The 48,564-nt window shown below is 62.1% G+C and carries 51 protein-coding genes and 2 tRNA genes (1 of these 53 running past the window's edge); 31 read left to right on the top strand and 22 right to left on the bottom strand.

Annotated features, from left to right (window positions below; genetic code table 11):
* Nucleotides 1-22 precede the first annotated feature (22 nt).
* Entirely contained in the window at nucleotides 23-1,963 is a 1,941-nt protein-coding gene (locus AC56DV_RS24455; RefSeq protein WP_496316815.1) for a hybrid sensor histidine kinase/response regulator, read from the top strand.
* A 169-nt stretch (nucleotides 1,964-2,132) separates the two neighbouring features.
* Here the strand turns inward: AC56DV_RS24455 and AC56DV_RS24450 are convergent, their stop codons facing one another.
* Complete coding sequence (locus tag AC56DV_RS24450) at nucleotides 2,133-2,684, bottom strand: DVUA0089 family protein (RefSeq protein ID WP_496316814.1); 552 nt, start codon at nucleotides 2,682-2,684, stop codon at nucleotides 2,133-2,135.
* A gap of 149 nt (nucleotides 2,685-2,833) precedes the next feature.
* On the opposite strand from AC56DV_RS24450, the gene AC56DV_RS24445 reads away from it, so the two are divergent.
* Both AC56DV_RS24445 and AC56DV_RS24440 read left to right on the top strand, forming a co-directional pair.
* Nucleotides 2,834-3,361: a transporter substrate-binding domain-containing protein gene (locus AC56DV_RS24445; RefSeq protein WP_496316813.1), complete on the top strand. Its 528-nt coding sequence runs from the start codon at nucleotides 2,834-2,836 to the stop codon at nucleotides 3,359-3,361.
* A gap of 223 nt (nucleotides 3,362-3,584) precedes the next feature.
* Nucleotides 3,585-4,418: an NYN domain-containing protein gene (locus tag AC56DV_RS24440; RefSeq protein ID WP_496316812.1), complete on the top strand. Its 834-nt coding sequence runs from the start codon at nucleotides 3,585-3,587 to the stop codon at nucleotides 4,416-4,418.
* Here AC56DV_RS24440 and AC56DV_RS24435 read toward each other — a convergent pair.
* From AC56DV_RS24435 to AC56DV_RS24400, 8 genes are read right to left on the bottom strand one after another with little or no spacing between them, the layout of a single operon-like run.
* The gene (locus AC56DV_RS24435; RefSeq protein ID WP_496316811.1) at nucleotides 4,402-5,628 is read right to left on the bottom strand and encodes a hypothetical protein; all 1,227 of its coding nucleotides are present in this window, start codon (nucleotides 5,626-5,628) and stop codon (nucleotides 4,402-4,404) included. The genes AC56DV_RS24440 and AC56DV_RS24435 overlap by 17 nt on opposite strands.
* Nucleotides 5,525-5,797, bottom strand: a complete 273-nt coding sequence (locus AC56DV_RS24430) for a DUF4224 domain-containing protein (RefSeq protein WP_496316810.1) — start codon at nucleotides 5,795-5,797, stop codon at nucleotides 5,525-5,527. Before AC56DV_RS24430 ends, AC56DV_RS24435 begins: the two co-directional genes overlap by 104 nt.
* The gene (locus AC56DV_RS24425; RefSeq protein WP_496316809.1) at nucleotides 5,775-6,539 is read right to left on the bottom strand and encodes a PRTRC system ThiF family protein; all 765 of its coding nucleotides are present in this window, start codon (nucleotides 6,537-6,539) and stop codon (nucleotides 5,775-5,777) included. Before AC56DV_RS24425 ends, AC56DV_RS24430 begins: the two co-directional genes overlap by 23 nt.
* Nucleotides 6,540-6,547: 8 nt before the next feature.
* Complete coding sequence (locus AC56DV_RS24420) at nucleotides 6,548-7,321, bottom strand: PRTRC system protein A (RefSeq protein WP_496316808.1); 774 nt, start codon at nucleotides 7,319-7,321, stop codon at nucleotides 6,548-6,550.
* Between the two features lie 11 nt (nucleotides 7,322-7,332).
* Nucleotides 7,333-8,079, bottom strand: coding sequence for a PRTRC system protein B (locus AC56DV_RS24415; RefSeq protein ID WP_496316807.1), 747 nt, complete (start codon nucleotides 8,077-8,079; stop codon nucleotides 7,333-7,335).
* Nucleotides 8,076-9,158 (bottom strand): PRTRC system protein F, encoded by a 1,083-nt coding sequence (locus AC56DV_RS24410; RefSeq protein ID WP_496316806.1) that lies wholly within the window; start codon nucleotides 9,156-9,158, stop codon nucleotides 8,076-8,078. Before AC56DV_RS24410 ends, AC56DV_RS24415 begins: the two co-directional genes overlap by 4 nt.
* A complete protein-coding gene (locus tag AC56DV_RS24405) occupies nucleotides 9,155-9,367 on the bottom strand; it encodes a hypothetical protein (protein WP_496316805.1) in 213 nt (70 codons plus the stop codon). The genes AC56DV_RS24410 and AC56DV_RS24405 overlap by 4 nt, the downstream gene beginning before the upstream one ends.
* Complete coding sequence (locus AC56DV_RS24400; RefSeq protein ID WP_496316804.1) at nucleotides 9,364-9,846, bottom strand: PRTRC system protein C; 483 nt, start codon at nucleotides 9,844-9,846, stop codon at nucleotides 9,364-9,366. The genes AC56DV_RS24405 and AC56DV_RS24400 overlap by 4 nt, the downstream gene beginning before the upstream one ends.
* Between AC56DV_RS24400 and AC56DV_RS24395 the strand changes: the two genes are divergently transcribed.
* From AC56DV_RS24395 to AC56DV_RS24325, 15 genes are read left to right on the top strand one after another with little or no spacing between them, the layout of a single operon-like run.
* Nucleotides 9,820-10,245 (top strand): hypothetical protein, encoded by a 426-nt coding sequence (locus tag AC56DV_RS24395; RefSeq protein WP_496316803.1) that lies wholly within the window; start codon nucleotides 9,820-9,822, stop codon nucleotides 10,243-10,245. The two genes, AC56DV_RS24400 and AC56DV_RS24395, sit on opposite strands and share 27 nt — an antisense overlap.
* Before the next feature lie 2 nt (nucleotides 10,246-10,247).
* Nucleotides 10,248-10,430, top strand: coding sequence for a hypothetical protein (locus tag AC56DV_RS24390; RefSeq protein WP_496316802.1), 183 nt, complete (start codon nucleotides 10,248-10,250; stop codon nucleotides 10,428-10,430).
* A gap of 3 nt (nucleotides 10,431-10,433) precedes the next feature.
* Nucleotides 10,434-11,405, top strand: a complete 972-nt coding sequence (locus AC56DV_RS24385; RefSeq protein WP_496316801.1) for a phage tail tube protein — start codon at nucleotides 10,434-10,436, stop codon at nucleotides 11,403-11,405.
* 34 nt (nucleotides 11,406-11,439) lie between these two features.
* Complete coding sequence (locus AC56DV_RS24380; RefSeq protein WP_496316800.1) at nucleotides 11,440-11,790, top strand: hypothetical protein; 351 nt, start codon at nucleotides 11,440-11,442, stop codon at nucleotides 11,788-11,790.
* Between the two features lie 35 nt (nucleotides 11,791-11,825).
* Nucleotides 11,826-12,164 carry a DUF1799 domain-containing protein gene (locus tag AC56DV_RS24375; protein ID WP_496316799.1) on the top strand — a complete coding sequence of 113 codons (339 nt, stop codon included), beginning with the start codon at nucleotides 11,826-11,828 and terminating at the stop codon, nucleotides 12,162-12,164.
* Complete coding sequence (locus AC56DV_RS24370; protein ID WP_496316798.1) at nucleotides 12,157-17,907, top strand: phage tail length tape measure family protein; 5,751 nt, start codon at nucleotides 12,157-12,159, stop codon at nucleotides 17,905-17,907. The genes AC56DV_RS24375 and AC56DV_RS24370 overlap by 8 nt, the downstream gene beginning before the upstream one ends.
* Complete coding sequence (locus AC56DV_RS24365; protein ID WP_496316797.1) at nucleotides 17,904-19,043, top strand: hypothetical protein; 1,140 nt, start codon at nucleotides 17,904-17,906, stop codon at nucleotides 19,041-19,043. The genes AC56DV_RS24370 and AC56DV_RS24365 overlap by 4 nt, the downstream gene beginning before the upstream one ends.
* Nucleotides 19,043-21,259 carry a hypothetical protein gene (locus tag AC56DV_RS24360; RefSeq protein WP_496316796.1) on the top strand — a complete coding sequence of 739 codons (2,217 nt, stop codon included), beginning with the start codon at nucleotides 19,043-19,045 and terminating at the stop codon, nucleotides 21,257-21,259. Before AC56DV_RS24365 ends, AC56DV_RS24360 begins: the two co-directional genes overlap by 1 nt.
* Before the next feature lie 3 nt (nucleotides 21,260-21,262).
* On the top strand, nucleotides 21,263-21,835 hold the full coding sequence (locus tag AC56DV_RS24355; RefSeq protein ID WP_496316795.1) for a hypothetical protein: 573 nt from the start codon (nucleotides 21,263-21,265) through the stop codon (nucleotides 21,833-21,835).
* Entirely contained in the window at nucleotides 21,832-22,293 is a 462-nt protein-coding gene (locus AC56DV_RS24350; RefSeq protein ID WP_496316794.1) for a hypothetical protein, read from the top strand. The genes AC56DV_RS24355 and AC56DV_RS24350 overlap by 4 nt, the downstream gene beginning before the upstream one ends.
* 12 nt (nucleotides 22,294-22,305) lie before the next feature.
* Complete coding sequence (locus AC56DV_RS24345) at nucleotides 22,306-22,632, top strand: hypothetical protein (protein WP_496316793.1); 327 nt, start codon at nucleotides 22,306-22,308, stop codon at nucleotides 22,630-22,632.
* Nucleotides 22,633-22,635: 3 nt separating this feature from the next.
* Complete coding sequence (locus AC56DV_RS24340) at nucleotides 22,636-22,884, top strand: hypothetical protein (protein ID WP_496316792.1); 249 nt, start codon at nucleotides 22,636-22,638, stop codon at nucleotides 22,882-22,884.
* Nucleotides 22,881-23,510, top strand: coding sequence for a glycoside hydrolase family 19 protein (locus AC56DV_RS24335; RefSeq protein ID WP_496316791.1), 630 nt, complete (start codon nucleotides 22,881-22,883; stop codon nucleotides 23,508-23,510). Before AC56DV_RS24340 ends, AC56DV_RS24335 begins: the two co-directional genes overlap by 4 nt.
* Nucleotides 23,511-23,515: 5 nt before the next feature.
* Entirely contained in the window at nucleotides 23,516-23,902 is a 387-nt protein-coding gene (locus AC56DV_RS24330) for a hypothetical protein (protein WP_496316790.1), read from the top strand.
* Nucleotides 23,899-24,183, top strand: a complete 285-nt coding sequence (locus tag AC56DV_RS24325; protein WP_496316789.1) for a hypothetical protein — start codon at nucleotides 23,899-23,901, stop codon at nucleotides 24,181-24,183. The genes AC56DV_RS24330 and AC56DV_RS24325 overlap by 4 nt, the downstream gene beginning before the upstream one ends.
* A 181-nt stretch (nucleotides 24,184-24,364) precedes the next feature.
* Here AC56DV_RS24325 and AC56DV_RS24320 read toward each other — a convergent pair whose 3' ends face one another.
* The 6 genes from AC56DV_RS24320 to AC56DV_RS24295 all read right to left on the bottom strand — a co-directional run bounded on the left by AC56DV_RS24320 (nucleotide 24,365) and on the right by AC56DV_RS24295 (nucleotide 30,040).
* Nucleotides 24,365-25,861: a hypothetical protein gene (locus AC56DV_RS24320; protein ID WP_496316788.1), complete on the bottom strand. Its 1,497-nt coding sequence runs from the start codon at nucleotides 25,859-25,861 to the stop codon at nucleotides 24,365-24,367.
* Complete coding sequence (locus AC56DV_RS24315) at nucleotides 25,858-26,517, bottom strand: hypothetical protein (RefSeq protein ID WP_496316787.1); 660 nt, start codon at nucleotides 26,515-26,517, stop codon at nucleotides 25,858-25,860. Before AC56DV_RS24315 ends, AC56DV_RS24320 begins: the two co-directional genes overlap by 4 nt.
* A gap of 301 nt (nucleotides 26,518-26,818) precedes the next feature.
* Nucleotides 26,819-26,894, bottom strand: a tRNA-His gene (locus tag AC56DV_RS24310).
* A gap of 113 nt (nucleotides 26,895-27,007) precedes the next feature.
* A complete protein-coding gene (gene murI, locus AC56DV_RS24305) occupies nucleotides 27,008-27,850 on the bottom strand; it encodes a glutamate racemase (RefSeq protein ID WP_496317280.1) in 843 nt (280 codons plus the stop codon).
* 18 nt (nucleotides 27,851-27,868) lie between these two features.
* Nucleotides 27,869-29,398: a fumarate hydratase gene (locus tag AC56DV_RS24300; RefSeq protein ID WP_496316786.1), complete on the bottom strand. Its 1,530-nt coding sequence runs from the start codon at nucleotides 29,396-29,398 to the stop codon at nucleotides 27,869-27,871.
* A 36-nt stretch (nucleotides 29,399-29,434) separates the two neighbouring features.
* A complete protein-coding gene (locus AC56DV_RS24295) occupies nucleotides 29,435-30,040 on the bottom strand; it encodes a TIGR00645 family protein (protein WP_496317279.1) in 606 nt (201 codons plus the stop codon).
* Between the two features lie 211 nt (nucleotides 30,041-30,251).
* On the opposite strand from AC56DV_RS24295, the gene acs reads away from it, so the two are divergent.
* From acs to AC56DV_RS24280, 3 genes are all read left to right on the top strand, one after another.
* Nucleotides 30,252-32,243, top strand: a complete 1,992-nt coding sequence (gene acs, locus AC56DV_RS24290) for an acetate--CoA ligase (RefSeq protein WP_496316785.1) — start codon at nucleotides 30,252-30,254, stop codon at nucleotides 32,241-32,243.
* A gap of 87 nt (nucleotides 32,244-32,330) precedes the next feature.
* Nucleotides 32,331-32,421: transfer RNA gene (locus AC56DV_RS24285), tRNA-Ser, on the top strand.
* A gap of 243 nt (nucleotides 32,422-32,664) precedes the next feature.
* Nucleotides 32,665-33,981, top strand: a complete 1,317-nt coding sequence (locus AC56DV_RS24280; protein ID WP_496316784.1) for a tyrosine-type recombinase/integrase — start codon at nucleotides 32,665-32,667, stop codon at nucleotides 33,979-33,981.
* Nucleotides 33,982-34,084: 103 nt separating this feature from the next.
* Here the strand turns inward: AC56DV_RS24280 and AC56DV_RS24275 are convergent, their stop codons facing one another.
* Nucleotides 34,085-34,930, bottom strand: a complete 846-nt coding sequence (locus AC56DV_RS24275) for a DNA-binding protein (protein WP_496316783.1) — start codon at nucleotides 34,928-34,930, stop codon at nucleotides 34,085-34,087.
* A 1,082-nt stretch (nucleotides 34,931-36,012) separates the two neighbouring features.
* Between AC56DV_RS24275 and AC56DV_RS24270 the strand changes: the two genes are divergently transcribed.
* From AC56DV_RS24270 to AC56DV_RS24255, 4 genes are all read left to right on the top strand, one after another.
* Complete coding sequence (locus tag AC56DV_RS24270; protein WP_496316782.1) at nucleotides 36,013-36,879, top strand: phage integrase N-terminal domain-containing protein; 867 nt, start codon at nucleotides 36,013-36,015, stop codon at nucleotides 36,877-36,879.
* Nucleotides 36,779-37,216: a helix-turn-helix transcriptional regulator gene (locus AC56DV_RS24265; protein WP_496316781.1), complete on the top strand. Its 438-nt coding sequence runs from the start codon at nucleotides 36,779-36,781 to the stop codon at nucleotides 37,214-37,216. Before AC56DV_RS24270 ends, AC56DV_RS24265 begins: the two co-directional genes overlap by 101 nt.
* 16 nt (nucleotides 37,217-37,232) lie before the next feature.
* Nucleotides 37,233-37,523: an IS66 family transposase gene (locus AC56DV_RS24260; protein ID WP_496316780.1), complete on the top strand. Its 291-nt coding sequence runs from the start codon at nucleotides 37,233-37,235 to the stop codon at nucleotides 37,521-37,523.
* A gap of 270 nt (nucleotides 37,524-37,793) precedes the next feature.
* A complete protein-coding gene (locus AC56DV_RS24255; RefSeq protein ID WP_496316779.1) occupies nucleotides 37,794-38,276 on the top strand; it encodes a type I restriction-modification system subunit M N-terminal domain-containing protein in 483 nt (160 codons plus the stop codon).
* A 166-nt stretch (nucleotides 38,277-38,442) separates the two neighbouring features.
* Here AC56DV_RS24255 and AC56DV_RS24250 read toward each other — a convergent pair whose 3' ends face one another.
* A complete protein-coding gene (locus tag AC56DV_RS24250) occupies nucleotides 38,443-39,840 on the bottom strand; it encodes an N-6 DNA methylase (RefSeq protein WP_496316778.1) in 1,398 nt (465 codons plus the stop codon).
* Between AC56DV_RS24250 and AC56DV_RS24245 the strand changes: the two genes are divergently transcribed.
* The 3 genes from AC56DV_RS24245 to AC56DV_RS24235 are packed head-to-tail and all read left to right on the top strand — an operon-like array spanning nucleotide 39,806 to nucleotide 41,824.
* On the top strand, nucleotides 39,806-40,234 hold the full coding sequence (locus tag AC56DV_RS24245) for a hypothetical protein (protein ID WP_496316777.1): 429 nt from the start codon (nucleotides 39,806-39,808) through the stop codon (nucleotides 40,232-40,234). The genes AC56DV_RS24250 and AC56DV_RS24245 overlap by 35 nt on opposite strands.
* Nucleotides 40,231-40,452, top strand: a complete 222-nt coding sequence (locus AC56DV_RS24240) for an amidohydrolase family protein (protein WP_496316776.1) — start codon at nucleotides 40,231-40,233, stop codon at nucleotides 40,450-40,452. Before AC56DV_RS24245 ends, AC56DV_RS24240 begins: the two co-directional genes overlap by 4 nt.
* Before the next feature lie 4 nt (nucleotides 40,453-40,456).
* Complete coding sequence (locus AC56DV_RS24235) at nucleotides 40,457-41,824, top strand: alginate export family protein (protein ID WP_496316775.1); 1,368 nt, start codon at nucleotides 40,457-40,459, stop codon at nucleotides 41,822-41,824.
* An 11-nt stretch (nucleotides 41,825-41,835) separates the two neighbouring features.
* Here the strand turns inward: AC56DV_RS24235 and udk (AC56DV_RS24230) are convergent, their stop codons facing one another.
* Both udk (AC56DV_RS24230) and udk (AC56DV_RS24225) read right to left on the bottom strand, forming a co-directional pair.
* On the bottom strand, nucleotides 41,836-42,477 hold the full coding sequence (udk, locus tag AC56DV_RS24230) for a uridine kinase (RefSeq protein ID WP_496316774.1): 642 nt from the start codon (nucleotides 42,475-42,477) through the stop codon (nucleotides 41,836-41,838).
* Nucleotides 42,478-42,488: 11 nt separating this feature from the next.
* Nucleotides 42,489-43,130: a uridine kinase gene (gene udk, locus AC56DV_RS24225; protein ID WP_496316773.1), complete on the bottom strand. Its 642-nt coding sequence runs from the start codon at nucleotides 43,128-43,130 to the stop codon at nucleotides 42,489-42,491.
* Between the two features lie 150 nt (nucleotides 43,131-43,280).
* Between udk (AC56DV_RS24225) and AC56DV_RS24220 the strand changes: the two genes are divergently transcribed.
* From AC56DV_RS24220 to AC56DV_RS24210, 3 genes are all read left to right on the top strand, one after another.
* Nucleotides 43,281-43,868: a YdeI/OmpD-associated family protein gene (locus AC56DV_RS24220; RefSeq protein ID WP_496316772.1), complete on the top strand. Its 588-nt coding sequence runs from the start codon at nucleotides 43,281-43,283 to the stop codon at nucleotides 43,866-43,868.
* An 11-nt stretch (nucleotides 43,869-43,879) separates the two neighbouring features.
* On the top strand, nucleotides 43,880-44,341 hold the full coding sequence (locus AC56DV_RS24215; protein ID WP_496316771.1) for a cupin domain-containing protein: 462 nt from the start codon (nucleotides 43,880-43,882) through the stop codon (nucleotides 44,339-44,341).
* A gap of 133 nt (nucleotides 44,342-44,474) precedes the next feature.
* Nucleotides 44,475-45,314, top strand: coding sequence for a ThuA domain-containing protein (locus tag AC56DV_RS24210; protein WP_496316770.1), 840 nt, complete (start codon nucleotides 44,475-44,477; stop codon nucleotides 45,312-45,314).
* An 18-nt stretch (nucleotides 45,315-45,332) separates the two neighbouring features.
* Here the strand turns inward: AC56DV_RS24210 and glpK are convergent, their stop codons facing one another.
* The 3 genes in view from glpK to AC56DV_RS24195 are tightly spaced (at most 2 nt apart) and all read right to left on the bottom strand, a layout consistent with a single transcriptional unit that may run on beyond the window.
* Complete coding sequence (gene glpK / locus AC56DV_RS24205) at nucleotides 45,333-46,820, bottom strand: glycerol kinase GlpK (protein WP_496316769.1); 1,488 nt, start codon at nucleotides 46,818-46,820, stop codon at nucleotides 45,333-45,335.
* A gap of 2 nt (nucleotides 46,821-46,822) precedes the next feature.
* A complete protein-coding gene (glpD, locus tag AC56DV_RS24200; protein ID WP_496317278.1) occupies nucleotides 46,823-48,397 on the bottom strand; it encodes a glycerol-3-phosphate dehydrogenase in 1,575 nt (524 codons plus the stop codon).
* Nucleotides 48,398-48,399: 2 nt separating this feature from the next.
* On the bottom strand, nucleotides 48,400-48,564 hold the end of the coding sequence (locus AC56DV_RS24195; protein WP_496316768.1) for an alpha/beta fold hydrolase. 699 nt of this gene lie beyond the right edge of the window; the window shows 165 of its 864 coding nt (coding positions 700-864); its start codon lies off the right edge, out of view; the stop codon is at nucleotides 48,400-48,402.

Below are 48,564 nucleotides of genomic sequence, written 5' to 3'. Positions count from 1 at the left end.
CAATGATGCTTTTGCGCAAGTATTGGGCAGCAAGCATCCGGGCCACCTGGGCCGCCCCGCCAAGGAGTGGTGGCGCGAGATGTGGGACCAGATGGCGCCCATCGTCGAGCACGTGCTGGCGGGCGAAACCTACTACGTGGAAAACGCCAGCTATGCGCCCGAGCGCGGCCACAGCCAGCGCGAAACCTACTTCACCCATTGCCACAGCCCGATCTGGAACGAGGACAACAAGGTCGAGGGCGTGCTGCTGGTGCTGACCGAGTCGACCCGCGAAGTGCTGGCCGAGCGCGCCTTCGTGGCGCTGAACCGGCGCCAGGCCTTCCAGCTCGACCTGGCCGACTGCCTGCGCGGCATGTCCGCCGCCACCGACATCACGGCGGCCGCCACCGAGCTGCTGGGCAACTACCTGCATGCCTCGCGCGTGTTCTACACCGAGATCAATGAAGCCAGCCGCACCGCCTTCGTGCAAGGCGAGTGGAGCGCGGCCGAGCTGCCGCCGCTGCCGGGCAGCGCGCGCCTGGACGACTACAGTCCCGAGATCATCGGCATCCTGAACGAGGGCAAGGCCTTCGTGGTGAACGACGTGCGCATGGACCGCCGCACCCAGGCCTATGCCGACGCCTACCTGGCGCAGGGCATGGGCGCCATCGTGGTGGTGCCGCTGCTGCAGGCCGGCAGCGTCACCTGCGCGCTGAACCTGTCGCAGCGCGCGCCGCGCGCCTGGTCGCGCGAGGACATCGCCATCACGCAGGACGTGGTGCAGCGCACCTGGGAAGCGGTGGAGCGCGCCCGCGCCGTGGCCGCGCTGCGTTCCGAGCACGAGCACAGCAAGCGGGCCCAGGCCGCGCTGCGCGACGCCGACAACCGCAAGGACGAATTCCTGGCCATGCTGGCGCACGAGCTGCGCAATCCGCTGGCGCCGATCGGCACGGCGGCCGAGCTGCTGCGCCACTTCCAGTTCGACGAAGCCACCGTCAAGCGCACCAGCGAAGTGATTTCGCGCCAGGTCAAGCACATGACCGGGCTGATCGACGACCTGCTGGACGTGTCGCGCGTGACGCGCGGCATGGTCACCCTGCAGAAGGAAACGCTGGACCTGCGCGACGTGCTGGGCTACGCCGCCGAGCAGGCCCGCCCGCTGATGGAGGCGCGCCGCCACCGCTTCGCGGTGCAGCTGCCGCCCGAGCCCGTCCATGTGCTGGGCGACAAGAAGCGCCTGGTGCAGGTGATCGCCAACCTGCTCAACAATGCCGCCAAGTACACGCCGGAGGACGGCTTCGTCGAGCTGCGCCTGAGCCTGCGCGGCGACAGCGCCACCGTCACCGTGCGCGACAACGGCGTCGGCATGCTGCCGGAACTGCTGGCGCGCGCCTTCGAACTGTTTGCGCAGGACGAGCGCACGCTGGACCGCTCGCAAGGCGGCATGGGCCTGGGGCTGGCGCTGGTGCAGCGCCTGGCCGAGGCGCACCAGGGCAGCGTGGCCGCGCACAGCGACGGCATCGGCAAGGGCAGCACCTTCATCCTGCGCCTGCCGGTGGCGCAGCCGCAGCCCGAAGCCGGCCAGGACGCCCCGCGCGCCGCCGCCGCGCCGGCCGCGCGCAGCCTGCGCCTGCTGGTGGTGGACGACAACGTGGACGCGGCCGAAACGCTGGGCATGCTGATGGCGGATGCCGGCCACCAGGTGACCGTGGAGCACAGCTCGCGCGTGGCGCTGGACCGGGCGCGCGAGCTGCGGCCGGACATCTGCCTGCTCGACATCGGCTTGCCCGACATCGACGGCAACGAGCTGGCGCGCCGGCTGCGGCTGCAGCCCGAGACGGCGGGGACGGTGCTGATCGCGGTGACCGGCTACGGCCAGGAGCGGGACCGCAACGAATCCTACGCGGCCGGCTTCGACTACCACTTCGTCAAGCCGGTGGACATGCCGCGCCTGCAGGCGCTGATGGCGCGCATCGCCGGATAAAAAAACGCTGCACCGGCATGGCTACCGGTGCAGCGAATAGTCCCCTCAACTGTGCCGGCGATACGGCATGCCGAGCAATTTCACTGTACCGTATTGCAGAGCTAACGCGGCGTTTACCGGATGCCGATGTCGATTGCGTCAAACCTAGTGCAATTGGGCCGCGCCAGCCCTAGGCAAGACCGCGCCGATGTGCTTGGGCGCGCCGCCAGCCCGCCAGCAGTGCCGCGCCGCCCAGCAGCATGGCCGCCGATGACGGTTCGGGCACCGGCGGCAGCATGCCGTCCGCCACGTGCAGCTGCCAGTAGCCGTTGCCTATCCGGAGCGGCGTGTCTGCCCCGCGCTGGAAGCCATTCTCCAGTCGCGGCCCGTAGGCGAAGTTGCTGTAACGGGCGATGCTGACCTGATAGCTCCCTGCGGGCAGGCTGTTGAAATAGAGACCGGAATCGAGATAGCTCTGTGCCGCGTCGATGAAGGGAAAGTCGTCATTCTGTGCGAGCAGCCAGCCGTCGCGCCACAGCGCGATGATGGGATCGAAATTGGTGCCGTCCTGAAACGAGTCGGTCCAGATCGCCAATCCGTCCGTGCCCTGCTCCAGCGTCAGCGACACGAAGTTGACCTCGTTATGGTAGAAAAGGTTGCCCGTGCTGGTGGACGACAGGGCGCCCGCCTGGGCGCTGCACGCCAGCAGCAGCGCCGCCAGCATCCATTTTGCATAGTTCATGACACGCTCCTTGACTGAATGGCACCGTATCATGGTAGGTCAGCCTTTCGCGCGGCGATGTCGAATGCGTCAAACAATGATCAGTTGGCGTGGTACGCTAGCGTTGGACTTGATCTTGGGCCTATGCATGGTGTTAAGGATGTGCTTGCTTGTCGGACGCCATGATGGGGGCTTACTCCTCCGAGCGCGCCGGCTACGCGGCATTCCCGATGGCGGGCGGGCAGGTGGACGAGAGCATGTCGCTGGCCGCGCCGCGCTATTTCGTCTACCGCCGCAAGGGCGCGCCGCTGCAATGGGACGGCCGGCGCATCTCGGGGCAGGGCGGCGGCAGGATAGGCGTGGAATCGGGCTTCACCTTCATCATCGAGCGGCTGCGGCAGCTGGAACTGGCCTACGACGACGGCTCCAAGACCCTGGAGCACAACTTCGCCAAGCTGGCGGCGGGACGGCTGGAGGGCGTGATCGCGATGGAACTCGAAGCCGAGGCGCTGATCGCGCGGCGCTATGCCGGGGTGCTCGAGCGCATCGGCAAGCCCTTCGAGCAGACTCCGCTCTACCTGATGTTCTCGCGCCACTTCCATGCCCGCCACCCGGCCTACTCGGCCCGCCTCTGGCAAGCCCTGCAAGAGCACCGCGCCGGCGCCGACTATCGCCAGTACCTGAAATCCTACCCCTGAAAAGAAAAAAGCCCAGTCGATGACTGGGCTTTTTGCCGTAATTCTGTGGGGTGACTGATGGGGCTCGAACCCACGACAACAGGAATCACAAGCCTAGACTGCTATAGAGTATTCTTTAGTATAATCAAGAACTTAGTCTAAAAACATTCCAACGCGTCGGGAGATTTCCTCACGGTAGAATGCGTCTCTGCGGGGCGTCGTTGGAAAATCTGAAGGGGTTTCAATGCTACAAGTGCCGACCGGAGGAGCGTTATCTACATGCTACATGTTCGTGGACGGCGCCTACCTTGATCCAATTTTGAAAGATATCGGCCAGCGGTTTTTCGACGAGGACCTTGAACTTGACTATGCGAAGTTCGCGACTGTATGCAGGAAAGTGTACTACTACGACTGCCTACCGCCGAAGAGGACGAATGAAACTGAGGAACAGCATGCACTGAATGTGCTGGAGAAAAAGAAGCGCTTTGCACAGTTGCGCGCGCTGGACGGTTGGCATGTGAGTGAAGGGGTATCGAAGCATACTCGACAACGCGGTGCAGTCCAGAAAGAAATTGATATCCTGATTGCCGTCGATATGATGATGCACACGTACCGGAAAAATATGGATGAGCTCATATTCGTTGCCGGTGATCAGGATTTTCGACCTCTGGTAGAAGCGCTGGTTAACGAGGGTATGTATGTGTCCCTTTGGTATGATCAACGCCATGCTGCGGAGAGCTTGATACATACTGCGGACACAAAGTTTCCACTCGATATATTCAATTTATACGACAGTTGCACCAACGAGTTTAAAGACCGTCATCCCATGCCAAGGATTGGACGACATTTGGGAATGGGAAGCGGTGCAAATATTGTCGAGACTGGAAAAAGGGATGGCGTGGAAGTAGCATGGTTAGAGCGCTACGATAATAATCGGCGTGAACGATTATGGACGTCGGATACATGTGAAACTAGTATCCGAGTTGCGTTGTCTGAATTAGATGCCGCAATGTTGAAGCGCATGCATTCCAATCTATACGGACCTTGCATTTGGAGTTTAACTACTCCGTCGCTTTAGCACGCTTTTCCGTTCGTCGATCGTAGTGCTTGTGCGTTGTGCTTGGATTTGCATGAGCGGCGAAGTCGTACGCGTCAACTTGGCGCTGCCTTAGCTTCGTCGTAATTGCGGCTGGACGAATGTCCTGTAGCGCGAAGTATTCCTGATGCGCGGTTATCTTATAATCGGATTGATATTCCGGCAAAGCTTGCTCTTTGTCGTACGCGGCTTTGTAATTCACTTCCCACGCTTGTTTTTTCACTAGTGCGGCGGCCGCGTCGCTATCGAAACTCGCGATGTAATCGAACATGACATCAACCCACGTTGAGCCCCAGCCGCTGCGGGTATATGCGCTGCCGGCGCTGTTTGCGAACAGGTAGTCACGTGGTCGACCATGGCTCTGTTTGGAGCGGGCCACCACCACTCGCAGCCTCGTCGACCATTCGCGCACCTTTAGGACTTCGGCTTGGCCTTTGCGGCGCTTGGCGCTAACGGTGTGGACGCCGTCCTTTTTCAGGTCCGATGTTGCGAATGGACGCACCTCGGCGGCCCGGAAGCCGGTGAGGTAAGTGAACATCGCAGCGCATGCCATGTTCTGGTGCTTGCCCCCTTGACGCACTCCCCAAAGGTAAAACCGGACGACTTGGCTACGGGAAGTGATGCGCACCGCCTTGTCGGTGACGTTCTGCATCATGTTGTTGAAAGGGTTGGCATCCATGACGCCGTCCTTCACCGCATAATTGCAGATCATCGACAGCTGCGATAATTCCTTGTTCGCCTTCGCCGGCGCGCCGGCCGCCGCGCGCGCCTTGAGGAACTGGTAGCCGTGGTGCGTGGTGAGCGCCCTTGGCGTCATCTTGCCGAAGAATTTTTTCAGGTTGTTGTATGCGCTCTTGCGGACGGCCAGACCGTCTTTCGATTGGTCGCGATAGTGCGTCGGCGCGACCTCGAGCTCGAACCGGTCAATCATATCCGCGACGGACCCTACGATGACCTTGCCCTGCTGGATGTCGATCGCCTTCCGCTTAGCAGTGAGCTCGGCGTCGATGATCGCTTTACGGTCGCCCAGCACCGCGCTGGCCAGCGTCTCGCTGGTGCCATCGGGGTACTGGTAGTAGAAGGAGACCTTACGCGCGCCGATGTACTTGTACAGCCGGTCGATTCCTGTGCGCTCTTTGCGCGAACGCGTTGAGGTCTGGTTCTTCGGAGAATTTTGCGACTGCTTTTTCATCGGTGATGCCCATTTTTTTGTCGTGATACGCGCGCGCCACTTTCGGCATGCCCTTCGAATCGACCTCGTGGCGCCAGCGGTTGGCTGCCAGCCAGTTGATCATTGTCGCCCTCTGGTTCGGCTTGCAGCCGACCAGATTGGCAAGCTCACTGCTGGACAGGTAGCTCATGCTCTATTTCCTTTACCGGCAGGGGCCTCATTGTGCCTGTGCGCAGGTTGACGAAGGCGCCGCACCAGGTGATGCGGCCGTAGCGGAACAATTCCCACAGGATGCTCAGCGCCGGCGTCACGATCGACTGGTTGACGAACAGTTCCTGGCGCTCCAGCGCCTCGGCCAGGCCGCAGCTCGGCGTGTCGTCTTCCGGCACCGAGGTGTCCACCAGCTCGGGCAGGATCGCGTAGGGGCTGGCCAGCTCCACGTGGTCCGGCTGCAGCTTACTTTTGTCGTGCGTGGGCCGGATCTCGCCCAGGATCACCTGGCCATCGGCCGCGCGGTTGCCCAAGTCCATCAGGTAGTGCGCGCGGAAGTTGCGGACGTGCTGCTGAATATCGCGGCGGGCGCGCGCGCTGTCGACGCAGACGATCATCATGTCGAAGGTGCTGGCGTCGTCCTCGTAGCGGCCGAAGTGCGAGCGCCACGCCAGGCCGAAGAAGGCGTTGATGCGGTTCACTAGCACATGCGCCTTCGGCGAGCCGACGTCGAAGGCGCCAAACATTTGGCGGCCCATGTTGGCCTCGCTGACGACGTCCGGATCGAAAGCGTAGACGGCCAGGCCCGGGTGGCCGAGTGCGACCAGGGCGTGGTTCAGCCGCGCGAGGCCAGTCAGCATCTGCGAGCCGTTGCCGCCGCAACCGACCAGCGCGATCTGCACCTGCTGCTGCACCATGATGGCGGGAAGGTAGTGTGGCATGGGCGCTCCTACGCGTAGATCCTGGCCGCCGGCACGTTCAGCGGGATGGTCAGCCCGAGCACGCACAGGCGGAAGGTGACGGTAGGCTCCTCCTGATCCAGCTTGCCGTAGACGCCGGCGATCTTCACGCTGCCGGCGTCGTCCGCGTCGTCCGTGGCGCTGAAGAAGGCCGGCCCGTGTCCGTGGCTGTGCAGGTCGATCACGAGGTGATCGTCCTCGGCGAGCTCTACTTGCTTGAACTGGATATGGGCGGCGCTGGCCTCGCCGATGGTTTCCGGGTAGGCGATACGCCAGGCGTTTCCGGCGCTGTTCCAGATCACGCTGGCGGCGGCCTCGACCGGGGCCGCGTCGCGGGCGTGGCGCGCGAACTCTTGAAGCTGCGGCATGGCGCCGCCGAGCGGGCCGAAGGCCAGCTCCACCTTGGCCTGCACGCAGCCATAGGGAACGTGCACGTTCGGAATGGCCGTGAGCCGATGTAGCAAATGCAGCCACGGGCGGCGCGCCTCCAGATAGACGCCGTCGGCGGCCAGCACCAGGCGGTGTCCATTCTCCTGCAGCGGGAGGAACGCGCAGTGCGCCGGCGCCACTACTACCGGGACGGCGCGCAGCAGGGCGGCGTCCAGCTGCAAAGCTGCGGCGTCGGCCGCTTCTTCGTCCGCTGCCAGCACCTGTGGGCGCGCGGCGTTGATGGCCGCCTCGGTCGTGGCCGCAAACTCGGCAAATGCTGCTTTCGTCAGATCCAGCAGTTGGTCCATTTTGATCAGGTAATCTTGTCCGGTCATACTTCCTCCAATTATTGGGATTTATTGTGGCGAGCGGTGATGCGTTCAATCGCTTGCCGCAGGGTTTCTTTGGCCGGCCGCAGCGCGCGTACCATGGCCTGCATGTCGGGCTTGTTCAACTGGTCGATCCACAGAGCGGTGGTGCCGCCGCGATACTTCACGGCGTTGGCGCGGTTCGGGTGGGTGAACCGGCTGCGGAAGAACGCGGTTTCGTAGTCGCGGATCGCGTTAGCTTCGATCGCCGGCGGCAGGGTCACGCTGCCAGTGCAGATGCGGCCTCCGTCCCAGACGTTGAAATGCGGCGCGTGTTGCAGCTGCGTGCCCGGCCCTGGGCGCGCCGAGTCGCGTAGGGCGAATACGTACCAGTCGCCGGGCACCACGACGAACACCAGGGCGGGATGCGCCACGTCGCCGCTTCGTTCGCCCATCTCAGCGGCCCGCGCGTTGGCCTTGAACCAGCTGCGGCGGATCGACGCGGGCACCCACCAGGCGATCATGTTGGCCGACGTGTATAGCAGGTTCTCCGGCACGAATCCGCCAAATGCGGTAGCTGCGCCGACGGCACTGGCGAAGGTGGCCAAGTTGGCTTTCGACAGCGGCGCGCCGGCGCCGATCATTTTGCGCTGCGGGTTTTCCGGATCCAAATGCACAGGGTGAGCCGTGGCGTAGACCTGGCCCGAGCCGGTGCGGTACATGAGCAGGGCGTCCGTCAGGTGCAGGCGCGTTTCGCCCTGCGAGATCACGTTCACGCGGGTCATATCGGTTCTCCAATTAGTTCTATGAGGCGCTCGGTCAGCGCGGCCAGTTCCATCATCTTCTCGGTCCTGGCCATGTATTCCCGGATGGCCTCTGCGTTGAGCTGAACTGGCTGTTCGTCGATAAAGTCGACGTACTCGCCGCACTGGCCGACATCGTTCAGCCAGTCGTCAATGACGGCGCCCACCACATCACCATCTCGCCACAGCAAAACCATGCAGCCATCGATGCTGTAGTGTCCGGACTGGTGGGTGCCGCAGTGCCAAGGCTGGAGTTTGAAACCCGGGCCGGCCGCGAATTCAGCGATGGCGTCGCAAGCCGCGATCACGCTTTTTTCGTATTCCCCGCGCGCAGCGCGCACAATCGCTTCTCGCGACGCAACGCGTTGCGGTTTTACCGCCCAGCGGGGCATGTCAGCGTAAAAGCGGGCGCGCGTCATCAGGTCTGCAGTGTCGTCCTCCGCGTCAGCGCCAGCGGCGACGTTGGAAATTCTGCCGTCCTCGCGTGCATTACGGATCAGCTCCTCGTCGTTTTCCGATTCTTGCCAATGCATCGCCTCCGCCCATTCCGCTGCCACCAAGGGGTTCAGCGACTCGGGCATGCGCAGCAGGCAGTCGTACAGCACCGCCAGCACGGTTTGCCCGAAGCCTTCGAGGCAACTTTCGAGTTGTCCTGCGCCGCGCGCCAGCGCGACGCGGGGTATATCGCTGTTTTGGTTTCGCGTGATGCAGAACCAGCCGAGCGGCGAGGCGGTGTCCGTGTGCACGCCGGTTTGGTCTTCCAGCTGCTGCACGTGCAGGTCCCAGCGAAACTGCTTGGTCGGGAACCGGGCCTGCAGCGCTGTCCACCAGGTGGTGAGCGCGTGAATCGACATCTCGCGCTCGTCGGGCTCGTTGAACACCTCAATCAGGCTCGCATTCGGGCCGGGGACGAGCATGTCGTCGGTGACTACGCCTGCCTCAAGCAGAGCGAGGGCAAGCGGCGCTGCGAGCCCTGTCTCGCCAGGGACGTACAGCTCGAACGGGATGCCGTCCGCGATGCGCGGCAGCGCCGTCGACGAGGCAGGGGAGAACTGCATCATGGCAGCACCGCCTGATCGGCGGCGGGCGCGAGCCAGCGCGCGCCGGAGCCTGCGCGGGCGGCCGCGATCACGCGGGCCACCTGCTGGGCGGCGGGTTTGCCAACGGCATTCTTCGTCAGCGCGGTCGCGGGACGTGGCGCCGACGACAGCGACCCGGTCGCACGCAACTGCTCGATCAACTTCGCGCGGATGGCGGCGGCCGGTTTCATGCGCGAGCATCCTGTACCTGACGAACACGGCAGTGCGCTTTATGCAGAATGCACAGGTTCACGGCCAGATCGTCGGGCAGGGCAGTATCCGGGGTCTGCTGGATCTGCCGTTGGGCGGTCCGGATGCGGTGTTTCGCGGTCGGATCACTGAAGAACCAGCCGATGTTGTCGAGATCGACCAGATCGGCAACTACCTTAGCCATGCCACCTTCCTGTATGGCAACCGTGCGCGCCTCTACAAGGCCAGGGACAAGCCAGAAGACCTCGGGCTGACCTTTTGTGCCTACAGCCCGGCGGAAGGAATACACGTTCTTATTTCCGATCACATCCGGGCCTTCGATGTCGGCGCTGGTGATTTCGGGATAGACGTTTGCGAAGAAGTCGCGCACTTGGTTGAGGCTGAAGGACGGATTCGGGTCCGCCAGTTTCACGCTGTTGTACTTGAATTCGCGTTGCAGTTCCTGGGTAGTGATGCTCATGCTTATTCCTTAGAAGAGGTCGAGGGTGGCCTCGGCGTGCGCATCTACCAGGCGCGCGATCGAGCGATCCCAGAAGCAGAGGCGGCGGCCATCAACGTGCAGTTCGACGGCGGACTGCCAACGCGGGGCGCCATTCTTGGGGCCCCGGTGGACTGGGATTCTCGCTTCGTGATCGAGCTCTACGTACGCACCACCACGGAAACGCCGGACGCTGGCGTTGATCCACTGCTGATAGCGGTCTACCGCGAAATGGCATCGGACCCTTCGCTCGGTGGCCTCACAACCGATATCGGCGAGCCCGTTATCGAGGCGGAGTACAGCAGCGAAGGCAAGAAGACGGGCTGGATCCGTATGACCTATCCCGTGCAGCACCGAACTCAAAACATGACCCTGGAGTGAACATGAAATCGAAATCGAACCAACCCGACGCCGAGGCGGGTGCCGACAATTCGGCCGATGTTGCGGCAAATGCCGTCTTGCACGAGGAACCGCAAGTCGGCGGATCTTACGTGCGGGACCTGACCAGCGGCGAGCTGAAGCGAGTAGCTGGCCCCGTAATGACCGAACAACCAGTTCAGGAGTAAAGCATGGGCCGCCTCATTCGCAAGACCGCCATTCTCGCAAAGATCGAAACGACCTATGGCGTCGACGCAATTCCTACCGGCGCCGCCAACGCGCTGCTGGTCAGCAACCTGTCCTTCAACCCGCTGAACGCCACCAACGTCAGCCGCGACATCATCCGCGCCTACCTGGGCGGTTCGGAAGACCTGGTGGGCACCGCCTATGTTGAAGGCGGTTTCGACATCGAGCTGGTCGGCTCGGGCACGGCCGGCACCGCGCCGGCTTGGGGTGCGCTGATGCGCGCCATCGGTTTCGCGGAAGTACTGACCGCCACCACGCGCGTGGACTATGTGCCCGTATCGCAGAGCTTCGAGTCGGTGACCATTTACTGGTTCGACGACGGCGTGCTGCACAAGCTGCTGGGCGCGCGCGGTACCGCGTCGCTAAAAATGGCCGTCGGCGAAAAGCCCGTGCTGTCGTTCAAATTCATCGGCATCGACGGCGGCGCATCCACGGTGGCCGCGCCTGCCACCACCCTGACCGCGTGGCGCGTCCCGCAGGTGGTCACGGATGCCAATTCCGGCGATGTCACCTTTGGCGCCACGCACGTGACCACGGGCGCTCCCGTGCTGACTACCGGCACTGCCTATCCGAGCCAGGGCCTGAACATCGACTTCGGCATCTCGTCGCCATTCCAGGCGCTGCTGGGCGGCGAGTCGGTGGAAATCACCGATCGCAAGGTGACCGGCTCCGTCAAGCTGGACCTGACCGCCGCTCAGGAGGTGGCCTTCCTGGCGAACGTCAAGGCGGCCGCGCTGAGCAGCATCGGGTTGGCGCACGGGACCGTAGTGGGCGACAAGGTCATGGTCTGGATGCCGAGCGTGCAGCTGACGGAACCGACCAAGGAAGACATGAACGGCAAGCGGATGATCGGCTACAAGCTGAAGATCAACCCGCTCGCAGGCAACGACGAAATCCGGATTGTAACCAGTTTCTAACCCAAGGGCTAAGCCCAGAAAACCGAAGAAGACCATGAGCAAAAAATACAAAATCAACGTCAGCAACCTCGTCCTGGTGGGCGTGTCGGGCACTTTGGCCGACGCGGAAGGCAAGCCGCAGCCGTTTTCGTTCAGTCTGGTCTGCGACCGCCTGCCCGGCGAAGAACTGCGCAAGGCATACGGTTCGCTGGCTGTCGCGGACATTCCGAAATTCTTCGAGCCGCTGACCAAAGGCTGGCGGGATCAGGGCCTGGTGCTGGAGGAAGACGGCACGCCCGCAGCCTTCTGCCCGGACGCGCTGCACGCGCTGCTGGATATCCCAGGCGTCGGCCAGCTGGCATTCAACGCTTACATCGCGGAAAGCAGCGCCAAAGCAAAAAACTAGCGGACTTCGCGCGCTGCGCAGCGCTCGGTCAGCTCGTGACCGACGCCGAGCAGAAGCGCGAAATGGCTGAAGTCGATGCGGCCCTAGCCGCATTCGGCCTGGTAGCGGAAGTGCCCGAGGTTGAGTTCCAAGAGATCTTTCTCTGGCCGTGCAACGTGAAGAGCTGGACGCTGTTCCAGCGCCTGCAGTCGCAGTGGATGGCGGGTGGAATGGGCGGTGCTACCGGCCTGAACTACACGGGCGTCGAAAGTGCGCTGCGGATGATGGGCATCAAGACCGGTAAGTGGGCGAAGTTGTTCGCCGACATCCAACTGATGGAACACGCGACGCTAGAAGCGTGGGACGAACGGAAAAACAAGGAATCTAGTGGCTGATACGCGCGTTCTCATTACTGCCGAAGCGGACCAGGCGATTGCAGAGTTCAATCGCCTGCGCGCCGAAGGCAGTGCATCGCTGAATCAGCTGGCGAGTCAAGGCAACCGCACCCTCGGCACGCTGGGGATGTCGGCCGCGCAGCACGCGCAAGCACTGCGTATGATTCCCGCCCAGGTCACTGATATCGTCGTCAGCTTACAGGCCGGCCAGGCGCCGCTCACCGTGCTGCTCCAGCAGGGCGGCCAACTGCGGGACATGTTCGGCAGCAGTGGCGCTGCGGCGCGGGCGCTGGGCACCTACGTCGTGGGTCTTGTAAATCCTTACACTGTGGCTGCGGCCGCAGGCCTGGCGCTTGCCGTGGCATACAACCAGGGCAGTAAAGAGGCGGACGGTTACAGGAAGAGCATCGAGCTGACCGGCGGCGCCGCTGGCGCATCCGCCGATCAAATGGCGGATATGGCGCGCCAGATCGGCGCTGTGGTCGGCACCCAGGCGGCAGCGGCTGATGCGGTGGCGGCCCTGGCCGGTACTGGCCAAGTGGCTGTCGAGAATTTAAAGGCGTTCAGCGAGCAAGCCATCCGCTCGGAGCGTGCAATAGGCAAGAGCATCGCGGATACGGCGGCTGATTTTGCAGACCTGGGCAAGGCGCCGCTGCAGGCAAGCGAAAAGCTCACCGAGAAATACCACTACCTGACTGCCGCCGTATATGCCCAGATCAAAGCGCTTGAAGATCAGGGCAAGATGGACGAGGCCGGCGCGGTGGCGCAAAAGGCCTACGCCGACGCGATGGGCGACAGGTCCGCGCGCCTCGTTGCGAACCTGGGCACGATCGAAAAGGCATGGACCAGCGTCACGGACTTTGCGAAGCGTGGCTGGGACGCCATGCTGGACGTGGGCCGCAGCGATACCCTCGAAGAGAAGCTGGCCGACGCCGAGGCCACGCTTGCGAAGGCTCAGCGCAACCGGTTTACCTTTGCCGGCGGCGGCGCCGATGGGAAGGCGGATCTTGCCAATGCGCAGAAGGCGGTCGCTGCGCTGAAGGAACAGCGTGACGCGCAGGCCTGGAATGCCAAAGTCAAGGCAGACGGGATCAAGCTCGAGGAGGCTTCCATTGCCTGGAAGAAGGACGGGGTGCAATACCTGTCCAAGCAGGCCCGCCTCGAACAGGAAATCGTCGCGGTTCGTGAGAAGGGTCTGGCAGCTGGTGTGGCGGAATCCGACATCAGGGATCGCATTGCGCTGGTCAGCAAGAAATATTCAGAACTAAATAATTCCGGCATCGCTGCCCTGGAGGCGAAGCGCGGCCTGGAGCAGGAAGTTGTCAGCGGCGCCATGGCTGCTCTGGAAAGCCAGCACCGCCGCCGACTGGTCAGCGAGCAGGCCTACCTTGATGCGCGGCGCGACTTGCAGTTGCGCGATCTGGATGCCGAGCGCTCGCTGGTACAAAAGCAGGCCGAGCTGGCGAGCGGCAAGTCCGATCTGGCGGAGCGTGAAAAGTACCTGGGTACGCTGGCGGTCCTGCAGCAGCGCCGCAAGAACATCATTCAGCAGGCTGACAACGCGCAGGCCGAATTGTCCTCTGCGGCTGCGCAGGCGATCACCGCGCAGGCGGCGGCTTGGGATCGCGCATCGGCCAGCGAGCAGTCCGCGCTGCAGGGCGATATCGCGCTGTTCGGAAAAACCGCCGAGGCCCGCAAGATCGTTTCGACGCAAGTCCAAGTCGATGCCGACGCGCGCAAGCTGCTGGACGCCTGGCAGGAACGCGGCTACGTCGCATCCGCCGCCGAGCGCGCGGAGCTGGATAAGCTGGCCGCCGCGCGCAAGGCTAGCATCGGCGCAATCATGGGCGAGCAGCAGGCGCGCGCCGGCGCCGAGCAGCTGCGCGCCGAAAACCTGAAGTCCGCCGCTATGGCGAACCCGGACCAGAAGGGGCGCGCGCTGGCCGTGCTGGAGCAGGAGGCCAACGTGTGGCGCGAGCGCGTGCGCCTGGCCGGCGAGGGCACCGCCGCTCAAAAGCTGCTGCAAACCGAGTTCGACACCTGGTACGCGAACCAGAAGCGCAAGGTGCTGGTCGATGTCGATCTGGCGAGCGCAACCGAGTTGCTGAAAATCGTCGAGGCGGTGGACGAGGCCACCAGATCCGCTGCCGCCGGGATGGCGGCGTCCTTCGGCCGCGTCGGCAGCGCCATCGGCGGCCTGACCACGGCGCTGTCGGGCTACTCCCGCACGCAGGCGGCGATCGCTGCCCAGCTGGCGTCGGCGACCAAGGATGCCGGCGGCGACACGACCAAGATCGCGAAAGCGAACGCCGCCGCGCAGCTGCAGGGCGCGCAGGCGCAGATCAAGAGCTACGGCGACATGGCCGGGGCCGCGAAGGGTTTCTTCAAAGAGAATACGGCCGGGTACCGCGCGCTCGAGGGCGCCGAAAAAGCCTACCGCGCAGTCGAAATGGCCATGGCCGTGCAGACCATGGTCACCAAGCTGTTCGCCGTGAATTCGGTCACCGCCGCCACCGTCGCCGGCGAGGCGACGAAAGCGACCGCCGTGGTCGGCGGCACGGCAACGCAGCTGGCGGCCGACGCGGTGAAAGGCACATCCGCAGCTGCGCTGGCGGTAGCGACCCAGGCGCAAGGCGATCCGTATAGCGCCTGGGCGCGAATGGCCGCGATGGCTGCCGTCATGGCTGGCCTGGGCTTCGCAGTGGCTGGCGGTGGCGGGCGGGGTGATACCACGGCCGCTGATCGCCAAAAGGCTGCTGGAACCGGCTCCATCCTGGGGGACAAAACGGCGAAGTCGGACTCGATCGCCAGGTCGCTGGAGCTGGCAGCCGCGAACTCGAATATCGAGCTCTCCTACACCGCCGGCATGCTGGCCTCGCTGCGGAATATTGAGAGCTCCATCGCTGGCCTGGGCAACCTGTTGGTGCGCGATTCGGGCCTGACCGGCGAGCTGGCGCCAAACAGCAAGGGCGCGGCCTACGACCTGGCGTCATCGTTGCCAGTTACGGCGCTGCTTGGCGGCGTCATCGGCGTGGCGCTGGACAAGTTGACGGGTGGCCTGATAGGGAAGGTCACTGGCAGCATCGCCAACGCGCTGTTCGGTGGCAAGGTCACGACGTTGGACACCGGCCTGACCGCCAACCGCACGTCGCTGGGCGGCGTGCTGGCAGGCGGGCTCGCCGCAAAGCAGTACACGGACACAAAAAAGGACGGCGGGCTCTTCCGTAGCGACAAGTACAGCACCACGCTCGCAAGCTTGGACGCCCAGGCAAATGACCAGATCACGAAAGTGATCACCGGCCTGGCCAGCGGCGTCGCTGAGGCCGGCAAGTTGTTGGGTGTCGGCGGCGACCAGTTCGCGGCGCACCTGAATACGTTCGTGGTCGACATCGGCAAGATCAGCCTGAAAGGCCTGACGGGCGAAGAGATCCAGAAGCAACTCGAGACGGTATTTTCCAAGGTGGGCGATGACCTGGCCCGGTACGGGGTGTCCGGCTTGGATCAGTTCCAGAAGGTCGGCGAAGGGTATCTGGAGACGCTTACCCGGGTTGCGACGAATTACGCGAACCTGGACTCCATCCTCGCGTCCATGGGGTCCACTTTCGGTGCCACTGGAATTGAGAGCCTGGCAGCACGCGAGAACCTGATCGAACTTGCCGGCGGCATTGATGAGTTGGCCAGCAATTCGGCATCCTTCGCGGATAACTTCCTGACCGAGGCCGAGCGCCTAGCGCCAGTCCAGAAGTACGTCACCGAGCAGCTGGCCGCCATGGGTTTGGCTGGCATCGACACCCGAGACAAATTTAAGGCGACCGTGCTCGGGCTGGTGTCGTCCGGCGCGCTGGCGACGGCGGCCGGCGCCAAGCAGTACGCCGGGCTGATGGACCTGGAGGCTGCGTTCGCCAAAACGCACGCAGCTACGGTCGACCTGACCAAGTCCCAGCAGGCCATCTCCGACGAGCGGGTGGACCTGCAGGACAAGCTGGACGACCTGGTCATGACGCCCGAGCAGCTGCGCGCGAAAGACCGCAGCAAGGTCGACGTCAGCAACAAGCCGCTGTTCGACCAACTGGCGGCCGAACAAGCGCGGCTGGCGGCGGTTGAGGAATCGAACGACATCCTGGCGCTGCAGGCCCAGCTGTATGAGGCGACCGGGGACAAGGCCGGCGCCGCTGCGGTGCTGTTGAAGCAGCATGCGGCCGCTCTGGTCGGACTTTCGCCGGCCCTCGCGGCTGCGACGCAGGCCACTTGGGACGCGCAGGCCGCAGCAAAGGCGAAGGGAGAGGCTGAGGCCGAGCAAGCGCGCATTCTCGCTGTGCGCGCCCAAATCTATGAACTGACCGGCGATGCGGCCGGCTTGGCCGCCGTGCGGGAGCAGCAGCACCTGACCGCGCTGAAGGACCTGAGCCCCGCGCTTCGAGCGGCCACCAAGGAGCTGCAGGATCTGCAGGACGCTACGAAAGCGGCCGACGTCCTCACCAAGGCTGCGGACACGGCGTTCGCGGCCGTTAAAAAATCCGTGGACATGGAAATCGCCGCCAAGAAGCAAGCCCACGATGCAGAGCTGAAAGCGATTCAGCAGCGCATTGAGACGTCCACGGCTTCTGTTACCAAGGCGAAGGCGCTGGCGGACGAGGTCAATTCGACATTGGGGCAGCTGAAAGCGGCTGCTGTCGACTCGGACCTTGCGAGCCGCGCCACGGCGCAGGCCCAGGTCGCTGCTGCAGTCGCCATTGGCAAGGCGGGCGGACCACTTCCTGAGCTCGCTACCCTGAAGGATTCGCTGGCTGTGCTTGCGAAGGATTCGTCCGATCAGTTCGCTTCCTACCTGGACTTCCAGCGGGACGCCTACCAGACCGCCAACTCCGTCGAAGACCTGTCTCAGTTGACGGGCGCTCGGCTCAGCGTCGAAGAGCAGATGCTGGAAAGCCTGAAGGAGCAGAAGGAAGGGGCGCAATTGGCGCACGAGGCGGAGGTGGACCGTCTCAACGGGATTCTGGAAAAGGCGCAGGGTCAAATTGATCTGCTGCACGGTATCAATACAGGTGTTGCGGCCGTGCCGGTGGCACTGGCCGAACTCGCTGCCGCCATCAAGTCCGCGATGGCGAATCCGATCGCGGCCGCTCCGCAACTTGCCGCTGGCGCGTACCAGCAATATCTGGGGCGCGATGCATCGGGCACCGAGATCGATTATTGGAAGGGCCAGGCGGGCAAAGGCGTAGACGTGGTTGGCGCCATCGCAGGTTCGAACGAAGCCAAGATCCAGAACCTCTACAAGACGCTCTTGGGACGAACGGGCGAGGCGGCCGGCGTCGATTTCTGGGAGAAAGCTCTGGCCGACGGCAAGAGTTTGGCTCAGGTCAAAGCCGGATTCCTGGCCAGCGACGAATACAAGAAGCTGCATCCGTTTGCGGTTGGCACGAACCTGGTGCCGGAGGATATGCCGGCCTACATCCACAAGGACGAACGCATCATCCCGGCGGCGGACAACAAGGAGTTGATGGCGCGTTTGCGCAGTCCGGCCGTGAATTACGAAGCCCTGATCGCGCGGCTGCGCAGCCCCGCCACGAACAATGAAGAGCTGGTGGCCGAGTTGCGTGCCCAGCGCGAAGAAAACCGACAAATGCGAACCATGCTGGAAGATCACCTGTACGCCATCGCCAAGAACACCGGCAGCACATCCGACGCGCTGGACAACGCCATTAACGGAGATGTACCGCTGGCTGTGATGGTGGCCGCATGATTGTCCTCGACTCGATTTCTAACTACGCGCCGGGCGTGTTCGTGAGCTCCAATGTCCCCGAGAACGACTACCCGGTGCAGAGCCTTGCTGCGGTGTATGCAGCGGGGGATCGCGTCATCGATCCGGTTGCGCACAAAATCCACGAATCGAAGGTTGGCCAGCGCGGACCGGTGACGATAACGATCGCGTCGCCGGGCGTCGTTACTTGGGCCGGCCACGGGCTGGCCGCCGGTACGCCCGTTTCGTTCGCCACCACAATTGCGCTGCCGCTTGGCATCGCTGCCAGCACCGTTTACTACGTACTCGCGCCCACAACCAATACTTTTACGCTTGCCGCTTCGGCGGGCGGCGCCGCCATCAACACATCTGGGACCCAATCGGGCGTGCACACCGCCACAGCAGGTCAGAACCTGAACCGCCCACTGAGCGATGAGACGTACTGGTTGGAGGTGTCCGCAACGAATCGTTGGAAGATGCTGGACGACTACAACAACACGCAGACGGAAATGGCCGAAGAGATCATTCTCGAGCTGAAGCCGCAGGCGATTGCACAAGCCCTGTACCTGGGGAATATCAGTGGGACGGAGATTGTTGTGACGTCGACCGACCCGGCGGCAGGTGTAGTTTTTAGCGAGACCACAAGCCTAGTCCTTCCGAAATCCAGGAGCTCATTCTTCGGCTGGCTGTTCAACCGGATTCGCCGGCGCACGCAGTTTTGCACCTTGATGCTGCCCATGTACTACAACACCACGCTCAAGGTCCGGATCAGAAATCCAGGCGGCATTGCGAAATGCGGGATGTGCCGCATCGGGCCTCTTGAGGATGTCGGCCTGTCGGAGTATGGCATGGCTGCGGAGATCAAGGACTTCTCCAGCACGAAGTTCAATTTCGACGGAACGAGCAAAACCACGGTGCGCGGCTATGCGAAGCGGATGACCGTTGACACGGTCGTGCGAAATGACCAGGTGGATGCAATTCACGAGCGGCTTCTGGATTTCCGGCAGAAGACGGTGGTCTTTATTGGAGCAGTTGGCTACGACCTGAGCTTGGTATGTGGCACATACGCCGGCTTCAAGGTCATAGTCCATAGCAAGCCTCAGTCCAAAATTTCATTTCAGATAGATGGGAAAGTTTGATGATTACTAAGCTGTTGGAAGGTCTCCCAAATCCGAGCATGACCCAGCAGGAGTTCGATGCTGCTTCAGCCAAGCTGATGACGGACTTGCCGGGTTGGGGCGTGGAGGCCAACGCGCTGGCGGCCGACGTCAACGCGAAGCAGGCTGCGGCGGCGGTGAGCGCGGTTGCGGCCGCCGCGTCCGAGGGCAACGCGGTCGCGGCGGCCGCCAGCGCCGCATCGTCGGGCAATGCTGCTGCCTGGGTGATGGGCGCGACCTATGCTCTGAATGTGGCCGCGATCAGCCAGATCGATTTCACGGTCTACCGGAAGAAGACTGCATCCAGCGTGACCACCGTCGATCCCAAAAACGACCAGGTGAACTGGACGTCGGCTTTCGAACTTGGTATGGAGCGTAGCTTGCCCGTCACGGACAGCGTCACGCTGACGAATACGTCTATCGGCTATCACAGGTGCGCCACCGGCGCGCTGGGCAAGGCCATCACCCTGCCGTCTGGCATAACGCTGATGGCCGGCGGCCCTCGCTGCGTCGTTGACAACTCGGCCGGCGAGTATCCTGTGGGTCTCATCGACGGCGCGGGCAATGTGCTGGGCCAGGTGATGAACGGCGACAGCGTGGTCGGCTACCTGTCCGATAATTCCAGCGTGGCTGGCGTGTGGGCATTTGACGGGAATCTCGATCCGTGGTGGCAGACTGCCGAAATTGGGGTGACGTCCAACAGTGGTAACGTCGGCATTTTCAAGATCGACGAGAATCGCTCCCTGGCGATCACCAAGAACGCTAGCAACTACAACACCTTCCGCTATATCAGTCATCCGGCCGGCGCTGTCACGACCATTGGCAACGGCCTCGTGGTGACGCTGACAACCTCGGATTACACCGGTGTAACGCTGCTATCCGGAGACCGCGTACTGGTAGCTATCGGCAGCAATTTGTTCTTCATCGTTGATTTCAGCAATCCAGCATCGCTTTCCTCGTCGGCGACGGCCGTGGCCCCCGGTTCGATCACAATTCAAAGGATGGTGAGCCTGGACGGGCGGTATGTCATCGGACACGGACATATTCCAGGTTCCGCTGCAGCGGTTTGCTTTGACTGCGGCGCCTCGGGCACTGTGATCGCGGTTGGGGTGGTTGTGTCCCAAAGCGCGGGCGGCTTAGCGAGCGGCACGGTGAATCATATTGCCGAGTACCTGGTGAGTGGCACAGTTCTGGGGGTCTTCAAATACGTTAACGATTCGAGTAGCACTTTTCAGATTTACTATCTGAGCAGCATTACTCGAACGTCCGGGACAACGCTCGTGTTCGGCACGGCCGCAGGCCAGCCGCCCAATGCGCTCGCGGGCGCCGCGCCGCCCACGCAGAACGTCAGCATCATCTTTCAGCTCAGCGGTGCCAATTGGTTCCTTCCGTACATGCAAAACGGAAACACCTACGCCACCGTTGTGATTACCTTCGCGGCGACCTGTACGTACGGCGCGCCTGTTGCAACCGGACTTACCTTCAATGCGTCAGCGGTCGATATCGGCGCGTGGGCTCGCGTTGGTGCGGCTACGTTCGTCACGGCGCCTTACGGCACGCAGATGCGCGCCTGCACCGTGGCGGGCACGACCATCGCTTTCGGGGCGATTCAGACAACTTTTTCAACAGGCCAGTATTTTCAGGCATTTCAAGCGGCGTCGCAAAACGATGGGCGCGGGATTGTGGTTGGAAATACCACGCGCTGGGTCGGATTCGCAGTAGCGGGTAACACGGTCAGCCTGGGCAACTCGAACGTCTATTCCACCATCTACTATCCGCTCAATGCGGCGACGGCAACGTTCTTCATGGCGGAGGGTGCAACCCCGACGCGGTCCCTGATCCTGGCCAACACCACCACGGAAACCACTTGGTCGCTTGCCAGTGTTGGTATCGATGCCGCAGGCCAGGTTACGCTCGGCCAATGGTCGCGTCCGCTTCCCGCCGCCAGCGGGCCAGCGGTCATTGCGAGCCAGTTCGCAAATGGTCGTGCTGCGCTTTATGTGCCAACCAACATGCGCACGTTTCATGGCATCAATGTGGCGGGCAAGTGGAGGTTCGGCTATGGCCCGGCCGGGATCCAGCTATTCAACAACAGCTATTCGATCCAGAGCAATACCGAAATGCTGGTGCTGCGCAATCAGGACGGCCGATTCGATCGGAACGCGTCCATCTACCGCGTCCGTTTCGCAGAAAGGTAATTCATGCAAACTCTGATTAATTTGGAGAACAAAGTCGTCGCCGTCGGTGAAGTCACGATCGCGGAGAACGGGAGCTTCCACGTGGGTGATGAGGTCTATCAGCACGGCGTAATGCTGATCAACGCGATGGCGCCAGGCGTCGATTTCCAGTGGAACGGTGACCAGTTTGTCCAGCTGCCGCCGCTGCCGATGCCCGAGGCTGACCTGCTCGAGCTGAAGCGGAAAATGGTGGGTGACGTCGACGAGCATATCGCCGCAATTTACAACCGCTGGCTGCGATTTGAGGCTGAGTATGTGGCGCGCGAGTCGGCAGCCCGGGCTTTTGCTGCAGCAGGCTATGAAGGCGCTTGCAGCGTCTGGGTCACCTCCTTCGCCCAACCGGCCGGCTTGCAGCTGCAAACAGCTGCAGACCGGATCATCAGCCAGGCCGATGCGTTGCGCGGTGCGCTGGAGCAGCTGGGCGCGCTGCGCATGCTCAAGTACCGGATCTTGGGCGCCGTCGATGCCGAGGCTGCGCAACTGGCGCACGGCGACATCATTGCTCAGGCCAACGCAATCGCAGCGGGGCTCCAATGAGCACGATCACGGTCCTGTTCACGCGCCGGCGCTGGAACCCGATCTCTTGGCTGATTCGTTGGGTGATGCCGCGTAGCAGGTTCTCGCTTGCGCTGTCGTCACATGCCATCGTGGTCGGCCCGGACAAGTGCTACGAGGCGACGATGCTGCACGGGGTTCGTCCTGTGGACTTTTCCACGGCGTTGAAAGGGCAGACGGTTGTCCAAACGATTCGGTACGAAGTTCCTGATGCGGTCGCGGGCATCCACTGGGTGGAAGCGCAGTGCGGCAAGGGCTACGACTGGCTTGGCGCGTTCGGCTTGGGCCTGGCGCCGGGCCGCGATTGGGCCGAGGACGATTGCTGGTTCTGCTACGAGCTGGCCGCCGCCGTGCTGCTGGCCGCCGGCCGGCCCCTGTTCGCGAATTTGTCGCACGTTGGCGAAACCGCCCTGATGGCGATCAACCCCGATTACAACTAGAAGAAAGCGCCTATGCAAATCAATCCATCTCCTGTCGAAACCGTCGCCGGCATCAAGGTGGCCACCCTCGTCTTTTCCTTCCTGGGTGCCGCAGTCTCCCTGAGCTACGCGAAGGAGATGACGCGCGGCCAGGCGGTGACCGCCGTGCTGGCCGGCACGTCGGTCGCCGTGTCGGCCGCGCCGCTCGCATTGCATTACCTGGGCCTGCCGGATCCGTTCGAGCGCGGGCTGGCGTTCTTCGCAGGCCTGGTCGCGATGCGCGCGGTGCCGGCGCTGCTGGCCGTGGTGGACCGCTTCCGCAACGTGAAGTTACCAAACCTGCCGGACTCGAAGGAGTGATCCATGACTATCGTTTCAATCATCCAAAGCCTGGCGGCGCTCTATGTGCTGCTGATCGGGCTGTGTGCCCTGAACCGCATGAGCCCGCGTACTCGGCATGTTCTGCGCATTTCCTACATAGCGCTGACCACGGGCGCCGTGGCAGCCATAGCGTCATGCTTCTATGAACGGGATTTGTTCGGCTGCGTATTTGCCGTAGGGGTAGCCATGCATTTCGCATTCAACCGTCGTAAAAATGGAGCTCGCCTATGAACGCCGTGCAACTGCTGGCCATCATGCCGCTGGCGCGCGCCCGCGCCGACCTCTTCCTGGGGCCGCTGAACGCTGCGATGATCGAATTCGACATCAGCTCGCCGGCGCGCCAGGCCGCCTTTCTTGCGACCGTGGCGCACGAGTCGCGCCAGTTGGCGGCGCTGGAGGAAAACCTGAACTACTCAGCCGACGCGCTCGCGCGCACCTGGCCGCAGCGGTTTCCGCCGGCGACGGCCGCTGCTTATGCGCGCCAGCCCGAGCGTATTGCAAATCGCGCGTACGGCGACCGCGAGGGCAACCGGGACGAGGCTAGTGGCGACGGTTGGCGCAACCGGGGGGCAGGTGCCATCCAGCTCACGTTCGAGAACAACCATGCCGCCTGCGCAAAATATTTCGACATTCCGCGCGCTGAGATTGCGGCTTGGCTGCGCACGCCTGCAGGGGCCTGCCGCAGTGCTGGCTGGTTCTGGTTCGTGAACCGCCTGAACTCGTGGGCGGACAAGGGGGATTTTGATGGTGTGTGCGACGTCGTCAATCGCGGTAAGAAGACCGCCCCCGTCGGTGACGCCATCGGGTGGCCCGATCGCTTGGCGCTGTTTGTCGTAGCACAGCGGGTGCTGTCGTGAGCGCCGTGAGTACGCTGGCCAGCGCGGCGGCCGGGCAGGGCTGGAAGATCGCCACCGCCGTGCTGGCGGGACTGCTACTTGCCGTCAGCGCCGCCGGCGTCGCCGCTTGGTGGATGGCTGACCGGGCGCGCGATCAGGCAGTAGTTGACTTGAAGGCTGAGCAGAAGCTTGTTGCCGACCTGCGCCTCGGCATGGGGACCCAGAACGCCGCCATCGCGGTGCTGGGCGAACAGAAATTGGCAGCCGAGGCGCGCGGCGCGGCCGCCAAGGCTAAAGCCGCCACCGATAGCAAGCGCTACGGATACGCGCTGCAGCAGATGGCCGACGCGCGCGTCACTACGTGCGACGACGCTATGTCCTACGTGAACAAGCTGTTGGAGGAGGTACGATGAACCGGGAAATCCTCAACTTGACCAAATTGGTGAATCCGCTCGCCGCCGTGGTCCTGGCCGGCTGCGCCGCCGCGCCGCCAGCGACGCAGACGGTAGAGGTGCCGGTCTATGTGCCATGTGTGGCGGAGCGGCCGCAGCGGCCGATGTACGAATTTGACAAATTGCCGGCGGATGCCAGCGCCGGTGGGAAGGTTATGGCCCTGGCACGGGATTGGACACGTGGGCGCCGATACGAAAGCGAACTAAATGTGGCATTAGAGGGATGTATTAAGAGGCCATAAGATTAAAGTGTGGGAACGCTAATGGAATTTAGATCGCCCCATTCACGCACGCCGGCGCATCATCATGTGTCTAAAAATATCTTGACATCGGTGTATGGCTCCCCGGTAGATAAGGGGAAGCCATATATTATTTAATGTAGAATGCCCACAAAAGCGTATCCAATCTAGATTCTGAAGTGAGTTACATCCAGATCGCTTGGCCTAATACGTTGCGAATTCTTAATAAAGTCGCATCACCAATGCCTTTGATCGCATCAATTTGCTCGTCGGAAGCATCCACTAAGTCACCTACGGTCAGAAATCCGGCAGCAGATAAAAGCTGGATTTTCTGGGGGCTCAATCCATATGGATATGGGTTGGATTTCTTGAGAACATTAATGCTGTGCGAGAAAATAGCCAAATCAGTTGCAGGAAGTGTTTCGGGCATCACGATTTCTCCCAGCTTGCTTCCTTTGCTAAATTGAATTGCTTCCTCGCGAGATGATCCTATCCATTGGTCGAACAATACTTTCGTCAGACGAGACCTGTGGGTCAATTCAAAAATGCTGCACAAGTTTGATGCATAGCGTGCGCCACGCCCACCAGACTTGAGTGCCCTAGACGCCTCACGTTTAGATAAAAAGCCCGCGTACTCCAAAACTTGTAAAGGCTTTGAGAATTTCTCATCAAGGTCTCTATGGATGATGATATCTCTAGGGGTGTTGTTCTTCTGGGCGCACTCATTGAAAACTATATTTGCAATTTCCTGCCCTGTCAGGACCATCGGCTCATAAATTCCGAGTTTTGGACGGATTTCGTCAAGGAGTGGCCAATAGTAATTGCGTGCGAGCTCGATCAGGGTTTCGCCAAGTTCGGGTAGGCCGATCTTTCTGCCGTCCGCGCATCTTTCCTTTAGAGTATTACAGGCTATTATAAAACTGCGCATGTTGCCAAGGACTGCTTGGCCGAGGAAGGAAGCTACTGTCTTTTGATCGAGGCTAGAGCTGAACAAGTTACTGTTGAATCCATCCGGGTACCTCGCCTTCATTACTTCATAGAAAGTCGTAGCAAAGTCTGGTAGCTCTTCACTTCGCAATAGGTCAATGACGGTAGCGTCGTTGTACACATCAAAGCGAATACCAAACCTTGTTACTCCTGGGTAAATTGCTGCTTTGCATGAAACTGAGCTGCTAGAAAGGGTCCGGTAGATATCAAAGAATTCTTCTAGCGATGCCTCGCGTCCAAGATGCGCGGCGTCATCAAAATAGAGAACCAACCTTTTCTTAAGTTTTGCTGCAAGTTTCGAAAGCGCAAATTGGACTTCACCGACGCTTGGCTCAGGATCGAAATCCTTTGCCCGTACGCCTAAAGTCTCCTTGGTTTTACCTATTACGATCTCACACAAAATCCTGCCATATGTATCGCCGGTGCTCTTAAGTAAAGGAGCATGTCGTAAGCTCATATAAATTCCAATGGCACTTGCGTCAGGGTTTACTGGGTCAAGTTGCCTGGAGGCTGCGATCATAAGGGCGCTTTTGCCGGTCCCTCGGCCGCCGCGTAGCAGCACAGGGCCGTGCGCAGCCAGGCTCTGGAGTACTCGTCGATCGTTTCGAGTGGAAAACTTGTGAACTTCGTCGAAGTGCTCTGGTTCGCAGTCTTCTGCAGCAAGCACCAGAAAGCTCTCGTTAATATCAGTCACTTCATTACCTCGACAGTCTCGATTTTGTTGAACAGATCTATAGCTTCGCTCGGCTTGAACTTGTACGCGATGTGGTGCAGGCAATTTACTAGAAGCCCGATTTCAGACATCAGCTGTATGGTGTTAGTTATCAAATTGGAGACGGTAATTTTATCGTAAAGACTTCCCGGTGGTACGACAAACTCAGAATGAATGCCTTTCGAAGATTCAGAGTATAGTCGCCCAATGGTTTTTCTCCGGTCATCCGCAAATTCAGCCGCGTTTTTATTTTTAATCTCGGCGAGCCAAGCGCCACCTGTATTTGGGGTATCTGCAAGTGTTTTTAGAGCTGGTCCCCAATATAGCTGAGTATAGTAGTCGCCGAAAAGGGCCTTTGTCATATCTTTGTACGCACGAGTTGGTGACCATAGCTCGTTGACCTTGCTGTCTAAAACATCACCCTGCCACCGGATGGCAGCGTTCCAAGGTTTCTGAACGCTGTACTCACCGTGCTCTTGAGTGCGCTTCACTACTAGGAGGCGGGTAGGGTCAATTCGTCCTATCACGGCAGTGACCCCGACTTCTAAGAGCGAGCGGGCCAGAAAGGGGCCGTACATGCCTACGCGCGCATCAGGCTCGTTGGAGAGCCATCTCAACTCTGTCAGTGTGGTTTCCAAGACTGACCTTAGGTGCAACAGGATTTGGGATACTTCGCAATCTGTTGCTGCATGTTCAATAACCGGCCCTCCGCACAAGAGTTTGGCTAGGTTTATGAGGTCAGACATTAGGAGGAAAATTGAGTTGATCGTAACACCGAAGTATATGTGCTACTTGCACCTTTGTCATCGAATTTTGGACGAAAAAAAAGCCGCGAACGCGGCTAGTTTTTTCATTACGTTGGAAACTTCCGTAAAGCGTTGGAAAATTCCAATTCCGAGCATTTCAGTGCCCTCTAAGTAACTGATTACAAAGAAGATTTGGGGTGACTGATGGGGCTCGAACCCACGACAACAGGAATCACAATCCTGGACTCTACCAACTGAGCTACAGCCACCACTGATTTACTTCGCCTGAAGCACTGTTTGCGCGTCAGGTGCCGAATTATACTAGGGTATCCGGCATCTTGCAAAGGCTTGCGGCGCCTTTTTTCGAAAAACGCCGAATTGCCTAGATTTTAAGCGATTCCACGTCCGCCGTCATTTTCAGCAGCGTGGCGAAAGCCGGCGCCAGCGCTTCCTGCGTGCCCGTGGTGTAGCCATGCAGCAGCGGCGGATGCCCGGCGCTGCCCGGACGCTGCAGGCCGCCGTTCTCCAGCAGGCGCGCCAGCTGGCGCGCCACGGCCTCGCCGGTGTCGATCAGCGTAACGTCCACGCCGCCCGCCTGCGCCACCGCGCGTGCAATCGCTTCCTGCACGAACGGGTAGTGCGTGCAGCCCAGCACCAGCGTGTCTGCCCCTTGCGCCACCAGTGGCGCGATATAGCGCTCCAGCATGGCGCGCGTGGCCGGCGTATCCAGTTCGCCCTGTTCGATCAGGTCCACCAGGCCGACGCACGGCTGCAGCAGGAACTGCGCCTGCGTGGCGCCGGCGATCTGATCGCGCAGCAGCAGGAATTTTTCGCCCGACAGCGTGCGCTGCGTGGCCAGCACGCCCACCTTGCCGTTGCGCGTGGCGGCCGAGCCGGGCTTCAGGCCCGGCTCCACGCCCACCACCGGCAGCTCCGGGTAGTGCGCGCGGATGGCCTTGATGGCGGCCACGGTGGCCGTGTTGCAGGCCACCACCAGCGCCTTCACGCCGCGCGCCACCAGGAAAGCCGCCACCGCCAGCGAACGCTCCACCACCACCGCTTCCGTCTTGTCGCCATAGGGCGCGAAGCCGGAATCGGCGAAGTAGATCAGGTGCTCCTGCGGCAGCAGCGCGCGCACATGGCGCAGCACCGACAGTCCGCCGACGCCGGAATCGAATACGCCGATGGGCGCGTCGGCCGGCGTGGGGAAGGGCTGCTTGGGAATCACGTGCTCGGTGCCCGCTTACTTGGCCACGACAGGCACGTTCAGCGCCTCGATCTTGGCGGCCCATTCCTTCGGACCGGTGTTGTGCACCGAGGTGCCGCCCGCGTCCACGGCCACGGTGACCGGCATGTCCTGCACTTCGAACTCGTAGATGGCTTCCATGCCCATGTCTTCAAAGCCCAGCACCTTGGCCGACTTGATGGCTTTCGACACCAGGTAAGCCGAGCCGCCCACCGCCATCAGGTAAGCCGACTTGTGCTTCTTGATCGACTCGATGGCGGCCGGGCCGCGTTCAGCCTTGCCGATCATGGCGATCAGGCCGGTCTGCTCCAGCATCATGTCGGTGAACTTGTCCATGCGGGTCGCGGTGGTCGGACCGGCCGGGCCCACCACCTCGTCGCGCACCGGATCGACCGGGCCCACGTAGTAGATGACGCGGTTCTTGAAGTCCACCGGCAGCTGCTCGCCCTTGGCCAGCATGTCCTGGATGCGCTTGTGCGCGGCGTCGCGGCCGGTCAGCATTTTGCCGTTCAGCAGCAGGGTCTGGCCCGGCGTCCACGATGCCACTTCTTCCTTGGTCAGCGTGTCCAGGTTCACGCGCTTGGACTTCTCGGTGTCCGGGGTCCAGCTCACGTCCGGCCAGTCCGACAGCTTCGGCGGCTCGATGTAGGACGGGCCCGAGCCGTCCAGCACGAAGTGCGCGTGGCGGGTGGCGGCGCAGTTCGGGATCATCGCGACAGGCTTGGAGGCCGCGTGGGTCGGGTACATGTTGATCTTCACGTCCAGCACCGTGGTCAGGCCGCCCAGGCCCTGCGCGCCGATGCCCAGCGCGTTGATCTTGTCGCACAGTTCGATGCGCAGCTCTTCGGTCTTGTTGCGCGGGCCGCGCTGCTTCAGCTCATACATGTCGATGTCTTCCATCAGCGACTCTTTCGCCATCAGCATCGCCTTCTCGGCCGAACCGCCGATACCGATGCCCAGCATGCCCGGCGGGCACCAGCCGGCGCCCATCAGCGGCACGGTCTTCAGCACCCAGTCGATCAGCGAATCGGAAGGATTCAGCATCACGAACTTGGTCTTGTTCTCGGAGCCGCCGCCCTTGGCAGCCACGCTCACATCGACGGTATTGCCCTCGACCAGTTCCATGTGCACCACGGCCGGCGTGTTGTCCTTGGTGTTCTTGCGCTCGAAGTGCGGGTCGGCCACGATGGAGGCGCGCAGCTTGTTGTCGGCGAAGTTATACGCGCGGCGCACGCCTTCGTTGACGGCGTCGGTGACGGTGCCGGAGAAGCCCTCGAAGCGCACGCCCATGCCGATTTTCAGGAACACGTTGACGATGCCGGTGTCCTGGCAGATCGGGCGCTTGCCTTCCGCGCACATGCGCGAGTTGGTCAGGATCTGCGCGATCGCATCCTTGGCCGCCGGGCTTTGCTCGGCTTCATAAGCGCGCGCCAGGTGCTGGATATAGTCGGCCGGGTGGTAGTAGCTGATGTACTGCAGCGCCGCTGCGACGGATTCGATCAGGTCTTCTTGCTTTATGACGGTCATGATGTTCTCGCTGGAGGATGGAAAGCTTGGTGCAAATTAGTGAGGCTTGGCCAGTTGCTGGGTCCGGGTCATCAGGTTATCGGTGTAGGCAATAGCGATGGTGGACAGCAGGAATACGATATGGATGGCGGTCTGCGCGACCAGCACCTTCTCGGTGTACTTGTCGGCGTTGATGAAGGTCTTCAGCAGGTGGATCGACGAAATGCCGACGATGGCCATGGCCAGCTTGGTCTTCAGCACGGACGCGTTCACGTGCGACAGCCACTCCGGCTGGTCCGGATGGCCTTCCAGGTGCATGCGCGAGACGAAGGTTTCGTAGCCGCCCACGATCACCATGATCAGCAGGTTGGAAATCATCACCACGTCGATCAGGCCCAGCACCACCAGCATGATGGTGGTTTCATTCAGCTTGGTCGGCACTGCGCCGCCGACGGCCACCGCGTGGAAGATATGCTCCAGCGCCGCCTCGTTGCCGAGCGCCGCGCCGATCAGGTCTTTCAGCTCGACCCAGAAATGGAATACATAGACGCACTGCGCGAGGATCAGGCCCAAGTACAGCGGCAGCTGCAGCCAGCGCGACATGAAAATAAAGCCTGCCAGCGCGGGCAGTTTGTTTGGACTCGAATTGCGCGGTTGTTCCATCATTGATGCGTACTCCGGTAGGCTGCGATTGAATTGCCGACATTTTACACTCGCTCAACGCTGTCGGCACCGGCACAGGCCGATCTGCCGTAGAATTGGTGAAAATGCCAAGTTGTTATAACGCCCAGTTTGGCTATGCATTGGCTATGTAAGGCATCCGTAAGCGGCAGCGCTTAAGGTGTTTGCAAACAATTACTAATGGAGACCTAGCATGAGCACCCAGACCACAGAACAACAAGGCCCACAGGAATCGCGCGTGTTCGCCCCGTCGGCGCAATTCGCAGCGCAGGCCAACGTATCCGGCATGGACGCCTACAAAGCCCTGTGGACCGAAGCGTCGCAGGACTACGAAGGCTTTTGGGCCCGCCTGGCGCGCGAAAACCTCGACTGGAAAGTGCCGTTCACGCGCACCCTGAACGAAGACGACGCCCCGTTCTACAAATGGTTCGAAGACGGCAAGCTGAACGTGTCCTACAACTGCCTGGACCGCAACCTTGAAAACGGCAACGCCGACAAGACCGCCATCATCTTCGAAGCCGACGACGGCGCCGTCACCAACGTCACCTACCGCCAGCTGCACGAAAAAGTGTGCAAGTTCGCCAACGGCCTGAAATCGCGCGGCATCAAAAAGGGCGACCGCGTCATCATCTACATGAGCATGTCGGTCGAAGGCGTGGCCGCCATGCAGGCCTGCGCCCGCATCGGCGCCACCCACTCGGTGGTGTTCGGCGGCTTCTCCGCCAAGTCCCTGCAGGAGCGCATCATCGACGCCGGCGCGGTGGCCGTGATCACCGCCGACGAACAGCAGCGCGGCGGCAAGCGCCTGCCGCTGAAATCCATCGTCGACGAAGCGCTGGCGATGGGCGGCTGCGACACCATCAAGGACGTCATCGTCTACAAGCGCACCGGCGGCGACGTCACGCACGTGGCCGGCCGCGACATCTGGCTGCACGATCTGGTTGAAGGCCAGCCCGCCGAATGCGAACCGGAATGGGTGGAAGCGGAGCACCCGCTGTTCATCCTCTACACCTCCGGCTCCACCGGCACCCCGAAAGGCGTGCAGCACTCCAGCGCCGGCTACCTGCTGTGGGCCGCGCTGACGATGAAATGGACCTTCGACATCAAGCCGTCGGATGTGTACTGGTGCACCGCCGACATCGGCTGGGTCACGGGCCACAGCTACATCGCCTACGGCCCGACGGCGGTGGGCGCCACGCAGATCATCTTCGAAGGCATCCCGACCTACCCGAACGCCGGCCGCTTCTGGGAGACCGTAGCCAAGCACAAGGTCAACATCTTCTACACCGCGCCGACCGCGATCCGCTCGCTGATCAAAGCCGCCGACGTCGACCCGAAAGTGCACCCGAAGAACTACGACCTGAGTTCGCTGCGCCTGCTCGGCACGGTGGGCGAGCCGATCAACCCCGAAGCGTGGGTGTGGTACTACAAGAACGTCGGCAACGAAAAGTGCCCGATCGTCGACACCTTCTGGCAGACCGAGACCGGCGGCCACATGATCACCCCGCTGCCGGGCGCCACGCCGATGGTACCGGGTTCCTGCACGCTGCCGCTGCCGGGCATCATGACCGCGATCGTGGACGAAGCCGGCCAGGACGTGCCGAACGGGCAGGGCGGCATCCTGGTCGTCAAGCGCCCATGGCCGTCGATGATACGCACCATCTGGAACAACCCGGAGCGTTTCAAGACCAGCTACTTCCCCGAAGAGCTGGGCGGGCGCTACTACCTGGCCGGCGACGGCGCCATCCGCAACAAAGACACCGGCTACTTCACCATCACCGGCCGCATTGATGATGTGCTGAACGTATCGGGCCACCGCATGGGCACGATGGAAATCGAATCGGCGCTGGTGGCCAACCCGCTGGTAGCCGAAGCGGCGGTGGTTGGCAAGCCGGACGAAACCACCGGCGAATCGATCTGCGCGTTCGTGGTGCTCAAGCAAGCGCGTCCGACTGGCGAAGAAGCCAAGCGCCTGGCGCTGGAGCTGCGCAACTGGGTAGCCAAAGAGATCGGCCCGATTGCCAAGCCGAAAGAGATCCGCTTCGGCGACAACCTGCCCAAGACGCGCAGTGGCAAGATCATGCGGCGCCTGCTGCGCGTGCTGGCAAAAGGCGAGACTATTACGCAGGACGTATCGACGCTGGAGAATCCGGCCATTCTGGAGCAGCTCAAAGAAGCGTCTTAAGCGGGCAGAAGGGGCGGCGCAAAAAACATTGGTACTTTCGAGAATCTTTGCTACAATGTGCGCCTCTTGCAGCGATGCGAGAGAACTGGAGAGGTGGATGAGTGGTTGAAGTCGCACGCCTGGAAAGCGTGTATAGGTTCATAGCCTATCGGGGGTTCGAATCCCCCTCTCTCCGCCAAGGACATGTTTCAGGTAGTGTCAAGACGTTGCAAAAAACCGCTTAAGGCCTTGATCTTAAGCGGTTTTTTTGTTTTTTGGCGTCCCGGGATGTGCCAATGCGTTTCAGGATGTCCAACTTTTTTGAGGGAATGCGCCGGGCCTCCTTCCCCCCCTTTCTCGCCTGCCATTCCCCTATTCTGAGCCACCATTCCCTTAGAACTGTCCTATAGTGGTTTCTGACGCATTTGCGAAGGAGACCACCATGGCAAAGCTCATCGTCCCGCTGACCGAACTTCAGGTCAAAAATGCCAAACCCAAAGAGAAAGCTTACAAGCTGTTCGACGGCGGCGGCCTGTTCGTCGAAGTCATGCCCAGCGGGTCGCGCATCTGGCGTTGGAAGTTTCGCCAAGTCAACGGCAAGGAAAACGCACTGACGTTTGGTCCTTATCCAGAGATTACGATACAGGATGCACGTGAAAGGCGCCTGTCGGCGCGCCGCCTGCTACTGCAAGGGATCGATCCCGCCAAGCATCGCGACGACTCCAAACGGCTTTTGAAAGAGCGCGCCGCTAACACGTTTGAGAAGATCGCCCGGGAATGGCACGCTAACAAGGTGCCCACGTGGAGCGAACGCACCGCCAAGAACGTCTTGCAACGGCTGGAGGCGGATATCTTCCCTGCCATTGGCCGCAAGCCCATCGATGAACTCAGGCACCGCGACGTGATAGCTGCGCTGCGCAAGATCGAGGAGCGCGGCGCAAGCGAAGTTGCCCATCGCCAGAAAGCCGTGTGCGCGCAAATCTTCAGCTACGCGATTCAATGCGGATTCACAGAGCGCAATCTGGTCACCGATATGAAGGACGTGTTGAAGACCGTGCGCGCCGGCCACTTCGCCGCCATCGACGCCGACGAACTGCCGCAGTTTCTGGCCGTGCTGGACCGCAACGAAGCGCGCATGTTCGCGCCGACGCGTATTGCGCTGCGGCTGATGCTACTGTGCTTTGTGCGCACCAGCGAGTTGATCGAGACGCCCTGGAGCGAAATCGACCTGGAGCGCGGCGAATGGATCATTCCATGGAAGCGCATGAAGCGCGGGAAGCTGACCGTCAATCCCGATATGACCAACCACCACGTGTGCCTGTCGCGCCAAGCGCTGGAGCTGCTACGCGAACTGCATGCGATTACAGGCCGCAGCAGACATTTATTCCCGAACCAGCGCGACCACGAAAAGCCGATCAGCAACAACACGATACTAGTGGCGCTTGGACGCATGGGATACAAGGGCAAGATGACTGGCCACGGGTTCCGGGCGCTGGCCATGAGCTCCATCAAGGAGCGCTTGGGCTACAGGCATGAAGTCGTGGATCGCCAACTGGCGCATGCGCCGAAGGACAAGGTGGCCAGCGCTTACGACCGTGCGCAGTTCCTGGCGGAGCGGCGCAGGATGATGCAGGATTGGGCCGATTACATCGATGCGGTCAGTGGCAGAGGATCGCCGCCGCAGACGCACAGACTGGTACTGGTCAATGATGAATTCGGCCGCGATGGCGGGATGGGTGGTTCTCATGCCCAAGGGTAGTGCTCCGGCTCACCCAATCCCAAAGCGAGCATGCTGCATGGGTGAAACTGTATAAACTGTTTACTCGTATCCAGTATAATCATTTTTCGCCTGCGGCCTTGGATCAGCTTTTCTTCCCGGATGGCACTCTCAAGAGTTCGGCGTTCTGCTCGCTCAGCGCCTCGATTCTTCCCCGCAATTCCGCGATGCCATCCCGCGCATCGGCGGCAGCTTGAATCGCCGTCCCGCGCTCTTGCTGTGCGTTGGCCACTTGCTCACCGGCGCTCGCCAGATTCGCTTCCTTGGTGGCGAGTATCGTCTTCAGATCGGTAACTTGCTCGTACGCGGCCTGCCTGGTGTCGTCGTACTGTGCTTGCAGATGGGCGGCCTGGGCGTTCGACTGCTCAAGGTCTTTCCGAAGCTCGGCGACATGTCCGTGCAGTTCTTCGATGAGGATGTCGGCCGCCTCCGCCCGGGAAGTGAGGGCGCGGTTTTCGGCGGCGCATGCATCCAGGCGTGCCAGAGCATCTGCCGCCGTGTGCCGGGATTCATCAAGGCGCCTGCGGCACGCCTCCAGCGCGTGTTGCTCCGTTTCCAGTTCCAGCGACTGCGCATCGAACGAAGCCGCCAATTGCGCAAGTACCGTCTCGGCTTCGGCTCTTTCTACCTCCCATCCTGCCTGCGCTGTCCGCAAATTCGCGCCGGCATGATCGTTCGCGGCGTGCCAAAGGGCGGCCAGGCCGTCATTGTGTAGCCGCTGCACGTTGTCGGGTATCGATGCCGGTGCGGGACTGGCCGCAGTGGCCTGCATGGCCCGCCATAATTTCATGACGAGGGCGGTGTCGTTCATATTGGTCCGCGCAACGCGCCGAACTGCATCGACCGTCGGGAAGTCGCCATGGCCGGCGTCGCTATGCAATTGCGCGGCGGCGTCGAAGATGCGCTTCTGAACGTCTGGATTGACGTGCATGATTCCCTCCAAGCTGGTAAGAGTAGTAGGAATAATGGTAAGAGTAATAAGAAGAATACGCCGCGCTTTGCGATTCTCAAGGTTATCGGCGCACCGCACATGCCACGTCGGCACGAGAGCGTTTTTCCGGTGTCCGCCAGCGTTTTTGCCACTTGATCGTGCCGCCGCACGGCGAGATAATTGACGCTCACCTGTGGGAATCGCTCCCACTCCATGCCGTGTACTCTCAAGTCCGGCATGCTCCTACGGCAGGTAGGCGTTGCGGTCGTTACCCGTCTTTAGATCGATGCGACATGTTCTGTTGCACGAATGGCCGAGCGATGCGAAGCAAGCACATTTCGGCAGATAGGGCGCTGGTTTCAGCGCCGTGATATTCCCATAACCCGCAAGCCGGGTAATTCTAATGCGCCCTTGTGGCGTTCCTTTGGCAAGAGCAAGTCTCTTGCCCCGATTGGTTCGTTTGCCCTGGAGGTGGCGAACCGCATGAAGCCTGGAGTGGTTGCGCCGCAAGCCGCGTCGTCAGCATGAGTGCTGGCGATGCGATGCCATCGCGGCGTTCGCCGGCCCATGGGCTTCAGAGCCGGCCGTGTCGTCACCGCGAGTGCGACATCGGCTTCTACACCGTCGCATGCCATGGCTGCGTACACGCGTCGTTACTGGCGGCGTGCTGCCAGTGACGACGCGCCGCCGACGGCATAGCCTCAGGCGGCAAGCGGCTTACTTCCGCGTGATGGTGTTCAGTGACGGGGCCAGGCGCCCCGCATCGCAGGCAAGTCCTTGCGATGTCCTTTGCCCGCTACGGGCTGATTGGTTGAAGTTGATCCGTGCACGACGTGCACTCCATGGACCCTGGGTGATTGGTCCCCGCTGCGGCAGTTCCCTCCGGGACAGCGCAGCGGTGCCACAAGCGCATGCGGCGCAGGCAGGCAGTATCAGAAACCGCATACACGGGAGTGGTGTCCCGAGGCCCTAGTTCAACTTGTCCTGCTGCGGCAGTGCGGGTGGCCAGAAACACTTACCTGACAAACCTACACCACGCGGCATCGATGTTGAAACCCAAGATCGGAAGGAGGAACTTTGCCATGCGCGACTTGAACTACCAGCTCAAACAGCTTTGTCACCGCAACCGCGATGGCAGCTTCGCGACGCAGGCCGACCGCGAGCGCTTGTTGAACCTGTGCGCGAACGACCTGGCGGGACGGGGCTTCCAGCATATGGGCGCGGACAGCCTGAAGCCGAAGCACGTGGCGGCGCTGCTCGAGAAGTGGAAGCAGGACCGCGTCGGCACAGGGACGCTCAAGAACCGCATGAGCGCCTTGCGCTGGTGGGCCGAGAAGATAGGCAAGGACAACATCATTGCGCGCACCAACGACGCGTATGGCATCGCGGAGCGGGTGTTTGTCACCAACGTGTCGAAGGCCAAGGTGCTCGATGCCGACATGCTCGCCCGCTTGACCGATCCCTATACGCGGATGTCATTGCAGTTGCAGGCCGCGTTTGGATTGCGGCGGGAGGAAAGCATCAAGATCAAGCCGGGGTGGGCGGACTGCGGGAGCTTCTTGCGGTTGCAGGATAGCTGGACCAAAGGTGGCAAGTATCGGGAGGTGCCGATTACGACTGCGCAGCAGCGTGCCGTGCTGGATGCGGCCAAGGCGCTGGCTGGGAAGGGTAGCATGATCCCGGCGGAGATGCGGTATCGGGACCAGTTGAACCGCTTTCGGGCGCAGTGCGATAAAGCGGGCATCCATGGCGTGCATGGGCTGCGGCATCAGTATGCGCAGCGGCGCTACGCGGAGTTGACCGGCTGGCTGTGCCCCGCGAGCGGCGGGCTCACGTCCAAGCAGTTGGATGCGACCGACAAATCGGTCGATCAAGCCGTGCGGCTGCAGTTGTCGGCGGAGATGGGCCATTTCCGCGAACAGGTCACTTCCATCTATCTGGGGCGATGACCGATCATTCGTATCACGGCCGCAATTTGTGGAAAGAATGTATGCAAGGGACAGCGTCAGTGCTGTTGGAACTATCACAGTGAGTCGCTATGACGCCCCACTGCTGCCTGCCGTTAAGAAATCAAAGGAGTGTATGATGACCACGACCAAAAGATTCCTCCGTTTGCCTGCGGTAATTGAGGCCACAGGATGGTCTCGTGCCACAATCTGGCGGAAGGTGAAAGCAGGCGTGTTGCCAGCGCCAATTCCCATCGGCCCGAAGTCCATCGCCTGGGACTCAGAGGAGATCGCGCAGTGGCAGCAGCGCTGCATTGACGCCAGCCGTGGAGTCACCTGAACGAGAGGTTGAACAAATGCGAGATCAGCAGTCTCCATTTACGCGCTCGTCCGGACGCTCTGGGCAGCATGTGCGCGACATGCTCGGCCTGTGCCCACCGGACGTCGCCCTGCTGCTCAGTGACGGTTACGCGGCCTATGCCAGTTACGCCAGGCAGGTCGGGCTGACGCATGCGCAATGCTGGGCGCATGCACGCCGGGAGGTGTTCGAGGCCAAGGAGGTCGAGCCAGCATCCTGCTGCCTTGGTCGAGTAACTCACACCGCGCGCGTGGAAGACCCTGTTTCCCGCCAATTCGCTGCGCTCTGATCTTTACCAGCGCAACGACCGCCAGTCACGTCAATAACGCCGGCTGGTTACCGCTTACAGGCGTGCTCGGAGGTGATTGAGGCGGGTTGGTGTCTTGAACAAGTGCGTTGGCGTGCTGGTGCAAAATTGCTGGGCCGCCGCGCCCAATAAGGTGAGCCAGATACATTAATCACGCGCTGCGGATTTGATAGTTGTTGCTATGTCAACGATACTTTGGCACGCGCAAATGTTATATTATCGGCCCGTCTCTGAATCCCCTTCATCACCCTCATGCCGATTACATTGCCACAGCTGGAACGTCATCTATTCAAGGCCGCCGATATCTTGCGCGGAAAGATGGATGCCTCTGAATTTAAAGAATATATCTTCGGGATGTTGTTCTTGAAACGTTGCTCCGACGTGTTCGACCAGCGTCGCGAACAGGTTGTCGCGCAGGAAAAGACGGGGGGTAAGTCAGAGGCTGATGCAGAGGCCAGTGCCGAGCTCAAACGCTGGTACGGTCAGTCCTTCTACGTACCACCGACTTCGCGCTGGAACTATCTGGTCAACGAGGCCCACGTCGATGTCGGCGGCTTTCTCAACCGTGCGCTCGGCGGCCTGGAAAGTAACAACTCCAGCCTGGCCGAGGTGCTCGAACACATCGACTTTTCGCGGAAGGTCGGGCAGAGCAAGATTCCCGACATCAAGCTGCGCCATCCGAGTACAAATCATAGGCGTGCCAGCAGGGATCAAGCTACTCGCACTGGCACTTAGCCCTTGTACAGTAATACTTTCCTGCGTTGATGAGATTACAGAATCGCCATTCGTAAAATCTTTGACCGATGCCCACGGAATAGGACCATTCCAGTAAGAAGGAACTTGCCTAGACGGCGTTCCTCCCCCGACTTGATTGGCGATCAGATCGCCGATTGGGCGCTCATCAAACATAACCAAGATCCTTGATGAACGAACGTAATACATCGGCAGCACTATTGCGCTCATTTTCAATGTCCGACAACGTTACACGATACTTGTCCCACCAATTCTCAAATGCCAATACCACTTGCTGACGGTGCGCGGTTATACAGCGCCCTAGGATCGCCTCCATGTCGTTGCGCAGAATGGTCAGCAACAGGCCAGCTGCTTTTGTCTCGTTCAGCACATCGACAGCCGCATTAAGCCGCACGGTAAAGTCCTGCTCCAGCGTCTTGATCTCCTTCTTCAACGCGACTAGCTGCGTTTTCAACACCTTGATCTGTGCCTCATCCACGGCAGGCTCGTCATCAGCGGCTTCGGCTTCATCGCCGTCTTCACTTGCGCTCTTGCTGGCCATAGCCGCCTTGATCTGGCTGTCCAGCTCAACCTTGCGCGTTTGCAGCGCCGTCTGTGCATCGACGAAGTCGGCCATCAGGAACTTGACCAGTTTATGATCGAGCGGCTGGTCCTTGCTTTGCTCGTCGTCCATCGACGCCAGTATGCTGGTTCGCCAGGCATCGACGACACCTTTGGCGCCACGCGCCATCAGTGTCATGAATTCATACTTTGCATCGTCCCAAAAGCCGGCCACGATGCCGCGCACCTGGAAGCGTCCCAACACGCCAGCCGGCTCCATCGCCTCGGCAAAGCTGTGCAACAAGTCGTTGCGCAGGCCAACGATACTGGCCGCGCCAGCAATGGCGGTGATGCGCGGGCTGTGTTCACGCCACCATGCGTCGAAGGCGTCGCGCACCGCCTGTTCGCGCTGTAGCAGGCCGGGGTTGGTTTCGATGACAAGCTTGATGGAGTGGCGGGTCGTCAGCTGCGGCGCAAAGTCGAAATAGTGAGCGTCGCGTTCGGTCAGCAGCGCCAGCGGATCGAGGCCGTGCGCGGCCAGTATGTCCATCTTCGCCGCCACTTCGGCCTTGGGCACACCGCCCAGCAAGTGGGCGCGCACGTCGTGCGGTTCAGGCGCTGGGGCGTTGTCGGCGTAGCGGCGGATGTTGAGGTTGTAGTCATTCTCGCGCAAGGTGGCCGTGCTGACGATGGCAGAAAAGCCCGGCTCGGCCTTGAAATTTTCAAAAGTGTTGACGATTTTTTCGATGTGCTCGGGCAGCAGGTAATTCTGCGCACGGCCCTCGAAATATTCGCGGTCGGCGTTGATGAACAGCACCTGCCCACGACGTTCGGCCACCTTGGCCGTAGGTAGGTCTGCATTTGCACCAATGGATGTCGCAATCAACCAGGACGTCAAGGCATTGGAAGACGATGGCACGCCGACCGGTCTGCACGCCGAGCATTTGCAACTGGCCGGGTTGGCGGGGCTGGTGGCCGCGCGTACATCGCCATCGCTGGCGGTCACGGTCACTCCGGTCGCGCTGGGCGCTGTGCATGTGGCGCGCATCGCCATACCCAAGGCGCATGGCGAAGTGGCGACCACCGGCGGCGTGTATCTGCGCCGGCGCCTGAAGGCCGACGGCCAGCCCGAATGCGTGGCGATGTTGCCGCATGAGCGCGCCAGCCGCGCCACCACCTTCGGCCTGGTGGACGCCTCCGCCCAGGCGGTTACCGGCGCCAAGCTGAGTGACCTGGACCCGCTGGAGCGCGAACGCCTGCGCCAGACCGTGCAGCAATATGGCGGCGACCGCGTGCTGCTTGAACTCGATGACGAAGCGCTCGATGGTGCGCTTGGATTGACCGCACGCCAGAGCGATGGCACCCGCGTGCCCACGCTGACGGGTCCGAGATGGGCATGATCGCCCCTGGCCACCTCGCCGACTTCGCGCTGCTGGACAGGGATTACTTCGCGGTTGCGGAGTCGCAGATCAAATCCATTTCCTCCGTCCTGACCGTCATGGACGGCCGGGTGGTGTACGGCGCGCAGGACTACCAATCGCTGTCGCCGGCATTGCCCGAGATCCTGCCCGCCTGGTCGCCGATCAAACACTTCGGCGGCTATCCCCAGGCTCGGTGAGGGCGTGGCGAGCGTGCGCGCGGCGTGGCTTGGCATTCCCTTGCTGCTGGCGGCCGATGCCGCGCTGGCGCAGTTCCGTCCATTGCGGTTCGACGACGATTTCAGCGCGCAGCGTCAGGGATGCGAAGAGATCAACAACCGTAGCGCATGCTGGAAAGACCGCCCGATAGCGGATCACGTCCGCCTGAGTATCGGCGGCGACCTGCGCTGGCGCTACGAGTACGCCGGCAATCCGCGCTATGGGCTGGAACGCCAGGACCGGTGGGGTGTGTTGATGCAGCGCGGTTCGGCCTTCGCGGACCTGCGCCTGGGCGGGCACTGGCGCGGCTTCGCCCAGTTGGCCAGCTCCTACGCCAACGGCCGCGCCGCAGGCCCATCTCCGGTGGACGAGAACCGGCTTGATCCCACCAACCTGTTCGTCGAATGGCAATCGGCGGGGGAGGGGGGAGGCAGGATTGGCGTGCGTGTCGGCGTTCAGGAACTGCAGTTCGGCTCGGGGCGCTCCATCGACGCCCGCGAGGGTCCGAACGTGAGGCGCAGCTTCGAAGCCGTGCGCGCCTATTTGGCCAGCGGTCCATGGCGTGTCGACGCCTTCGCCGCAGCGCCGCGGCAGAACCGTGCGGGCAGCTTCGATGACGCCCGCTCGCGGACCCAGGCGCTGCGCGGCATCTACGCCACCCGCACCGGCGGCGTCACCTCCTGGGACGTCTATGCGCTGCATTACGAGGACACCATTGCCCGTTACGTACAGGGCGTGGCGCATGAACGTCGCTGGTCGGCCGGCACCCGCGTGTTCGGCGGCCGCAATGCCTGGGACTGGAACGCGGAAGTTGCGGTGCAGGGCGGGCGCTTCGGCGCCGCCGGGATTCGTGCCTGGTCGCTCGCCACGGACACCGGCTACACCTTCGATGACGTGGGTGGCCGGCCAAGGGTGGCGCTGCTGCTCGCCATTGCCAGTGGCGACAAGAACCCGGACGACGACCGCCTGGGCACCCTCAATCCGCTCTACCCGCGAGGCAATTATTTTGGCGACGAAGCGACGCTAGGGCCACGCAACTTCTCCAACATCCACCCGGCGCTGACCCTGCGGCCGGCACCTGGGGTTCAGCTGAACGCCAGTCTCGACTTCTTCTGGCGTCACAGCACCCGCGATGGCGTGTATGCGCCCAACGGCATGCTGATCCGGGCCGCTGGTGATAGCCGTGCCCGCTATGTGGCGACCATCGCGTCGCTTGGCGCCATCTGGACGCTGGCCCCGGGCTGGTCCTCGACTGCGGTCGTGGCCTACGCGCAGCCTGGCGCATTCCTGCGCGAGACTGGTGCCGATGATCCGCTGAGCTTCATCAGCCTCAGTGTGCAGTACCGTTTTTGAACAAAGCCCAGTCAGGGCCGCTTTATTTTTTTGATAACGCTGGCCACTTTGGTGGTAATCATATCCACCGCCGGGCCATTGGCGCCGTGCGGAATAATGACATCGGCGTTGCGCTTGGTTGGCTCGATGAATTGCTTGTGCATCGGGCGCACCGTTTCCAGATACTGGCTGATGACGCTTTCCACCGAACGGCCGCGTTCCGTGATATCCCTCTGCATACGGCGGATGAAGCGGATGTCGGAGGCGGTGTCGACGAAGATCTTGAGCGACATCATGTCGCGCAAATCCTCGTCATACAGGGCAAACAGGCCTTCGATCACGATGACCGGTGCCGGCTTGACGGGAATGGTCCGGCTGGAGCGGTTGTGCAGCGTGAAGTCGTACTCCGGCATCTCGATCGCCTCGCCATTGCGCAAGGCTTGCACATGTTGCACCAGCAGCGACCATTCGAAAGCCTGCGGATGGTCGTAATTCGTCTGGCTGCGGACTTCAGGGCTGAGATGGGTCTGGTCGCAATAGTAATCGTCCTGCATGACGACCGAGACCATATCCGCGCCGAACGCAGCCAGCACCTTCTGGGACACAGTGGACTTGCCACTGCCGCTACCGCCTGCGACCCCAATAATAAACGGTTGGAAAGAAATCTTGTTCATACCGAATGATATCAGGGCCGCTTCAGCTGGCCGATAACGCTCGCCACCTTGGTCGTAATCACATCGACCGCCGGGCCATTTGCGCCGTGCGGAATAATGACATCGGCATGGCGCTTGGTTGGCTCGATGAACTGCTTGTGCATCGGGCGTACCGTGTCCAGATACTGGCCGACGACGCTGTCCACCGAGCGGCCGCGTTCGGTAATATCCCTTTGCATGCGGCGGATGAAGCGCACGTCGGAGGCGGTGTCCACAAAGATCTTGAGCGACATCATTTTGCGCAAATCCGCGTCATACAAGGCAAACAGGCCTTCGATCACGATAACCGGGGCTGGTTTGACCAAAATGGTCCTGTCGGAGCGGTTGTCGCGCGTGAAGTCGTACTCCGGCATCTCGATGGCTTCGCCATTGCGCAAGGCCTGGACGTGCTGTACCAGCAATGGCCAGTCGAAGGCCTGCGGATGGTCGTAATTCTGCTGGCGGCGGACTTCAGGGGTGAGATGGGTCTGGTCGCAATAGTAATCATCTTGCATCACGACCGAGACCATATCGGCGCCGAACGAAGCCAGAACTTGCTGGGACACTGTTGACTTGCCACTGCCGCTTCCGCCAGCGACACCAATGACAAATGGTTTGAAAGAAATCGTATTCATGCCGAATGATACCGGAACCGCGGCCGGACCGACAGGGAGCGGCGGTTGTCGGCGTCACCATAGCTGTGCTATTTTTGCATTCCGCGTACGGCGTACTGCGCAATTCTTTGCAGGCGCTGCGCCTGCCGACAACCCTGGAAATTAAACGTCATGCCGACTGACCCAATGTTCTTTTCCGATTCAAGCAAGTTCCGCGCATGGCTGGAGAAGAATGCCGCCACCGCGCCCGAGTTGCTGGTCGGATACCACAAGGTGGGCAGCGGCCAGCCGAGCATGTCGTGGTCGGAATCGGTGGACGAGGCGCTGTGCTTCGGCTGGATAGACGGCGTGCGCAGGCGCATCGACGACCACACTTATTCGATCCGCTTCACGCCGCGCCGCGCCACCTCCATTTGGAGCGCGATCAACATCGAGAAAATGGCCAAGCTTACGGCGGAAGGGCGCATGACGCCGGCCGGCGAGCAAGCCTTCGCGCTGCGCTCCGAAGCCAAGTCCGTCATCTATTCGCACGAGCAAGCCGAGACTGCCGAACTGTCGGCGGCCGAGCTGAAGCTATTCAAGGCCAACAAGCCAGCGCTGGCCTATTTCGAAGCCACGCCGCCCAGCTACAAAAAGCGCCTGCTGCACTGGATCGCCAGCGCCAAGCGGGCGGAGACGCGCGCATCGCGCTTCGCCAAACTGGTCGATGCGTGCGCGGCCGGCGAGCGCCTGGACTGGTCCGGCAAGCCAACTCAATAAGGGAACACGTCATGCCAGCATTCACGCCAGCGGAATTTGTCAAAGAGGAAGATCAAGCCGAGGGGGCGGCCGCTCCCAACCAGACGCTGTGGATTTCGGAGGCAGGCGGTCTGACCCAGTTCGGCGCCTTCGTGGAAGTGCTGCAGCCGGGCACGCGTTCGTCGATCAAGCACTGGCACAGCGCGGAGGATGAAATGGTGTATGTGCTGGAAGGGCAGGTGACGCTGGTCGAAGGCGACACTGAAACGCTGCTGAATCCCGGCGACGCGGCCACCTTCCGCGCCGGCGTTGCGCTGGGCCACTGCCTGTGGAACCGCAGCGCATCGCCCACGCGCTGCCTGGTGGTCGGCACCCGCGCCCCGGTCGACGACATCAGCTATCCGGACCACGACCGCATATGCCACCGCGACCGCTCGCTGCCGGACGACATCTGGCTGGACACGGCAGGCGCACCGGCGTCCAGCCCATACTAGCTGCGCGCTGCCTACTGGAGCGCGCCGTTATCAACTGAAATCAATCAAGTGGCTGGTTAAATCTACCAACGACGCCGCGCCGGCGTGTTGCGCCGTTATGCTATGGAACCCAACCTGGCAGACAAGGACGAACATGCTGAAACGGATTTTGTTGCCTCTGGCACTCGCTGCCGCCTTTCCGGCGCATGCGCAGACGGTTAAACCCATCAAGGTGCTGATCGTGACTGGCGGCTGCTGCCATAATTACCCGGCGCAGCGCGCCATTCTTGAAGCTGGCCTGAAGGCGCGCATTCCCGCCGAGGTCACGCACGCGTTCTACGATCCGAAACCGGGCGAAAAGGCGACGCGGCCCGCGCTGCCGATCTACGGCAATCCCCGTTACGCCGACGGCTATGACGTCGTGATCCACAACGAATGCGCCGCGGACGAAGACAGCGCCGCCATTGTCGATACCGTACTGGCGCCGCACCGCCAGGGCACGCCGGGCGTGAACCTGCATTGCGCCATGCATTCCTTCCGCTCCGGGGAATGGAAGCAGGCCGTGAAAGCGGGCGACGCCAACGCCAAGTGGTTTGAATACACGGGCATCCAGTCCACCGGCCACGGCCCGCAGTCGCCCATCCACCTGGCCGCCAGCACTGCCGGCCACCCCGTGGCCAAGGACTTCCAGCCGTTCGTGACTGCCAACGAAGAGCTGTACAACAACCTGACCCAGTTCAACGTCACGCCCGTGCTCACCGGCACCCAGCCGGAAGCGAAAGCCGAGGCCGAACGGGCGCTGCAGTTCAGCGTGGCCTGGACGCACCGCTACGGACCCAAGCAGGCCAAGGTGTTCAGCACCACGATGGCGCACAACGAAGCGGGCATGGCGGACCCGCGCTACCTGGACCTGGTGGCGCGCGGCGTGCTGTGGGCCACCGGCCACCTGCGCGACGATGGCCAGGCCGAAGCGGGCTACGCGTTGGCGAAGTAGTTGGTGAAGCAATGGGCATCAGTCCCTGCTCCAGCCGGCTGCGCGCTGCACTGCCTTTTCCCACATTGCCATCCGCGCAGCGCGTTCGCCGTGGCGGAGGGCGGGCTCGAAGCAGCGGCCGGCGCGCCATAAGCCTGCCAGATCGCTGACGCTGTCCCACATTCCCACGCCGAGCCCCGCAAGCTGCGCCGCGCCCAGCGCGGTGGTTTCGGTATTCACCGGCCGTACCACCGGCACGCCCAGCGCGTCGGCCATCAGCTGCAGCTGCAGGTCGCTGGCCGCGCCGCCGCCGTCGACACGCAGTTCGGACAAGGCGACACCCGCATCGGCTTCCATGGCGCGCAGCACCTCGGCCGTCTGGCAGGCGATGCCGTCGAGCGCGGCGCGCGCGATATGCGCCCTGGTCGTGCCCCGGTGCAGGCCGAGGATGGCGCCCCTGGCGTAGGCGTCCCAGTGCGGCGCGCCCAGCCCGGCGAAGGCCGGCACCAGGCAGACTCCGCCCGTGTCGCCGACGGTGGCCGCCAGCCGCTCCACCTCGGCGATATCGCCCACCATGCCCAGGCCGTCGCGCAGCCATTGCAAGGTGGCGCCGGCCATGAATACGCTGCCCTCCATCAGATGCGTCACGCCGCCCGTGCCGCTCCAGCCTATGGTGGACAGCAGGCGATGGCGCGACACGGCAGGGCGCGTGCCGGTGTTCATCAGCATGAAGCTGCCGGTGCCGATGGTGTTCTTGGCCATGCCGGGCGTGTGGCAGGCCTGCCCGAACGTGGCAGCCTGCTGGTCGCCTGCAATGCCGGCGATGGGGACAGCGCTGCCGAACATTTCGGGCAGCGTGTGCGCGGCCACGCCGCTGCTCACCACCACCTCAGGCAGCACGCCGGCCGGAATGCCGAACAGCTCCAGCAATTGCGAATCCCACTGCATGGTGGTGATGTTGAACAGCATGGTGCGCGAGGCGTTGCCGGCATCGGTGACGTGCGCGCCACTGAGCTTGAACACCAGCCAGGAATCGATGGTGCCAAACGCCAGTTCGCCGCGCTGCGCGCGCTGGCGGGCGCCGGGGATGTGGTCGAGCATCCATTTCAGCTTGGTGGCGGAGAAGTAGGCGTCGATCTCCAGGCCGGTCTTTTCGCGCACGGTTTCCTGCATGCCCGCTTCATGCAGCCGCTCGCAATCGGCGGCCGTGCGCCGGTCCTGCCAGACGATGGCGTTCATCAGCGGTTCGCCGGTGGCGCGGTCCCACAGCACGGTGGTCTCGCGCTGGTTGGCAATGCCGATGGCGGCCAGCCGGGACGCGCCGACGCCATGCGTGGCCAGCACCTGGCGGGCGGCCGACAATTGCGAGTCCCAGATGGCGCGCGGATCGTGTTCCACCCAGCCGGGCTGGGGGAATATCTGGGGGAAGGCGTTTTGGGCCATGCCTACCACGCCGCATGCGCAGTCGAACAGCACGGCGCGCGAGCTGGAAGTACCCTGGTCCAGGGCGAGGACGTAGCGCCGCACGGTCAGGCGCTCCTTGCGCCGGCTGCGCTGCCGGCAATGCCGCTGCCGCTGTGCAGCCGCAGCCAGTCGCTTACTGCTGCTGTGGCGCGCGCCGGTGCGCCAAGGCCGAGTTTCGTGCGGCGCCACAGCACGTCGTCGGCGGTGCGCGCCCATTCGGTGTTCATCAGATATGCCAGTTCGCGTTCATACAGCTGCGGCGCGATTTCGGCGCCCATGCCGGCGCAATCGCAGCAGCCAGCCAGCATGCGGTGCACGCGCGTCCCGTAGGCGCGGGCATAGCGCTGCAGAAGCGCGGGCGGCAGCCACGGATAGCGTGTCGCCAGGCCGGCCGCGAAGGCTGGAAAGTGTGCCACGGATGCATTGCCTGCGGCAGCGCCAAGCAGGTCGCCGCCCGGAAGGCAGGCGGTGGCGGTCCAGGCTTTGCCTGGTATGGAGATCATTTCTCCCAGCTGGTCCACTGCCTGTTCCGCCAGCGTGCGGTAGGTCGTCACCTTGCCGCCGAACACGGACAGCAGCGGCGCGCTGCGCCCGTCCGCAACGATTTCATAGTCGCGGGTGAGCGCCTGCGCGCTGCCGGCGCCGTTGTCGATCAGCGGCCGTACGCCGGCGTAGCTCCACACCACGTCGCCAGCCGCAATCCTGGTGCGGAAGTAGGTGTTGCTCAACTCGCACAGATAATCCACTTCGCTCCTGCTGATCTGCACCTGCCCCGGGTCGCCGTCGTAATCCATGTCGGTCGTGCCGATCAGGGTGTAGTCGGCCTGGTAGGGGATGGCGAACACAATGCGCCCGTCCGGGTGCTGGAAGATATAGGCATGATCGTGGTCGAACAGCTTGCGTACCACGATGTGACTGCCCTTGACCAGCCGCAGCGGGCGCTGCCGCGCGCCGTCCGCCATCGCGTGCAGCTTCATCGCCCATGCCCCGCCGGCGTTGACCAGGCTGGCGGCGCGCACCGCGATGCGGCTGCCGTCTTCCCGCTGCAGTTCCGCGTGCCAGCGCCCGTTGTGCGCCGCAGCCGACACGCAGCGGGTGCGAGTCAGTATGCGCGCGCCATGTTCCGCCGCCGCGACGGCGTTCAGCACCACCAGGCGCGCGTCGTCCACCGAGGCGTCGGAATAGAGGAAGCCGCGTTCCATCCCGGGGGCGAGCGGAACGCCGGCCGGGTGCTGACGCAACGCCACCTGGCGCGAGGCGGGCAGCAGCTCGCGCCGCGCCAGCCTGTCGTACAGGAACAGGCCGCAGCGCAGCATCCACGCCGGGCGCAGCCCCTTCACGTGCGGCATGACGAAACGCAGTTCGCGGATCAGGTGCGGCGCGCTGCGCATCAGCACTTCGCGTTCGCGCAGCGCCTTGCGCACCAGGCCGAACTCGTAGTACTGCAGGTAGCGCAAACCGCCGTGTATCAGCTTGGAGGAGGCGGAGGACGTGTGGGCGCCCAGGTCGTCCTGCTCGCACAGGATGACGGACAGGCCGCGTCCCGCCGCGTCGCGCGCGATCCCGGCGCCGTTGATGCCGCCGCCCACCACCAGCACGTCGCACTTGGCCGATTCGGTCGGCGTGTCGGTTCTCCCCATCGTCATGCCGTCACGCGGGCCAGCCATGCCAGCAGGTTGGCGATCACCTCGGCGCGGTTGGTTTCGTTGAGCACTTCGTGGCGCGCGCCGCCGTAGACGTGGGTGGACACGTCGCGCATGCCGGCCTGGCGCAGGCGCCACACCAGCACGTCGAACCAGGCCAGCAT

It is taken from the genome of Massilia sp. BGA-UO-ETr-WB1, assembly GCF_059567845.1.
The sequence above is the reverse complement of the archived record's forward strand: the minus strand, read 5'-3'. Positions and strand labels throughout refer to the sequence as shown.

What these genes read in the sequence shown, in the direction of transcription:
- AC56DV_RS24450 (WP_496316814.1), bottom strand. Translation starts at nt 2,684, where the DNA reads ATGAACTATGCAAAATGGATGCTGGCGGCGCTGCTGCTGGCGTGCAGC.
- AC56DV_RS24440 (WP_496316812.1), top strand. Translation starts at nt 3,585, where the DNA reads ATGCTACAAGTGCCGACCGGAGGAGCGTTATCTACATGCTACATGTTC.
- AC56DV_RS24435 (WP_496316811.1), bottom strand. Translation starts at nt 5,628, where the DNA reads ATGAAAAAGCAGTCGCAAAATTCTCCGAAGAACCAGACCTCAACGCGT.
- AC56DV_RS24430 (WP_496316810.1), bottom strand. Translation starts at nt 5,797, where the DNA reads ATGAGCTACCTGTCCAGCAGTGAGCTTGCCAATCTGGTCGGCTGCAAG.
- AC56DV_RS24425 (WP_496316809.1), bottom strand. Translation starts at nt 6,539, where the DNA reads ATGCCACACTACCTTCCCGCCATCATGGTGCAGCAGCAGGTGCAGATC.
- AC56DV_RS24420 (WP_496316808.1), bottom strand. Translation starts at nt 7,321, where the DNA reads ATGACCGGACAAGATTACCTGATCAAAATGGACCAACTGCTGGATCTG.
- AC56DV_RS24415 (WP_496316807.1), bottom strand. Translation starts at nt 8,079, where the DNA reads ATGACCCGCGTGAACGTGATCTCGCAGGGCGAAACGCGCCTGCACCTG.
- AC56DV_RS24410 (WP_496316806.1), bottom strand. Translation starts at nt 9,158, where the DNA reads ATGATGCAGTTCTCCCCTGCCTCGTCGACGGCGCTGCCGCGCATCGCG.
- AC56DV_RS24405 (WP_496316805.1), bottom strand. Translation starts at nt 9,367, where the DNA reads ATGAAACCGGCCGCCGCCATCCGCGCGAAGTTGATCGAGCAGTTGCGT.
- AC56DV_RS24400 (WP_496316804.1), bottom strand. Translation starts at nt 9,846, where the DNA reads ATGAGCATCACTACCCAGGAACTGCAACGCGAATTCAAGTACAACAGC.
- AC56DV_RS24390 (WP_496316802.1), top strand. Translation starts at nt 10,248, where the DNA reads ATGAAATCGAAATCGAACCAACCCGACGCCGAGGCGGGTGCCGACAAT.
- AC56DV_RS24385 (WP_496316801.1), top strand. Translation starts at nt 10,434, where the DNA reads ATGGGCCGCCTCATTCGCAAGACCGCCATTCTCGCAAAGATCGAAACG.
- AC56DV_RS24380 (WP_496316800.1), top strand. Translation starts at nt 11,440, where the DNA reads ATGAGCAAAAAATACAAAATCAACGTCAGCAACCTCGTCCTGGTGGGC.
- AC56DV_RS24365 (WP_496316797.1), top strand. Translation starts at nt 17,904, where the DNA reads ATGATTGTCCTCGACTCGATTTCTAACTACGCGCCGGGCGTGTTCGTG.
- AC56DV_RS24360 (WP_496316796.1), top strand. Translation starts at nt 19,043, where the DNA reads ATGATTACTAAGCTGTTGGAAGGTCTCCCAAATCCGAGCATGACCCAG.
- AC56DV_RS24355 (WP_496316795.1), top strand. Translation starts at nt 21,263, where the DNA reads ATGCAAACTCTGATTAATTTGGAGAACAAAGTCGTCGCCGTCGGTGAA.
- AC56DV_RS24350 (WP_496316794.1), top strand. Translation starts at nt 21,832, where the DNA reads ATGAGCACGATCACGGTCCTGTTCACGCGCCGGCGCTGGAACCCGATC.
- AC56DV_RS24345 (WP_496316793.1), top strand. Translation starts at nt 22,306, where the DNA reads ATGCAAATCAATCCATCTCCTGTCGAAACCGTCGCCGGCATCAAGGTG.
- AC56DV_RS24340 (WP_496316792.1), top strand. Translation starts at nt 22,636, where the DNA reads ATGACTATCGTTTCAATCATCCAAAGCCTGGCGGCGCTCTATGTGCTG.
- AC56DV_RS24335 (WP_496316791.1), top strand. Translation starts at nt 22,881, where the DNA reads ATGAACGCCGTGCAACTGCTGGCCATCATGCCGCTGGCGCGCGCCCGC.
- AC56DV_RS24325 (WP_496316789.1), top strand. Translation starts at nt 23,899, where the DNA reads ATGAACCGGGAAATCCTCAACTTGACCAAATTGGTGAATCCGCTCGCC.
- AC56DV_RS24300 (WP_496316786.1), bottom strand. Translation starts at nt 29,398, where the DNA reads ATGACCGTCATAAAGCAAGAAGACCTGATCGAATCCGTCGCAGCGGCG.
- AC56DV_RS24295 (WP_496317279.1), bottom strand. Translation starts at nt 30,040, where the DNA reads ATGGAACAACCGCGCAATTCGAGTCCAAACAAACTGCCCGCGCTGGCA.
- acs (WP_496316785.1), top strand. Translation starts at nt 30,252, where the DNA reads ATGAGCACCCAGACCACAGAACAACAAGGCCCACAGGAATCGCGCGTG.
- AC56DV_RS24280 (WP_496316784.1), top strand. Translation starts at nt 32,665, where the DNA reads ATGGCAAAGCTCATCGTCCCGCTGACCGAACTTCAGGTCAAAAATGCC.
- AC56DV_RS24275 (WP_496316783.1), bottom strand. Translation starts at nt 34,930, where the DNA reads ATGCACGTCAATCCAGACGTTCAGAAGCGCATCTTCGACGCCGCCGCG.
- AC56DV_RS24270 (WP_496316782.1), top strand. Translation starts at nt 36,013, where the DNA reads ATGCGCGACTTGAACTACCAGCTCAAACAGCTTTGTCACCGCAACCGC.
- AC56DV_RS24265 (WP_496316781.1), top strand. Translation starts at nt 36,779, where the DNA reads ATGCGACCGACAAATCGGTCGATCAAGCCGTGCGGCTGCAGTTGTCGG.
- AC56DV_RS24260 (WP_496316780.1), top strand. Translation starts at nt 37,233, where the DNA reads ATGCGAGATCAGCAGTCTCCATTTACGCGCTCGTCCGGACGCTCTGGG.
- AC56DV_RS24255 (WP_496316779.1), top strand. Translation starts at nt 37,794, where the DNA reads ATGCCGATTACATTGCCACAGCTGGAACGTCATCTATTCAAGGCCGCC.
- AC56DV_RS24240 (WP_496316776.1), top strand. Translation starts at nt 40,231, where the DNA reads ATGATCGCCCCTGGCCACCTCGCCGACTTCGCGCTGCTGGACAGGGAT.
- udk (WP_496316774.1), bottom strand. Translation starts at nt 42,477, where the DNA reads ATGAACAAGATTTCTTTCCAACCGTTTATTATTGGGGTCGCAGGCGGT.
- udk (WP_496316773.1), bottom strand. Translation starts at nt 43,130, where the DNA reads ATGAATACGATTTCTTTCAAACCATTTGTCATTGGTGTCGCTGGCGGA.
- AC56DV_RS24220 (WP_496316772.1), top strand. Translation starts at nt 43,281, where the DNA reads ATGCCGACTGACCCAATGTTCTTTTCCGATTCAAGCAAGTTCCGCGCA.
- AC56DV_RS24215 (WP_496316771.1), top strand. Translation starts at nt 43,880, where the DNA reads ATGCCAGCATTCACGCCAGCGGAATTTGTCAAAGAGGAAGATCAAGCC.
- AC56DV_RS24210 (WP_496316770.1), top strand. Translation starts at nt 44,475, where the DNA reads ATGCTGAAACGGATTTTGTTGCCTCTGGCACTCGCTGCCGCCTTTCCG.
- glpD (WP_496317278.1), bottom strand. Translation starts at nt 48,397, where the DNA reads ATGGGGAGAACCGACACGCCGACCGAATCGGCCAAGTGCGACGTGCTG.